The organism is Thermoflavimicrobium dichotomicum (assembly GCF_900114055.1).
Taxonomy (GTDB): domain Bacteria; phylum Bacillota; class Bacilli; order Thermoactinomycetales; family Thermoactinomycetaceae; genus Thermoflavimicrobium; species Thermoflavimicrobium dichotomicum.
This window is the reverse complement of the sequence record NZ_FORR01000012.1, coordinates 1-57,671: the sequence shown is the minus strand read 5'-3', so window position 1 is coordinate 57,671 and position 57,671 is coordinate 1. Positions and strand designations below refer to the sequence as shown.

Annotated in this window: 53 protein-coding genes, 3 pseudogenes and 2 riboswitches (1 of these 58 running past the window's edge); of the genes and pseudogenes, 14 read left to right on the top strand and 42 right to left on the bottom strand. The window is 43.6% G+C overall.

Annotated elements, in window-relative coordinates:
• Positions 1-603, bottom strand: partial view of an RNA polymerase recycling motor HelD gene (helD, locus tag BMZ78_RS12235; RefSeq protein ID WP_093230671.1) — the 5' end (the start) only. It extends 1,749 nt beyond the left edge of the window; only the first 603 of its 2,352 coding nucleotides appear in the window; the start codon lies at positions 601-603; the stop codon falls past the left edge of the window.
• Between the two features lie 491 nt (positions 604-1,094).
• Between helD and BMZ78_RS12230 the strand changes: the two genes are divergently transcribed.
• The 4 genes from BMZ78_RS12230 to BMZ78_RS12220 all read left to right on the top strand — a co-directional run bounded on the left by BMZ78_RS12230 (position 1,095) and on the right by BMZ78_RS12220 (position 4,180).
• Positions 1,095-1,799, top strand: a complete 705-nt coding sequence (locus BMZ78_RS12230) for a M15 family metallopeptidase (RefSeq protein ID WP_217645009.1) — start codon at positions 1,095-1,097, stop codon at positions 1,797-1,799.
• 253 nt (positions 1,800-2,052) lie between these two features.
• Positions 2,053-2,607 (top strand): hypothetical protein, encoded by a 555-nt coding sequence (locus tag BMZ78_RS12225; protein WP_093230668.1) that lies wholly within the window; start codon positions 2,053-2,055, stop codon positions 2,605-2,607.
• A 234-nt stretch (positions 2,608-2,841) separates the two neighbouring features.
• Positions 2,842-2,991 carry a hypothetical protein gene (locus BMZ78_RS18825; RefSeq protein WP_175482444.1) on the top strand — a complete coding sequence of 50 codons (150 nt, stop codon included), beginning with the start codon at positions 2,842-2,844 and terminating at the stop codon, positions 2,989-2,991.
• The gene (locus BMZ78_RS12220; RefSeq protein WP_093230666.1) at positions 2,975-4,180 is read left to right on the top strand and encodes a trans-sulfuration enzyme family protein; all 1,206 of its coding nucleotides are present in this window, start codon (positions 2,975-2,977) and stop codon (positions 4,178-4,180) included. Before BMZ78_RS18825 ends, BMZ78_RS12220 begins: the two co-directional genes overlap by 17 nt.
• 148 nt (positions 4,181-4,328) lie before the next feature.
• On the opposite strand, the gene BMZ78_RS12215 is transcribed toward BMZ78_RS12220, so the two are convergent.
• The 8 genes from BMZ78_RS12215 to BMZ78_RS12180 are packed head-to-tail and all read right to left on the bottom strand — an operon-like array spanning position 4,329 to position 11,275.
• Positions 4,329-5,945, bottom strand: coding sequence for a long-chain-fatty-acid--CoA ligase (locus tag BMZ78_RS12215; protein ID WP_093230664.1), 1,617 nt, complete (start codon positions 5,943-5,945; stop codon positions 4,329-4,331).
• 30 nt (positions 5,946-5,975) lie between these two features.
• Positions 5,976-6,455, bottom strand: a complete 480-nt coding sequence (locus BMZ78_RS12210) for a PaaI family thioesterase (RefSeq protein ID WP_093230663.1) — start codon at positions 6,453-6,455, stop codon at positions 5,976-5,978.
• On the bottom strand, positions 6,455-7,207 hold the full coding sequence (locus tag BMZ78_RS12205) for an SDR family NAD(P)-dependent oxidoreductase (protein WP_093230661.1): 753 nt from the start codon (positions 7,205-7,207) through the stop codon (positions 6,455-6,457). Before BMZ78_RS12205 ends, BMZ78_RS12210 begins: the two co-directional genes overlap by 1 nt.
• Positions 7,208-7,253: 46 nt before the next feature.
• On the bottom strand, positions 7,254-7,673 hold the full coding sequence (locus BMZ78_RS12200; protein WP_093230660.1) for a MaoC/PaaZ C-terminal domain-containing protein: 420 nt from the start codon (positions 7,671-7,673) through the stop codon (positions 7,254-7,256).
• A gap of 12 nt (positions 7,674-7,685) precedes the next feature.
• A complete protein-coding gene (locus tag BMZ78_RS12195; protein ID WP_093230658.1) occupies positions 7,686-8,123 on the bottom strand; it encodes a MaoC family dehydratase N-terminal domain-containing protein in 438 nt (145 codons plus the stop codon).
• A gap of 25 nt (positions 8,124-8,148) precedes the next feature.
• On the bottom strand, positions 8,149-9,327 hold the full coding sequence (locus tag BMZ78_RS12190; RefSeq protein ID WP_093230750.1) for an acyl-CoA dehydrogenase family protein: 1,179 nt from the start codon (positions 9,325-9,327) through the stop codon (positions 8,149-8,151).
• Positions 9,328-9,360: 33 nt separating this feature from the next.
• Positions 9,361-10,104, bottom strand: coding sequence for an SDR family NAD(P)-dependent oxidoreductase (locus BMZ78_RS12185; RefSeq protein WP_093230657.1), 744 nt, complete (start codon positions 10,102-10,104; stop codon positions 9,361-9,363).
• A gap of 4 nt (positions 10,105-10,108) precedes the next feature.
• A complete protein-coding gene (locus tag BMZ78_RS12180) occupies positions 10,109-11,275 on the bottom strand; it encodes a thiolase family protein (protein WP_093230656.1) in 1,167 nt (388 codons plus the stop codon).
• A 772-nt stretch (positions 11,276-12,047) separates the two neighbouring features.
• Between BMZ78_RS12180 and BMZ78_RS12175 the strand changes: the two genes are divergently transcribed.
• Positions 12,048-12,602, top strand: coding sequence for a hypothetical protein (locus tag BMZ78_RS12175; RefSeq protein ID WP_093230654.1), 555 nt, complete (start codon positions 12,048-12,050; stop codon positions 12,600-12,602).
• A gap of 204 nt (positions 12,603-12,806) precedes the next feature.
• Here the strand turns inward: BMZ78_RS12175 and BMZ78_RS12170 are convergent, their stop codons facing one another.
• The 4 genes from BMZ78_RS12170 to BMZ78_RS12155 form a co-directional block, all read right to left on the bottom strand.
• A complete protein-coding gene (locus tag BMZ78_RS12170) occupies positions 12,807-13,172 on the bottom strand; it encodes a hypothetical protein (RefSeq protein ID WP_093230653.1) in 366 nt (121 codons plus the stop codon).
• 100 nt (positions 13,173-13,272) lie between these two features.
• Complete coding sequence (locus tag BMZ78_RS12165; RefSeq protein ID WP_093230651.1) at positions 13,273-13,629, bottom strand: hypothetical protein; 357 nt, start codon at positions 13,627-13,629, stop codon at positions 13,273-13,275.
• Positions 13,630-13,756: 127 nt separating this feature from the next.
• Positions 13,757-14,383: a GNAT family N-acetyltransferase gene (locus BMZ78_RS12160; RefSeq protein WP_245739847.1), complete on the bottom strand. Its 627-nt coding sequence runs from the start codon at positions 14,381-14,383 to the stop codon at positions 13,757-13,759.
• Between the two features lie 16 nt (positions 14,384-14,399).
• Positions 14,400-15,110, bottom strand: a complete 711-nt coding sequence (locus BMZ78_RS12155; RefSeq protein WP_093230650.1) for an SMI1/KNR4 family protein — start codon at positions 15,108-15,110, stop codon at positions 14,400-14,402.
• 167 nt (positions 15,111-15,277) lie between these two features.
• Here BMZ78_RS12155 and BMZ78_RS12150 point away from each other — a divergent pair, with 167 nt between their 5' ends.
• From BMZ78_RS12150 to fni, 3 genes are all read left to right on the top strand, one after another.
• Positions 15,278-15,955, top strand: coding sequence for a GH25 family lysozyme (locus BMZ78_RS12150; protein ID WP_245739846.1), 678 nt, complete (start codon positions 15,278-15,280; stop codon positions 15,953-15,955).
• Between the two features lie 106 nt (positions 15,956-16,061).
• Positions 16,062-16,841, top strand: a complete 780-nt coding sequence (locus BMZ78_RS12145; RefSeq protein WP_093230648.1) for a Cof-type HAD-IIB family hydrolase — start codon at positions 16,062-16,064, stop codon at positions 16,839-16,841.
• Between the two features lie 316 nt (positions 16,842-17,157).
• Complete coding sequence (gene fni, locus BMZ78_RS12140) at positions 17,158-18,195, top strand: type 2 isopentenyl-diphosphate Delta-isomerase (RefSeq protein ID WP_093230647.1); 1,038 nt, start codon at positions 17,158-17,160, stop codon at positions 18,193-18,195.
• Positions 18,196-18,216: 21 nt separating this feature from the next.
• On the opposite strand, the gene BMZ78_RS12135 is transcribed toward fni, so the two are convergent.
• Positions 18,217-18,765 (bottom strand): GDYXXLXY domain-containing protein, encoded by a 549-nt coding sequence (locus BMZ78_RS12135; RefSeq protein ID WP_093230645.1) that lies wholly within the window; start codon positions 18,763-18,765, stop codon positions 18,217-18,219.
• Positions 18,762-19,829 carry a DUF2157 domain-containing protein gene (locus BMZ78_RS12130; protein WP_093230644.1) on the bottom strand — a complete coding sequence of 356 codons (1,068 nt, stop codon included), beginning with the start codon at positions 19,827-19,829 and terminating at the stop codon, positions 18,762-18,764. Before BMZ78_RS12130 ends, BMZ78_RS12135 begins: the two co-directional genes overlap by 4 nt.
• A 399-nt stretch (positions 19,830-20,228) precedes the next feature.
• On the opposite strand from BMZ78_RS12130, the gene BMZ78_RS12125 reads away from it, so the two are divergent.
• Positions 20,229-21,584, top strand: coding sequence for a PepSY-associated TM helix domain-containing protein (locus BMZ78_RS12125; RefSeq protein WP_093230642.1), 1,356 nt, complete (start codon positions 20,229-20,231; stop codon positions 21,582-21,584).
• 104 nt (positions 21,585-21,688) lie between these two features.
• On the opposite strand, the pseudogene BMZ78_RS12120 reads toward BMZ78_RS12125, so the two are convergent.
• The 12 genes and pseudogenes from BMZ78_RS12120 to BMZ78_RS12065 form a co-directional block, all read right to left on the bottom strand.
• Positions 21,689-21,886 (bottom strand): annotated as a pseudogene (locus BMZ78_RS12120) (HAD family hydrolase); the annotation flags it as partial.
• A gap of 18 nt (positions 21,887-21,904) precedes the next feature.
• A complete protein-coding gene (ade, locus tag BMZ78_RS12115) occupies positions 21,905-23,698 on the bottom strand; it encodes an adenine deaminase (protein WP_093230639.1) in 1,794 nt (597 codons plus the stop codon).
• Positions 23,699-23,738: 40 nt separating this feature from the next.
• On the bottom strand, positions 23,739-26,054 hold the full coding sequence (locus tag BMZ78_RS12110; protein ID WP_093230638.1) for a xanthine dehydrogenase family protein molybdopterin-binding subunit: 2,316 nt from the start codon (positions 26,052-26,054) through the stop codon (positions 23,739-23,741).
• Positions 26,051-26,929, bottom strand: a complete 879-nt coding sequence (locus BMZ78_RS12105; protein WP_093230636.1) for an FAD binding domain-containing protein — start codon at positions 26,927-26,929, stop codon at positions 26,051-26,053. The genes BMZ78_RS12110 and BMZ78_RS12105 overlap by 4 nt, the downstream gene beginning before the upstream one ends.
• Positions 26,926-27,654: a nucleotidyltransferase family protein gene (locus tag BMZ78_RS12100; RefSeq protein ID WP_093230635.1), complete on the bottom strand. Its 729-nt coding sequence runs from the start codon at positions 27,652-27,654 to the stop codon at positions 26,926-26,928. The genes BMZ78_RS12105 and BMZ78_RS12100 overlap by 4 nt, the downstream gene beginning before the upstream one ends.
• Entirely contained in the window at positions 27,639-27,875 is a 237-nt protein-coding gene (locus tag BMZ78_RS19605) for a zinc ribbon domain-containing protein (protein WP_093230633.1), read from the bottom strand. Before BMZ78_RS19605 ends, BMZ78_RS12100 begins: the two co-directional genes overlap by 16 nt.
• A gap of 60 nt (positions 27,876-27,935) precedes the next feature.
• Entirely contained in the window at positions 27,936-28,241 is a 306-nt protein-coding gene (locus BMZ78_RS19600; RefSeq protein WP_425263932.1) for a hypothetical protein, read from the bottom strand.
• A gap of 102 nt (positions 28,242-28,343) precedes the next feature.
• Positions 28,344-29,474: an XdhC family protein gene (locus BMZ78_RS12085; protein WP_093230630.1), complete on the bottom strand. Its 1,131-nt coding sequence runs from the start codon at positions 29,472-29,474 to the stop codon at positions 28,344-28,346.
• Positions 29,475-29,487: 13 nt separating this feature from the next.
• Positions 29,488-29,970, bottom strand: a complete 483-nt coding sequence (locus tag BMZ78_RS12080; RefSeq protein WP_341849637.1) for a (2Fe-2S)-binding protein — start codon at positions 29,968-29,970, stop codon at positions 29,488-29,490.
• Between the two features lie 76 nt (positions 29,971-30,046).
• Positions 30,047-30,147, bottom strand: a riboswitch (purine riboswitch).
• Positions 30,148-30,609: 462 nt separating this feature from the next.
• Positions 30,610-31,365, bottom strand: coding sequence for a MerR family transcriptional regulator (locus BMZ78_RS12075; RefSeq protein ID WP_093230629.1), 756 nt, complete (start codon positions 31,363-31,365; stop codon positions 30,610-30,612).
• A gap of 183 nt (positions 31,366-31,548) precedes the next feature.
• Positions 31,549-32,163: pseudogene (locus BMZ78_RS12070) on the bottom strand (GyrI-like domain-containing protein); the annotation flags it as partial.
• Between the two features lie 17 nt (positions 32,164-32,180).
• Positions 32,181-32,576 (bottom strand): annotated as a pseudogene (locus BMZ78_RS12065) (helix-turn-helix transcriptional regulator); the annotation flags it as partial.
• Positions 32,577-32,769: 193 nt separating this feature from the next.
• Positions 32,770-32,870: riboswitch (purine riboswitch) on the top strand.
• Between the two features lie 272 nt (positions 32,871-33,142).
• On the opposite strand from BMZ78_RS12065, the gene BMZ78_RS12060 reads away from it, so the two are divergent.
• Positions 33,143-34,465 carry an NCS2 family permease gene (locus BMZ78_RS12060; RefSeq protein WP_175482451.1) on the top strand — a complete coding sequence of 441 codons (1,323 nt, stop codon included), beginning with the start codon at positions 33,143-33,145 and terminating at the stop codon, positions 34,463-34,465.
• A 134-nt stretch (positions 34,466-34,599) separates the two neighbouring features.
• Here BMZ78_RS12060 and BMZ78_RS12055 read toward each other — a convergent pair whose 3' ends face one another.
• A complete protein-coding gene (locus tag BMZ78_RS12055; protein ID WP_093230624.1) occupies positions 34,600-35,379 on the bottom strand; it encodes a Cof-type HAD-IIB family hydrolase in 780 nt (259 codons plus the stop codon).
• A 697-nt stretch (positions 35,380-36,076) separates the two neighbouring features.
• Here BMZ78_RS12055 and BMZ78_RS12050 point away from each other — a divergent pair.
• Entirely contained in the window at positions 36,077-36,994 is a 918-nt protein-coding gene (locus tag BMZ78_RS12050; protein WP_093230622.1) for a class I SAM-dependent methyltransferase, read from the top strand.
• A gap of 201 nt (positions 36,995-37,195) precedes the next feature.
• Here the strand turns inward: BMZ78_RS12050 and BMZ78_RS12045 are convergent, their stop codons facing one another.
• Positions 37,196-37,579, bottom strand: a complete 384-nt coding sequence (locus tag BMZ78_RS12045; RefSeq protein ID WP_093230621.1) for a 2Fe-2S iron-sulfur cluster-binding protein — start codon at positions 37,577-37,579, stop codon at positions 37,196-37,198.
• Positions 37,580-37,750: 171 nt separating this feature from the next.
• On the opposite strand from BMZ78_RS12045, the gene BMZ78_RS12040 reads away from it, so the two are divergent.
• Positions 37,751-38,215, top strand: a complete 465-nt coding sequence (locus BMZ78_RS12040) for a hypothetical protein (protein ID WP_093230619.1) — start codon at positions 37,751-37,753, stop codon at positions 38,213-38,215.
• A gap of 107 nt (positions 38,216-38,322) precedes the next feature.
• Here BMZ78_RS12040 and BMZ78_RS12035 read toward each other — a convergent pair whose 3' ends face one another.
• Positions 38,323-39,180, bottom strand: coding sequence for a family 1 encapsulin nanocompartment shell protein (locus tag BMZ78_RS12035; RefSeq protein ID WP_093230618.1), 858 nt, complete (start codon positions 39,178-39,180; stop codon positions 38,323-38,325).
• A gap of 14 nt (positions 39,181-39,194) precedes the next feature.
• Positions 39,195-39,797 (bottom strand): IMEF encapsulin system ferritin-like cargo protein, encoded by a 603-nt coding sequence (locus BMZ78_RS12030; RefSeq protein WP_093230746.1) that lies wholly within the window; start codon positions 39,795-39,797, stop codon positions 39,195-39,197.
• A gap of 446 nt (positions 39,798-40,243) precedes the next feature.
• Between BMZ78_RS12030 and BMZ78_RS12025 the strand changes: the two genes are divergently transcribed.
• Positions 40,244-41,434, top strand: a complete 1,191-nt coding sequence (locus tag BMZ78_RS12025) for a threonine synthase (protein ID WP_093230616.1) — start codon at positions 40,244-40,246, stop codon at positions 41,432-41,434.
• 188 nt (positions 41,435-41,622) lie between these two features.
• Positions 41,623-42,513: a YitT family protein gene (locus tag BMZ78_RS12020; RefSeq protein WP_245739844.1), complete on the top strand. Its 891-nt coding sequence runs from the start codon at positions 41,623-41,625 to the stop codon at positions 42,511-42,513.
• Positions 42,514-42,908: 395 nt separating this feature from the next.
• Here the strand turns inward: BMZ78_RS12020 and BMZ78_RS12015 are convergent, their stop codons facing one another.
• From BMZ78_RS12015 to BMZ78_RS11965, 11 genes are all read right to left on the bottom strand, one after another.
• Positions 42,909-44,060 (bottom strand): mannitol-1-phosphate 5-dehydrogenase, encoded by a 1,152-nt coding sequence (locus BMZ78_RS12015; protein WP_093230615.1) that lies wholly within the window; start codon positions 44,058-44,060, stop codon positions 42,909-42,911.
• A gap of 1 nt (position 44,061) precedes the next feature.
• Positions 44,062-44,493, bottom strand: coding sequence for a PTS mannitol transporter subunit IIA (locus tag BMZ78_RS12010; RefSeq protein ID WP_093230613.1), 432 nt, complete (start codon positions 44,491-44,493; stop codon positions 44,062-44,064).
• Positions 44,490-46,595 carry a BglG family transcription antiterminator gene (locus BMZ78_RS12005; protein ID WP_093230612.1) on the bottom strand — a complete coding sequence of 702 codons (2,106 nt, stop codon included), beginning with the start codon at positions 46,593-46,595 and terminating at the stop codon, positions 44,490-44,492. Before BMZ78_RS12005 ends, BMZ78_RS12010 begins: the two co-directional genes overlap by 4 nt.
• A 55-nt stretch (positions 46,596-46,650) precedes the next feature.
• Positions 46,651-48,075: a PTS mannitol transporter subunit IIBC gene (locus tag BMZ78_RS12000; RefSeq protein WP_093230743.1), complete on the bottom strand. Its 1,425-nt coding sequence runs from the start codon at positions 48,073-48,075 to the stop codon at positions 46,651-46,653.
• A gap of 421 nt (positions 48,076-48,496) precedes the next feature.
• Positions 48,497-49,324 (bottom strand): carbohydrate ABC transporter permease, encoded by an 828-nt coding sequence (locus BMZ78_RS11995; protein ID WP_093230610.1) that lies wholly within the window; start codon positions 49,322-49,324, stop codon positions 48,497-48,499.
• A 16-nt stretch (positions 49,325-49,340) separates the two neighbouring features.
• The gene (locus BMZ78_RS11990) at positions 49,341-50,645 is read right to left on the bottom strand and encodes a carbohydrate ABC transporter permease (RefSeq protein WP_093230609.1); all 1,305 of its coding nucleotides are present in this window, start codon (positions 50,643-50,645) and stop codon (positions 49,341-49,343) included.
• A 67-nt stretch (positions 50,646-50,712) separates the two neighbouring features.
• The gene (locus BMZ78_RS11985; RefSeq protein ID WP_093230607.1) at positions 50,713-51,990 is read right to left on the bottom strand and encodes an ABC transporter substrate-binding protein; all 1,278 of its coding nucleotides are present in this window, start codon (positions 51,988-51,990) and stop codon (positions 50,713-50,715) included.
• A 113-nt stretch (positions 51,991-52,103) separates the two neighbouring features.
• Positions 52,104-53,156, bottom strand: a complete 1,053-nt coding sequence (locus BMZ78_RS11980) for a Gfo/Idh/MocA family protein (protein WP_093230606.1) — start codon at positions 53,154-53,156, stop codon at positions 52,104-52,106.
• 85 nt (positions 53,157-53,241) lie between these two features.
• Complete coding sequence (locus BMZ78_RS11975) at positions 53,242-54,354, bottom strand: Gfo/Idh/MocA family protein (protein WP_093230741.1); 1,113 nt, start codon at positions 54,352-54,354, stop codon at positions 53,242-53,244.
• A gap of 215 nt (positions 54,355-54,569) precedes the next feature.
• Positions 54,570-55,583, bottom strand: coding sequence for a LacI family DNA-binding transcriptional regulator (locus tag BMZ78_RS11970; protein ID WP_093230604.1), 1,014 nt, complete (start codon positions 55,581-55,583; stop codon positions 54,570-54,572).
• A 201-nt stretch (positions 55,584-55,784) separates the two neighbouring features.
• A complete protein-coding gene (locus BMZ78_RS11965; protein WP_093230603.1) occupies positions 55,785-56,753 on the bottom strand; it encodes a sugar phosphate isomerase/epimerase family protein in 969 nt (322 codons plus the stop codon).
• Positions 56,754-57,671 lie beyond the last annotated feature (918 nt).

Below are 57,671 nucleotides of genomic sequence, written 5' to 3'. Positions count from 1 at the left end.
CCGTCTACCAAGGACTTCACGTAACAATTCATCTCCAATGGTGATCCCTGTGTCAAACATGCTATGGATATGACCGTTGCGAATCACATATTGACGTTTCAGTTCCATAACACCGCTAAGTGTACCCTCTGATGTCCTATATTCAACTTTTCCCGGCGAATAGTCATAATACAGGCTGGATATGGGGGCCCGCCAGTCATACACGAGAAAGGTTTCACTCTCTTCATCAAAAAAAGAAGCAATCCCCAGATAAATCCGTTCTACTTCTTCCTCTCCATCCACCTTCAGGTCGATTCGCCCGAAATAAGGGGACTGCTTCAATCGCATCAGTGCTTTTAACTGCCTCTGGGCATGACGATGGCTACGTTCTCTTTCAGATAAAACTTCGGCTTGCTGCTTTATGCTTGCATATGTTTCGGCTGCTTCAATCGCATCTTCCACATTGACCGTTACATCTTCCCAAAACTGATTGCGAATCTCGACAATATCTGCGCGCATGGAACGGGTATGTTCCTGAAGCGAATCCAAACGTTCGGCAATTTTTTCGACTACATGATCTACTCTCTGTTGTTCTTCCTGCCATTCATGTTCCCATTTGTCCACAAAATCACTTCCTTTGCAAAAATGTATTGACAAAAGGCAGTTTATTTTATATAATATAATTGGGTTATTTTATTTAACATTTTGTATTTAGTAGGTACTTCCCATTTTACTATGGGAATGGATCCATTGCAATATGTTCAATAAACAATCCGTCTTGGTACGATTATTTCTGCTGACGGCAACAATTCAAGGAAATGACCCGCCACATTGTATATAAATGTAACAACATCCGTCCCGCAGTTTTGATACCGCGTGAAAAAAGAAGGAGGTATAGTGCTTCCTTCTTTTTTCTGTTTTCTGATAATATTTGATTAGAGGCTCTGTAATCAGAGAAAAACCCAGTGCCGACTAAAAGCCCTGATTCCCCTAAATGTTTAAATATATAAGCAATTCCTCCTTTGCTGAATCAGATCTTCGCTAAATGATGCAGATAAAGGTATTCTCTTTTCATGTTGCTATTAAATATCCGAATAAAACCTGGAGGTGTCCTTTTGGAAAAATATAAAAAAATCCTGATGAGCGACTCAATAGTATCCTCAATACATGTTGAAACTTCTCAAGAACCCTTCGTAGACCTTATCAACTTCGATTCAGATATTCTTGTTGACCAGTCTCAATCACAGATTGCAAGCAAAAGTGTGTTTTTTTCTTTTGTCCGTCTCTCAGTTGCCGAAAAGCTCGTTGCTGCAAAAAGATTTCTTCCTAAAGGTATTCACTTTTACGTAAAAGAAGGCTATAGACCTCTGAGTGTTCAACAACACGCTTTTGAGCGTACATTAAAAAAATTGGAACAAAGTTTTCCCCATTTTCAGCAAGTCGATCTCATTGCAGAAGCAGCAAAATATGTTGCCCCACCAGAAGTAGCTCCCCATCCAACAGGCGGAGCCGTAGATCTGACACTGATCGATTCAAATGGCATTGAGTTAGATCTTGGCACACGATTCAATGCCTCACCGCATGATACAGACAATGCGACCTATACAGACGCAACGAATATACCTCTACATGCACGCGAGAACCGTCAGATCCTTTCGAATGCACTTCAAGCAGTCGGATTTGTTAACTACTTCACCGAGTGGTGGCACTGGTCTTTGGGTGACCGATATTGGGCTGTGATGACGAACGCAAAAAAAGCTCTCTACAATCCAGTTTCAGAACAGGAGTTATCGGATCTGCTTCATCGTACGGTTACATAAAATCAATGAGACCGCTGGGGCTTTATTTTAACTGTATACTTATTTCCTTCTTCTATGTAGTCCTGGAGAATATGAGACTCTGTATCTGCTAATACGTCTAAAAGATTAGTCGATTCTAATCTCTTTGCAATATGTTCTTCCGGTTTCTTGAGTTCAGGAGGACCTTTCCTATTCTTGGCTCTTGTCGCCTTTATAGACGAGGATCAGAATAGACTATCTACTACTTATCGCCTATTTATGGGAGAGGTGTTCATTGGAAAAACAATTTGAAATACGACTATTAAAACAATATTTCTCAGGTGATATGAAATATGACTTATGCTCACACGGAGAAATATTCCTTCGTATAGGAGATACGATTCTTTCAGATCATGAAGATGGAGAGTGGAATATCAGTGAGTCTGCTTTAGCCCTATTAAGAACAGTGGTCAGTGATTTTCCATCAAATACACTGCCAAAGTACTACTTTGAAGGAATCGAAGAAGAAGTGAATCTCATTCATCATTGTGGATGCTTTATGTTGTTTTGTCCCATATGTATTGGTTGGAAAGTGACTCATCAAGGTCAGAAAGTTGTGCTGACTGATTTTCAGAAAAATGAAGGTGAAATGACATACCCAAATCTAAGTGTAACGCTCCCACTACGAGAATATGCGACAGAAATATATCATTTTGCTATAGAGGCAAAGAAGCTCTTTGAAGGTCATAATAAAATAGTCAAAAATAATGAGTTGTTTGACGGACAATATCAATGGTTTTGGGAAGAGTATGATGAACTGTTGGAAACGGTTCAATCGATTGTTACTTAGCAATCTAGCCTAAAAAAAGATATGAGGATGTTGACAAACCCGGTTTTCCTTGTCCAGTTGTCCCGACAGTCTATTCCTATATTAACAATAATAAAAAATGTTTTTTTGATTTTCATAAAATAACACAGTATAATAAATGGAAATATACACTAAATAATATCTTACTGTGCTGAATATTGCCGCTTATGTAAGGAAGAAGCAGGTGTCCCCATTAAATATGCCTGCTATGAGGGGATGATTCAGAGACTGGTGCCGGTTGACATACGAAGAGAATCCAGCATCGAATCATTAAAATCGATTCGAGATCAAATGATTGAAACTCCAAGACTCTCTGAAGAAAATGGGGACCTGGAAGGGAAGAGGAAGTATGAGCAAACGTCATAATCATCAAGAACTGAATCTCAGTGAACTTCAAAACGAAACCTTGGTGATCCACGCCGATGATGAGTTGACCAACGATGGAACGGTGGCTCCGGCGATTTATTACTCAGCCACGTTCCGTGCCCAAGATGCCACTGAATTCGCGGATATGGCAAGCACTCCTCGCCATCCCCGATATTACACGCGTTACGGCAATCCAGTACATGAGCGCGTAGCGAAGGTGATGGCTGAGCTTGAAGGCACAGAAACCGCACTGGTAACTGGCTCCGGGATGGGGGCGATTGCTACGACCATTCTATCGCTGGTCAGCGCAGGCGACCATGTGATAGCACAGACACGGCATTATATGAGTACCGCCAAGATCATGGACGAGATGCTGCCACGATTTGGTGTTGAAGTGACCTTGGTCGAGCAAGCCGACATCACAGCCTTTGCCGAAGCTATTCGCCCCAATACCAAGCTCATCATGGTAGAGACGCCAGCCAATCCAACCATGGTGATTACCGACCTGGCTGCCGTGGCGGAGATGGCTCGCCCACGTGGCATCATCGTTGTGGCCGACAACACGTTCGCAACGCCGATCAATCAACGTCCTCATGATCTGGGTGCCGATGTCATTGTTCACAGTGCAACCAAATATTTGGGCGGACACCATGACTTGACAGCAGGTGTGATCTGCACCAGCAAGGAGTTGGCCGAACAGATTTGGCAAACGCATCTCTCCATTGGCTCGGTCCTCTCACCAATGGACGCGTGGTTATTATTGCGTGGTTTGCGTACGCTTCCGATTCGGGTCGAACGCATCAACGCTAACGCCCTTGCCTTGGCCGAATTTCTGGAGGCACAGCCACAGATCGAACGGGTGTATTACCCCGGTCTTGCCAGCCATCCGCAACACGAGTTGGCAAAACGCCAGATGCGCGGTTTCGGTGGAATGATCGCCTTTGCAATCAAAGGTGGTTATGACGCAACCAAGCGTTTCGTTTCAGCACTGAAGCTGTCGCTGAACGCAGTCAGCCTGGGTGGAGTCGATTCACTGGTGGTACACACTGCAGCGATGTGGGGAGGCGTGATGACTGAAGAACAAATGCGGATCGCTGAGATTCCACCCAATTTCGTACGCTACTCAGTCGGTCTCGAGCATATCGACGACCTGAAAGCGGATATATTACAAGCTCTGCAAGTGGTTTGAACATGATTCAAAAACAAGGGATTCGATGCGCTTATCCAATCGCTTGACACACAAAATGACTTGAGTCTGATGCTCAAGTCATTTTTCCATTTCTTGGGCAGACCCATCTCCCTCTAACCCTGTCAAAATGGCGGTTTGCCCATTCAACTTACGTGTCGCTCCTCTGCCGCTTCTCCTCCTCCACAAGTACCCGGCGCAAGATCTTTCCAACCGCCGTTTTTGGCAGGGATGCACGGAACTCAATCTGCCTCGGTATCTTGAAAGCGGCCAGATTTTGCCGGCAAAACTGTTCGATTTCTTCCACCGTGGCACTGGCTCCCGGTTTCAGAACGACAAACGCTTTCACGCTTTCCCCTCTGTATGCATCGGGCACTCCGACCACAGCCGCTTCCAGTACAGCAGGATGGGTGTACAGAACCTCTTCGATTTCACGCGGATATACGTTGTAACCGCTTGCAATGATGAGATCTTTTTTTCGATCCATAATGTAAAAATACCCATCTTCGTCCATCCTCGCGATATCGCCTGTAAACAGCCAGCCGTCACGGATCGTCTGCTCCGTCTCCTCCGGCATGTTCCAGTAGCCTTTCATCACTTGCGGTCCGCGTATCACCAGTTCTCCTGCTTCGCCAATGGGCAACGTCCGCGTACCGGTCTCCAGGTCAACGATCCGCGCTTCCGTCCCCGGCAGCGGGATCCCGATGCTGCCTGGCTTTCTCAGACCTTTGCGGGGAGTGCTGTGGGTGGTCGGGGAAGCTTCCGAAAGACCGTAGCCTTCGATCATGGTGGCACCTGTTTTTTTCTCGAATGATTGGATCAATTCGACCGGCAGCGGTGCCGACCCGCTGTTGCAGACGCGAATGGCATTGATTCCGTACTGTTCGGCTCCCGGATAGGAATTCAAGGCGACGTACATCGTCGGGACACCTGGGAAATAGGTGGGCTGGTGCTGCTGGATCGCTTGCAGCACCTCCAGCGGTTCAAACCGTGGCAGCAAAATGACGTTGATACCGATCAGGATGCCAAGGTTCATAGCGCAGGTCATACCGTAGACGTGAAACAGCGGTATGACCGTCAGAATCTTGTCTCCTTCTGAGAACGGATCTTCGCTGGCATGCTCGTTGATTTGCTGAACGTTCGCCACCAGGTTGCGGTGTGTGAGCATCGCTCCTTTAGAACGTCCGGTGGTTCCGCCTGTATACTGGAAAACGGCTACATCCTGCTCAGGATCGACCATCTCATCGGCAACGGGGGATGCACCGTCCAAAAAACTGTCCCATGAAACTGTATTTTCAGTCAATTCCGAAGAGCCAGGTGTCAACTCTACGATGATCACTTTTTTAAGATGGTGACCAACATTCTTGACGCGCGGGTACAGATCAGCCAACACAAACAACACGTCTGCACCGGAATCCTGCAGAACATATTCGATCTCCCGCTCGGTGTACATGGGATTGACCTGCACGACGATCGCCCCGCGACGCAAAATTCCGTAAAAAGCGGCCACATATTGCGGGCAGTTCGGTAGCATCAAACCTACCCTGTCGCCTTTGCCGACGTTAAGGCGCTGCAGTGCTCCGGCCACCAGCCGCGTCATTCCTTGCAACTGCTCGTACGAGAGTTCCATTTGATAAAAAGTGACGGCCGTTTTGTCCCGGTGCCGTTCGACAGTCCGGTCAAGCATCTGCGGCAACGACATGATCTCATACTGAAACTCTTTTCCCTTGGCATGACTGAAACCGTCGACCACGGTTACGTTTGTCATCCGTAATCCCCCTCTTCCAAAAATGGAAAATCACCGTTTCTGATCCAGGATTACAAAAGAGGCACTGGAGGCGGCGACCAGGTCACCGGCTCCAGTGTACAGTTTGCATTCCGCCACAGCAGTGCGCTTGCCAAGATGAAGAACGTCCGCCAGCGTGATCAACTTCCCCTCCCGTACCGCGCTGATGTAGTTGATCTTGATTTCCGAGGTGACTGACATTTTGTCCGGCGGCAACAATCGGTGAACCAATGATCCCATGGCAGTGTCGGCGATATAAGCAACTATGCCCCCATGCACCACGCCGTTCAAGTTGTGCAAAAACGGAGTCACGTCCGTCTCGAATCGATAGGACCTTTTCCCTGTCCACCTGCCCTGGAATCCAATCATTTCGTACAGATGTGTGGATCTTTTTTCCCTCATTTTCAAGATCGCACGTTGCACCAGATCCAACAGTAGCCGATCTGTCACAGAGCCGGATTCCAGCACCTCCTTGAAAAATTCGTTATCCATTAGATTCCGCCCCGCACATACAGGACTTGGCCGGTAATAAAACTGGATTCGTCGGATACGAGGAACAGCACCGCGTTTGCCACGTCAATTGGCTTGCCGGTGCGGCCCAAAAGGGAACGTTCGGCCGCCGCCTTCTTCAGTTCTTCAAAAGTTATCCCCATCCGTTCCGCAGTCGCTCTCGTCATATCCGTTTCAATGAATCCGGGTGCCACCGCATTGACATTGATGTTGAATTTTCCGAGTTCAATCGCAAGCGTCCTGGTAAAGCCTTGAATTCCTGCCTTCGCTGTCGCGTAATTCAGCTGGCCCCGGTTGCCAAGCGCCGAAGTGGAGCTGAAGTTCACGATTTTGCCGTAGCGTTGCGGCACCATAAAGCGCTGGGCCACTTGCGAGGCGTAAAAGGTTCCTTTCAGGTGGACATTCATCACCGTGTCCCAATCGTCGTCCGTCATTTTGTGAACCAGATTGTCTCGGATGACACCCGCATTGTTCACCAGGATGTCCAGGCGACCGAATGTGTCCACCGTTTTTTGCACCATTTCTTCTACCGCTTGCCGATCAGTGATATCGCAGGGAAGTGCAATCGCTTCACCACCCGCTTCACGAATCCCTGCCGCAGTTGCCTCACATGCTTCTACGTTAACGTCTGTCACCGTCACTTTCGCACCTTCTTCTGCCAACCGCTGAGCGGTAGCAGCCCCGATCCCCCTACCTGAACCTGTCACAATCGCCACGCGATCTTTCAATCTCATGTTTCTCGACTCCTTTCAAATCTGCGTTCTCCAAATGGAAATGGAACTAGACAATTGGGACGGCAAATTCCGCCTGTCCGATCACCACTTTGTCCCCTTTTTGCGTCGATGCCCAGATTTCGCAGGAAACAATCTGCTGTTCCCCGTCCTTTCGGGTTTCCGTTACCTGTCCTTCACAGGTGATAACGTCTCCAGGGCGTACCATGCCGGTAAAGCGGACGCCAAATTTTCGCAAATCGCCTTCCAGACCGATCGTATCGGTCAGCATCTGGCCAACGAATGCCATCGTCAGCATGCCGTGTGCAATCACGCCCCCCAACCCTGCTTCCTTTGCATACTCGTCAACCGTGTGAATCGGGTTGAAATCGCCGGAAGCTCCGGAATACATCACGAGCTGGGTTTTTGTGACAGGTGGTTTGACTAGTGGACCAATCACGTCACCCGGTTGAAACTGTCTGCCAGCCACAAACATTCCCTCCTATCCCCGATAAATCACATTGGATCGGGCGATAAACACCGTTTCGCCCGCTTCGTCAACCCCTTTTTGCTCGTACACCAAAAAGGTCATGCGCCCCAGCTTGCCTTCTTTCTCGTAAACATCAGCCAGCTTGGTGGAGCAATATAACACGTCCCCGGCAAAAATTGGCCGAAAATATTCAAACTGCTGTTCCCCGTGAATCAGCCCTTCCCGTTTGAGCTCGAGACCGGGAATTTCACCGTAGTCAAACGTGCGGCTGAAGGTAGGAGGCGCAATGATCCGACCGTAACGGGTCGTTTTCGCATACTCCTCATCCCGGTAAAGCGGGTTTGGGTCACCGATTGCATCGGCGAACTTGCGAATTGCTCCTTTTTCCACCTCATTCTTCACCGGGGCTGATTCCACACCGACAAAAGCTTGAAACCGTTGCAAACTCATCCGGATCCTCCTTTCCTTCAGAGGCTTATCGCCCGTATTTGGCGATCGCCCGGGATATCACCAGTCTCTGGATTTCGGCTGTACCTTCCCAGATTTGATAAATTTTCGCATCGCGTGCCCATTTTTCCACCGGATACTCCTTGATGTACCCATAACCACCGAGGATTTGAATGGCATTGATCGTCGTTTCCATTGCCACATCTCCGGCGAACAGTTTGGCCATGCTGCCTTCCCCGCGCTTAAACTCGATCCCTTTGTGACGCATCCAACCGGCGCGCCAAGCCAATAACCTTGCCGCATCAATTTTGGTAGCCATGTCTGCCAGTTTGAATGCCACTGCCTGGTGTTCGATAATCGGCTTGCCAAATTGGATCCGTTGCTTGGCGTATTCCAACGCATATTCATAAGCGGCCCGGGCGATGCCAATGGCGGAAGCGGCCACACCAGGTCGGGTGTGCTCAAGCATCTTTAGTCCGCCGATATAACCTGGCACATACTCCGGATCACCTGGCTCGCCACCCAGCCGGTTTTCCACCGGCACCCGAACATCCTCCAATATGATTTGGGCCGTGTGGGAAGCGCGGACCCCCATCTTCTTTTCCTTGCGTCCCATCGATAAGCCGGGTGTATTTTTGTCATCGATCAGAAATGCAGCCACACCGCCCCATCCCTTGCTGCGGTCGAGTGTGGCGAACACCACATGAATGTCAGCGATGCCGCCATTGGTGATAAACTGCTTGGTGCCGTTCAATACGTAATAATCACCTTCCCGTCTCGCTGTCGTTTGGATCGACGACACGTCCGACCCTGCGCCCGGCTCCGTCAGGCCCATTGCGCCGATCTTGCAATTGTCCGGATCGCAAAACATCGGAATCCATTTTTTCTTTTGCTCCGTGGTTCCCATCGCCATGATCGCCGCCACTGGCAGATGGGTACCGTTGATCGCCGTGGCAATACCAGCGCATCCCCAAGCCAGTTCTTCCGAAACCAAAAGACTCGTGATCGGATCGTCAATCCCTCCGCCGCCGTATTCTTCCGGATAGGAGAAAGTGGTCAGCCCGATCTTGTGTGCCTTGCGGACAATTTCCCAGGGAAACTCTTCCGTTTCATCGAAATAGGCTGCCACAGGCCTGATTTCCTTTTCTGCAAATTCGCGTGCTAACCGCTGAATCTCGCGCTGTTCGGGTGTCAGCTCAAAATCAATCATTCTCAGTTCCCCCCCACGTTGATAAGTCTTCTATTGAATTAACCAACCTCCGTCGACAACGATGTCCGCTCCCGTTATGTAAGACGCATCCTCGGAGGCAAGGAACGCCACCACACCCGCCACTTCCTGTGGCTGGCCGACGCGCTTCAATGCGGTGTGGCGTGCGATGCTTTCAGCAAACTTTTTGTTCTTCAATCCTTCTTCCGTTAGTGGCGTTTCGATGAAACCGGGGCTGATCGAATTCACCCGGATGCCGTACGGCGACAGTTCATGGGCGAACGCCCGGGTTAGGTTGATCACACCCGCCTTCGCAGCCGAATAGTGAGCGATCATCTTCCCCGGTTTGATACCGGAAATCGAGGCGATGTTAATGATCGACCGGTTATTTCCACCATGCATCAACTCCGACAATTCACGCGATACAAGAAATACGCTGCGTAGATTCGCCGCCTGCACTTCCTCCCACTCTGCTACCGAGATTTCAAGCAATTTATTGTGCTTCGAGCCACCCGCATTGTTCACCAGGATGTCGATGTTGCCGAATTTTTCACGCAAAAATCCGGCCAGTTGCCGTACCTCCTGCTCGCTGGTAACATCTGCGGCATAGGTGGTAGCCGACAGCTCCCCGATTTTTCCGGCAACTGTTTCCAGCTTTGAAAGCGTGCGGCCGACCAGAACTGTATGTGCGCCTTCTTGCGCCAGCCGCATTGCCACCGCTTCTCCGATGCCACTGCCTGCTCCTGTTACAACTGCAATTTTTCCTGTAAATCGCATCTTCTTATCCCCTTTCGAACAGCACTGCAATTCCCTGTCCGCCGCCGATACACGCAGTTACCAAGCCGCGCTTCGCCCCAGTTCGCTTCATCTCGTACACCAGTTTTGTGCAAAGCATCGCGCCTGTTGCGGCGATCGGGTGGCCGTGCGCAATCGCGCCGCCATTGACGTTCACTTTGTTCATGTCAAACTTCAGTTCCCGGTGACAAGCCAACACCTGGGCGGCGAACGCTTCATTGATTTCGATCAGATCAATGTCTTCCAGCTTCAACCCGGTCCGCTTTAGCAATTTGCGAATAGCTGGAACCGGCCCGATGCCCATGATGTTCGGGTCGACACCAGCGACAGCGTAGGCGGACACCTTAGCCAAAATCTCCAGTCCCATCGACTCCGCTTTCGCTCTCGACATCACTACCAGGGCAGAAGCCCCATCATTTATGCCCGAGCTGTTGCCGGCCGTCACGCTGCCTCCTTCTTTAAACACCGGCGGCAACTTCGCAAGCACCTCCAAAGTGGTGTTTGGACGCGGATGCTCATCGGTGTCAAATACGAATTCATTTTTGCCGTCTTGTACCACGATCGGCACAATCTGTTCCTGGAACCGGCCTTCCTCCATTGCACGGGCCATTTTTCGCTGGCTCTCGTATGCGAACTGATCCTGTTCCTCGCGTGAGATGCCGTATTTGACAGCAAGGTTTTCAGCCGTGATGCCCATTGGCGGATCACCGATTTCCTTCGTCGATAGCTGTGGCTGGAAAAACCGGGGCGGATGGCGGTCAAACGCCTTAGTCGGTTTCTCCAGCAGGTACGGACGGCGTGTCATACTCTCCGTGCCGCCAGCCACAAACACTTCCCCACGGCCGGCCCACACCGCTTCCGCTGCCAGAGCCACCGCATTCATGCCTGAACCGCATTGCCGGTCAATGGTCATGCCAGGTATTTCGATCGGCAGTCCCGCTTGGAGCAACGACAGGCGGGCGATATTGCCGCCACCAGCCAAACAATTTCCGAAAATTACGTCATCGATCTCCTCCGGTTGGATACCAACCCGGGAGACTGCTTCGCGAATGACGGTTGCCCCGTACTGAAACGGTGCCAAATTGCGCAAGGCTCCTCCCTCTTTTGCGATTGCGGTACGCACCGCCGAAACAATCACTGCTTCCATCTCGATATTCCTCCTTCTTTTCAGTCATTTCCGGCAATATCCCTGGAAACGACAGATGGATCAATGACTTATCAAATCTCGGTTCCATCACATGACGCTTATTCTTGAACACGAATCCATCTGTCGTACTATTGAAGCGGGACGAACCCGGCAACCCTCGTCTTCCTTAGAACAAACTTGTCTCCTAATTCGAAGCAGTTGTACTGGCCAAGAGATTCGGCCGTACCTTTTTGGCAGTGAGACACCTCCCTGCACTGAGAGGTAAACGCCGTATTCTTCTTTACCATTTTATGTAGCAAATAGTGTGCCAACATATAAGAATCTGTATATTTATAACTGATTTCCATGTGATTTTTATAGAATTAACCCTACAACATGCAGTATCTTTTAGTTTACCGAGATACTATATGTAGTTATAATTATTTGAAAATATAACATTTTAACATGGAACTAAATATATTTCTTTGAAAAACATGATTTTTAACAATTATGCATTTCTTTTTAAGTCATTCTTGCATTATCCAAGTCAATGTCGACTTGGCAAAATTGACTTATAAAAAAATCAGTTCCACTCGGAACTGACCACCGATCAATATCATTATGCAAAAGCTAAATAAAACTATTGTTGTGTCGGACGTCTAAGCATTAAGCGTCCTAATCTAAAAATACATATAGTATGATAGTAAGAATGAAAGATCTCTTTCCTTCCAAACAGTTCACCATACGTTTTGGCAAGATCAAATCCTTAATCTGTCAATTGTGGTCCGGGAGGTATAATATGGCATTCCTTAAAAAGAAAAGATACTTGGTTTTAATGGTATTGACTGTCATGATCGTTGGATTTTTTGTTTTCTATTTCATCTCAGTTTCCGGGCAAATATTGGAAATAAAACTAAATGATATTAGAGTACACGATATCATGGAGTTTAGAGAAAATAGGGATACATTGAAGGCCCATGGATTGAGTCCGAAGCAAATAGATGATATCTTAAACCACCCTGATAAATACAGGACGATTTCTTACCATTTTGAACTCAAAAACCCGTCAATAATGGCATTAGTTTTTAATTTAAGAGTAGAACCACAATTTTCTGCAGAAACTCGGAAGAGATTGGTATGGGTCGATAAACGGTTTGCAATCCGACCATATGTTTTACCATCAAAAACGAATCAGGATGGTGTATATCTTATGGTCAAAAGAGATGAAAATGATACAGATCAAAAGTTATTGGATATGGCGAAAAAAGACCGGTTTTTGGTAACCGGACAAAAAGCGGGCAGACTATTTAATCACGGTTCGGTTTCTATAATGGTTGAATATACAGGAAAATGAAAGAAATAAAGCTTCACATGCTTAGTCATGCGGAGCTCTTTTTTTGTGTTCATCTCATGGGGTAAAGAGTTTGTATAATATATTTTCTATGAATAGCAAAATTATACCTACATCCATTTTCTTGTGAACGGCGCCTGTAAAGGGGTACTTGAAATAGGAACGGGTCCTACAAGTGGATTCACCCATAATTATCATCAGATGGTTTCATGTTTGCTCTTCAGCATTCTCCTTTTGTTTTAAAGCCTCTCTTACTTCGTTTCGAACCTTTTCTGTCGTTTCTAGAGCAAATTGATAGTGCTTCATAAACTCAGGATAGGAGCAGCAATACGTTCGATTAACGAAGGTAAAGCAGAGTTTATTACGAGGTCGACGCTCAAATTGATAGGCATTCCCACCAAATCCACTCCATTCTCCTTTACACCTTTTGAGTTGATAGTAGGTATCTTTCACAAATTGGAATAATTCGTCATCGTCTTCATATTGTGTTTCCACGAAATATAAGAACGTTTGCCATACTGTATCTACGTCAGAGTATTGAAAGTTCTTCAATTGATCAATGGATTTAAACATCAGCTTTGCCTCCTGCTTCAGGATCACGTGTCATTACCCCATCACTATCAAGGTAAAAAATAGAATACTCTACAGTGAATCTTCCGATTCAAATAGACATTTATGGTTTTAACTCGATTCCAAATAGAACTTTAAATAAACCGAATAAGAGATCTCGATCGTCATCTAAATTATTAGACCTGTATTGGTCTGGGTCTCGATTTACCCATCCATCTGTTATGCAATAACTTTGTTTATCCGGTTGAACATGCAATTGAAAAATGCAAAATCCTGTCCAGCTACGATGAAAGTGAATTTCGCCATCCTTATAATGTACATACCATCGATCATCCGTATCCTTTGGAACGAAACCTGCTTGAATACGCTCAAAATCTTTCTTTGAGATTGGAATATTTAGAGGTAAGTGTGCTCGTTTTTGCGGCAAAGGGGGACATTGATTGAGATTGTCTTTACTCATACAATGGGCTCCTTATATTTTTATTTAAATTGTGTAAAAGTTCCATCCCCTCCCCTTCATTATAGAGGATTCTCCTTATCTATGAAAGAAACAAATCCCTTCAATTTTCTCCTATCGCTTACATTTGTTATAGGGTAGAGGTAGCGAATGTCGATTTTGGTATCATCTTCCCCAGTAAATGGAAAAATGACTTGAAATACCACTTAGGAAACTTAGGGTAACACTTTCGTACTAACGTAGCAGTTGTTAATTTTAGAGTTATAAAGGATACCGCTATAAAGTTTTCACCATCTTGAAATTGACCATCGAAACGCAACGTACTATTACTGTTTGTGGTTGAACCGTCACACCCGTGACGTTCAAAGAAGGGCTTTGCTGTTATGCTTGCATCAGTGCGTACTTCAGTTATGCCAAGTTGCATTACTTCACATTCAAGCTTACGCAATAAGGCAGAACCAATCCCTTCTCCTTGATGATCTTTATGAGCGAACATTCGATTCAGGTAGCCATCCTCGATTATATCGGCAAAACCAACCACTTGACCACCCATGTCGGCAACATAAGATATGTGCTTTCGGAGCGAAAGTTTTAGCCTTTCAACCTGCTCTTTTCTTTCATCTGCTGACCTCTTCGGTGCCCAAGCATTGAGTTGTTCTAGAGTGTAGTCCCGTGCATTGACCGAATGTACGGTGTCATAAAACAACGTTACAATCTGATCTGCGTCCGGATCTTCGAATTTACGAATCACGAACACTGTAGTCACTCCTTAATTACCGATGATCCAATTTGACAAACGGCTCGATGAGCCTTAGTACTTTTTCCTGAGTTTCTTCGCTATCTGCCGAAAGAAAAAATTGACAGGTCTCATCCCAGAGAAGCATCTTACAATCCTGAAAACCAAAACGGTATCGATTCACTGTTGCAGTAAGTCGAGTAGCTGGCTTTTCGTCAAAGTGAGTTCGCAAATAGCAAAGAAACTTTTGTTCTTGTTCGTAAGTTCCTGTTATCAAATTCCCTCTAATGGCTCGATCCCATACATTTGCAAAAATGAAATCAGATAGTCGTTCACAAGCCAGGATCTGTGCATCATCTTCCAGGGATTCGACAATAACGGGTGGATCATTTGATCCGGTTAACAGCACCCACCACGTCCAACAACCTTGGCATTCAATAAAAATGGGAATCCCTTCATCTGCTGTCATATTTACAGGAATATCCAGAAACTTTAATTGCAGCTCTTCTTCCCAAAACTTTCTCGTTTCCAGTTCCAAGCGTTGAAGAGGTACGAGCTGATCCCAATTATGTTGCTCAAACCATTCTTCAACTCCTTCAACTGCATAAAGCTCCCTGAATGAAGATGGAAGCTTTCTTTTAAATTTCCTTTCCATTTCTTCAATGAGCTCTAATCGTTTCATTGACAATACTGCTGGAATTCCCATTAATTTTAATGCTTCTGTGTGATAAGTAATCGGATGAATCATTTTCTCACCTTTTTCATACGAGTTTTTTAACCTTTACTCCATTGTTTCCGGGATAAGTTCAAATAAATGAAAGAGATTTATCTTAATAACCACATGTTAAAATGGAGAAAAAATATGTAAGGTGATGATAAGTGCGACGAATCTTTCTGTTCACAAGTTTTATCCTCTTGATTTTAGGCATTTTCGAGTATTTCGGGATAATATGGCATAATGAGCTTTTTGCCATGAACCACGAAGTGAAAGGGCTCGATGTATCCCATCATCAAGGGGAAATCAATTGGAAAAAGGTTCAAGAAAAAAACGACTTTCAGTTTGTGTTTATTAAAGCAACGGAAGGCCATGATTTGGCGGACAAAAAATTCAGATATAATTGGCAAGAAGCCCAAAAACATGGATTCTTAACAGGTGCTTATCACTTTTTTTCGATGAGGAGTTCTGGTAGAGATCAGGCTCAAAACTTTATTAACACAGTTCCCAAGCAGCCAAATAGTTTACCACCCGTTATCGATGTGGAGATTCATTTGCAACATGATAAAAATAAAGTAAGACAAGAGCTGCAAAATCTGGCAACTATTTTGGAACACCACTATGGTAAGAAGCCTATTTTATATGTAACCTATGATACCTATAACCAATATGTAAAAGGCCATTTTAACAACTATCATATCTGGATTCGGGATATTGTAAAGTTTCCTATCCTTAACGACCAAAAATGGCTTATTTGGCAATACAATAACCGTGGACGAGTGAGTGGAATTCCGACATATGTAGATATTAACGCTTTTAATGGAGACATAAACGAGTTTAGGAAAGTCTTTCTTATCAAAACAGCCGGGCAGAAATGAAGATAAAAATATCTTAATAAATAAGACTTGACCTGAAAAGCCTTTCATATCGTACACTCAATATACAGACGAAATATACCTTATGAAGTAAAAAAGGTGAAAACAAATGGAGAAAAAAATCGTATTTTTCGATATAGATGGAACCCTGTTAAATGAAGCCAAACAAATTCCTGCATCCACTAAAAAAGCGATTCAGCTGTTGCAAGAAAGTGGAGTTTATACGGCTATTGCAACCGGTCGTGTTCCTTACGAAATGGAATGGATTCTCGAAGAATTGAATATACGATCTTTTGTGTCCATTAATGGTCAGTATGTTGTGTTTGAAGGAAAAGAGATATATACCAACCCTATGGATCCAGCCATCTTTGAAGATATTACCCAATTTGCCAAGAGCCATGGCCATCCCATTGCTTTTTGCAATCATCAAGAGATCAGGGCAACAGCAGCAGGTCATCCATATATTCAAGCTAGTTATCGCTCATTGAACTGGGACTATCCTCCAGTGGATAAACATTTTTATAAACACTTCCCTATTTTCCAGGGACATCTATTCTGTAAAGAAAAAGATGAGCAGATTTATATCGAACGTTATCCGGAATACAGTTTCATCCGATGGCATGAGTGTGCCATGGATATTTTACCAAAAGGTTGCTCAAAAGCTGTTGGTATACAAAAACTGTTGGAAGTGACTGGAATCAAGAAAGAAAACAGCTATGCTTTTGGCGACGGACTAAATGATATCGAAATGCTACAGTTTGTTGGAACAGGAGTGGCGATGGGGAATGCAGTCCCTGAACTAAAAGAAGTAGCCGATGTAATCACTGCTTCTTCTTCGGAAGATGGAATTTTTCAAGGGTTAGTGAAGATCGGATTGTTGGATCAATAAAACATCAAAAAATCCCTAGACACGGCTCACAAACCAGTCGTTGTCTTGGGATTTTTTGTTGATTTTAGGGAGTTTCATTTCGATAAAAGAGAAAAATAATAGTATAAGATTGTTGACAAACCCGGTTTTCCTTTTCCAGTTGAACGACTTATTGCTCGTTTTTATTGAGCGGGAGTGAAACGGAAAAGAAAAACTGGCATATAACGAAAACTTTGTTATTAAGCTGAAAATAATAGTATAAGCCTTATTCATTTTCCCAAAAAAATAGACATCCTTGTATCAAATAAAACAAATTTTCCCTGGGAGTGCTAAATCAATGACCATACAACATAGAAAAGATGAGCATATTGAACTTGTTCTAAAACGCAATGTTACAAGCAGGAACCTTACTACAGGATTTGAAAACTATCGATTCCTACATTGCGCCTTGCCGGAAATAAATTTTTCGGATATCTCATTAACTGCAACTTTCCTGGGGAAAAAATTAAAAGCTCCTCTGCTTATCAGTTCTATGACAGGTGGAACCAAGAGAACAGGAGAAATTAATAAAAACATGGCCTTGGCTGCTGAAGAACGGGGATGGGCGATGGGACTTGGTTCGATGCGTGTTGCCTTGGAATATCCAGAGAGCAGATCTACTTTTCAAGTCCGAAAATACGCTCCAACCATTCCAATATTCGCCAACCTGGGAGCGGTACAATTAAACTACGGGTATGGCATGGATCATTGTCGCCAGATTGTAGAGTTGGCTGAAGCAGATGCATTGGTCCTTCATCTTAATTCCCTCCAGGAAGTGTTTCAACCTGAAGGCAACACTCGGTTCGCCGGTTTATTAAAAAAAATCGAGCGACTCTGTAACAAGCTGGAAATTCCGATTGGTGTCAAAGAAGTCGGATGGGGAATCGATGGCAAACTCGCTGAACAACTCATCTCCATAGGGGTATCCTTTATCGATGTTGCGGGAGCAGGCGGGACTTCTTGGAGTCAAGTAGAAAAATATCGTACCAGTCATCCATTACTTAAACAAGCGGCAGAGTCATTCAGTGATTGGGGAATTCCTACTGCTGAATGCATGATGGATGTAAAAAGAAGAGTTCCCTATGCACTTTTAATTGCGAGCGGTGGTCTTTCCAGTGGAATAGATGCAGCCAAAGCCATTGCCTTGGGAGCCAGACTGGCCGGATACGGACGCTCCCTTTTAAAATCGGCTGTTGAGCCAACACCTGAACATATTATCAACCATCTTACATTAATTGAATTGGAACTCAAAATTGCCATGTTTGGGATTGGAGTTTCAGATATACAAGGACTGCAAAAAACGGATCGATTGATCCCATCCCTCCGAGGTGATTAATATGGGAATTCCGTTAAAAAATCATGGTGACATCTCAATATTTGTTAAGATTGCATACCCATCTTTCACCTTCAAATATACAATCAGCTTTCCTTTTCTGGACATCTCCTCTAACTTTGGCCCTGTACCTTCTTCCACATAAAACTGCTCAAATGGGTAGTGAACCAGATACGTAGGCTCACCTGAAGTCTCGTTATAGCCAGGATAAAGCTTTCCCTCTAAGTATATAGGGGATGTTGGTTTCTTTTCGGATACCTTCTCGGCCGTATACACTTTCCCCTTTTTCTTTAATGAAACATAGACAGGAACTCCTTTAAGATACTGATCTTTTTTCAGCTTCAGAGCCAATTCTTTATCCAATATTGAGGCCTTCACTTCACTGATCTCATACTTTAAGGTTGCATAATCACCATAAAACAGATCTCGTGGATCATATGGCACCGTTTGCAATGCAATGGTTTGGCCATACATCGTTGCCATCATGGGTTTTACAGTCATGGATAGCAAAACAACCACTGGGATCAATAAAGTAACAAAAAAATATCGATTGGGGAGGATTCGTGTTCTCATCCTTTCATTCCACCTTTTCGCTTCTTTTCAAACCAAAATCCAAATGCGATGAGTATCCCGCCGCTAATTACAAAGAACAGGGATTTTGGCAAGAAGTCATAGGAAATATCTACATAGAACCGGAAAATAAGACCACAGATGACAATAATGGACGGGAGACTTCCTCTCTTTAGCAAGTAAAGGAGAAAAACCATGTAGGCAACTGCAAAAACAATCCCAATCCCATTAAAATAAAAAATGCCCCATACCTTCCAAATGTCCGAGAAGCTAAGAATGATCCCTGCTATTCCATGCAAAACTGAACCTTGCCATTCCCATACTTTGGCATATGACCGATCATTTACATACATCATTCCAATACCAAGAACAAAAAGAGCAAAGGGAATTATTCGTTCATCTGCCAAACGGAATATCGTAATACATATGAAAAGAATGGTTAGAAGATTATGAAAGAAAAAGATCAACTTGGACTGCCCTATTTTCTTTTCATTCATCCAATACATCAATGGAATAAACGCAAATAAAGCATACGGATAGGGTTCATAAGAATTCCATGATCCTGAGGCATATATCCCCATCAGTACAATGGCAAACAGTGAAACCCATCGGTCATTGAGATATAAAGCCAATGGTAAGGCGCCAACAGTCCAGGCAAGAAATGCATTCTGGTAGTCAGAACCGAGATGAAACATTTGCCCGATGAGAAAAATACCTGCTCCATAAATGGCAAGACCGATATAATACAAGCTTTTCGATGTTTTGGGATAAGTTTTTTCCGTTTTCCATCCCGCCAGATAGAATCCCGTCATTCCAACCAGGATGATCAGGAATTTTATCACTTTAGGTAATGCACTCCAGTTTGATGCAATAAAGCTAAGAATCCCTGCTCCCACCAAGATCGAACCCACTATCAAAAGAATGCGAATAAAACTGAAACGTGCTTTCACTTCATAGGATGACAGCATGGATTGGAGCTGTTCTGATGAAATCACACCATGTTGCTCAAAATGAGAAAGCTCTTTTTTAAAAAACTCAAATTGCGATTTCGTAACAAGTCGTTTCAATTTTTATCCTCCCTATAGGAAAAAATTGCTTTGGTCGAAAACACCAGTTTATTCATCTGCAGTAATCTCTTGCACTTTTAGTATAATTTTACACTACATCCTCTATTCACTCCATTACAAGATATAAAAATAATATGAAAACAAACCGCGCCAGAGAGTCTTTCCTACAAAGATCACCTGTAAAGTGTCAGCAGAGCGGTGATCATGCTTTGGAATATGGTATATCTATCTCGTGCGGTAGAGATCCCAGAAGAGTATCTACAACATTCTTTCCCCTCTTTTTGTTCGCAGATCGACACAATTTATAGCTCTTTAGGATCATGGATTCCCTCCTTTTTTATCCTACACTTATAAAGAAACAAGAGATTCATTTATATAAAGGAGGGAATCATCACCACTATGTCATCTCAAACTCATCCACCTGAATCAAAAAAGCAATTATATGCTGCAATTTGGCGTTGGCACTTTTATGCGGGAATCATCTTTGCCCCATTTATCATCATGTTATCCGTTACAGGGGCGATCTATCTATTCAAGCCACAAATTGAAAACTGGATCTATCAAGATTATTACTATATCCAGGCGGGAAAGCAAAAAATCAGTCCATCCATGCAGCTGGGAGCAGTGAAAAAAGCCTATCCTCAGGCGAAAATTACAAGTTATAAACCCAGCTTTGAACCCAATCGAACAGCTGAAGTGGGAATTCAAAATGGAAAACAGTCACTCACCGTATTTGTCAATCCCTATAATGGAAAAATTGTAGGAAAACTGAATAATGAAGATCGTTTGATGGATAAGATTGAGAAATTGCATGGCGAACTGATGGCGGGAACGATTGGCGATCGGTTGGTGGAACTGGCAGCTTGTTGGGCGTTTATCTTACTTATCACGGGTCTTTATCTCTGGTGGCCACGTGAAAAAAATTCTTTGTTTGGAACCATTATTCCTCGTCTGACAAAGGGAACGCGCACCTTTTGGCGTGATCTTCATGCCGTACCTGCTTTTTGGTTGTCCTTATTTATAGTCATCCTAATCCTAACGGGTTTGCCATGGTCCGGTTTAATGGGAGATTGGATTAGTAAAGTGGCTACAGCAACAAATACTGGATACCCTGAATATGCTTTTGCTTGGGGACCAAAACCGCAGTCGCAGATTCCTACCAAAGATGTGACCAAAGTCCCTTGGGCTGCAGAACAATTACCCGTACCCAACTCCTCTTCAGGTGTCAAAACTCTTTCAGTGGAACAAGTAATCCATATTGCAGACACACGAAAAGTGCACCCTGGTTATAATATACACTTTCCAGAAGGAGAAAAAGGCGTATACACAATATCCGTATCCCCAGATCGTCCAGAAGATCAGGCGACTCTGCACATTGACCAGTACAGCGGCAAAGTATTGGCAGACTTGAGATTCAAGGATTATGGACCTTTGGCAAAAGCAATCTCGATTGGAATTGCTTTACATGAAGGACATTACTTTGGTCTATTAAACCAACTTCTCGGTTTATTCACCTGTATAGGTCTCATTGTCATTGCAGGCAGTGGGTTGATTATGTGGTGGAAACGAAGACCTCAAGGAAAACTCGGCGCACCAACTGCACCCAAAAACTTTAAAATGACGAAGTGGGTCAGCATGATCATTATCATTCTGGGGATTCTTTTCCCGCTCGTCGGTGTCTCCTTGCTGATTGTGCTCCTTTTAGACTTCCTTATTATTAAGAGAATACCAACACTGCAACAGTGGGTTGGTTGATCTTATACAACTTATAAAAAAATACGTTAAGAAAAGATATAGATAAAAAAGCCGATTTTTCTCGACGTGGTGTGGAAAGATCGGCTTTTTCTTTCTCTGTTACTCTACCCTTCTAACAACCCTACTTCCATTAGCCCATGAAAGTTACCATCTTGACAATTGGTTGAAGTGATTACATCTGCTACCCTTTTCACTTCAGGCACGGCATTTCCCATTGCAATTCCCTTTCCAACCATCTCAATCATTTCCAGATCGTTTAATCCATCACCAATGAAAGCCGTGTTCAGAAGTGGTTTTTCTACAGTCTGCGAAACCCGCTTCTAAGAAAGCGGGTTTCTGTGTGTTCCAGTTCCTAATGTTGAATCATGGGGCCTCTGCTCGACGGATATATGACTGAATGAAGAAAAATGGAATAATCCCAGGTCGGTAATTTTCAAATAAGGAATCACCGGAAGGGCCAAGAAGGAAAGAGTCAAAAACGGATTCAATTCCTTAGAGACTCCGATTTCCCGAGCAGCTCGATTTAACTGTTTCAAATGTTTGTAGATTTCTTGCTGAGTCCGGTCCGTCATCAGACCGGCGATCGGCAGAGGTAAAGAGGCTAAGATTCGTCCTTCACAAACGACGGCTAAACCACCCTGAATTCTTTTCAAATGATGGATGGCCGCCAGCATGTCCTGATCGTTTTGGCCTACAACAATGAGATTGTGTGAATCGTGGGTAACGGTGGATGCAATAGCCCCTTTTTTTATTCCAAACCCTTTGACAATGCCGAGTCCAATATTTCCCGTGGCACGATGTCTTTCAATCACCGCGATTTTTAATTGGTCTTTGGTGATTGAAGGGACAAAACATCCATTTTCTATATCCACCTGTTCTACGAGATGGTTGGTGACCAAGCTGTTGGGAATAATTTCAATGACATGGCATTGATTGGAACTAAGGGGAATAGCCAATTGATCGCCGGTGATCTTCCCAATCCGCACACTATCTTTAAGAATTGAAGGTGTCGAATGAGTGGGATGATCAGAAAAGGCTGTTTCTATGATTTTCCCCTGTTCCGCTACGAGCTTGCCTTTTTTGTAAACCTGATGAATCGTAATCTGTTCCAAATCCTCAAGCAGTAAAAAGTCAGCCTGGTATCCAGGGGCGATGGCTCCTAAATGATGGAGCCCAAAGCATTCCGCTGAGTTCAGTGTCGCCATTTGAATGGCCGTAATGGCGGGAATCCCGTTTTTAATCGCCAATCTGACATTACAGTCAATGCTTCCTTCTTCCAGCAAATCGTCCAAATGTTTATCATCCGTGACAAACAGGCATCGTCTTGCATTTTGCGGAGTTACCGCCGGAAGCAAGGCCTCCAAATCCCGCGCAACTGAACCTTGGCGAACCATTAAATACATCCCGAGATCCAAACGATCCTTGGCTTCTTGAGCATTGATGCACTCATGGTCAGTCCGGATCCCCGCCGCCATGTAAATGCTCAAATCTTCCCTGCTGATGCCGGCGGCATGCCCGTCGATTTTGGCCTTTTTGGCATGTGCAGCAGCGATTTTTTGCAACATGTTTTCCTGTGTCCCGGATATAGAGGGAAAGTCCATGACTTCCCCTAATCCAAGTACTCTGGGATGGGCATAAAGGTGATCCATGTCTTTGGCATCAAGACGGGCGCCCGCGTTCTCAAACGGGGTGGCCGGCACACAGGAAGGAAGCATAAAATACGCATCAAAAGGAAGCGATTCCGAAGCATCAAGCATGTATTGAATTCCTTCCGTGCCAGAAACATTTGCGATTTCATGAGGATCCGCGATGATGGTGGTAACTCCATGAGGAAGAACAATCCGGCAAAACTCCGCAGGTGTAACCATAGCCGATTCGATATGCACATGGCCGTCTATAAATCCAGGGACGATAAACTTTCCTTGTGCATCGATCACTTCCATTCCTTCATAAGAGCCTATTCCGGCTATCATACCGTCGACGATAGCGATGTCTCCTTCCATCAATTCTCCTGTAAAGACATTGACAATCTTTCCATTTCGCACAACAAGATCAGCAAGCTGTTTTTTGCCGGAGACCAAGATCCTTCTCTTCAGAATCGATAAATCGCTCATGATTTTGATTCTCCTTCTCTCTCTCGGATAAGACTTACCGTTATCCTCTATAAATGACTCCTTGCTCCTTCATCGCCTTATACACACGCTCCGGGGTGGCAGGAAGATGATTGATTCGTACGCCTGTTGCGTCATAGATCGCCTGTACAATAGCCGCAATAATAGGAATCATAACCACTTCTCCAATCCCTTTGGCACCGAAAGGCCCTGTTTTCTCCGCTTCTTCAATGGGGATTGTTTCTATGATCGGAGTCTCTTTAAAGGTTGGAAGGATATAATTGGTGAAGTTTGTCGTCTTAAATATTCCCCTCTCTATGATGGTGTCCTCATAAAGGGTATAACCCATTCCCATAACGGCTCCACCTTCCGCCTGGCCTTCAAGTCCTTGGAGATTGATCACCTTGCCGCAGTCCGGAATGGAAACAACCCGCAATACTTCCGTTTCTCCCGTCAACGTATCTACCTCTACCAGAACAACATGGGTCTGATAACCATATACATGATGAGGCATCCCTACATTATTGCCAATTTGTTTCTCCGCCTTTGGCACCATGAAATGGCCTTCTACTTTTGTCTCCCTTCTATGTTCATAAAGGTATTGATAGATATCGGCATAAGTAAGCACATTTTTCCCTTCAACAGGAACTTTGGCCCAAAGCTTTCCATCGCGCAGTTCCACCAGATCAACATCAATTTTAAATATCTCAGCTGCCGTACTCTTTAATAACTTAATCATAAAAGGTGCGGCAGCAAGCACGGAATTGCCTCCTACGTAAGTAGACCGCGAAGCTGATACGGTGCCGCTGTCGATGGTGCGCCGGGTATCTCCTTGAATGACATCAATATCATCTATATGACATTGCAATGCTTCCGCTGCCACGATGGCAAAAACGGTTCCATTCCCTTGACCGATATCCTCAGAACAGACCCCCACCAAAAATCTTCCACCCGGCAAAAGTTCAATGGTTGCGGCTCCATAGTCCGGCAGACCGAACCCCATGCCGATCCCGTGAAAAGAAGTAGCCACTCCAATCCCTCGTTTTTTCCAGGGCTCGGAAGGGTTCGCCTTGTACTTCTCCCTGTTTTTCCATAATTCACAATTCTCTGCTGCGTCCAATGTTTTCCATGTTCCAACACTCGTCGTCACACGATGGCCCATACTGGAGAGACCGCCTTGATGATAAACATTCTTTTTGCGGATTTCGATGGGGTCCATCCCCAATTTTTCGGCAATCATGTCGATGTTTTGCTCAATCGCCAAACAAACCTGGTTCACCCCGAAGCCGCGGAATGCCCCGGCAATGCCGTTATTGGTATATACACAGTAACCTTCCAAATCGACATTTGGGATATAATAAGGGCCGCAACTATGCTCGATCGCCAAACTGATTACTGCTCCGCCTAAGGATGCATAGGCTCCCGTATCACCAAAAGCGACAACTTTATTGGCGACCAACGTGCCGTCTTTTTTGGCCGCGGTTTTCATCGTAACCTTAAAAGGATGCCTTTTGATCCCGGCGATGACCGATTCCTCTCTTTTATAATGAATTTTTACCGGCCGCCCTCCCGTGTGAAGAGCGAGCAATGCAAGATAAATTTGTACAGTGATTTCGTCTTTGCCGCCAAACCCCCCGCCGATTGGATTGGAAATCACACGAATCCGTTCCGGATTCCAAGCGAGCACTCTTGCGATTTGCAGGCGATCCCGAAAAGCGTATTGACCCGGACATCGAATTGTCAAAGAACCATCCTCTTCAAGGATTCCCCAACCGCCTTCGGTCTCAATAAAGGCATGCATTTGCCGCGGGGAGTAATAAGTATTTTCCACAATCACATCCGCTTCGGCAAAAGCCTTCTTCACATCCCCGTTCTTCACATGCACCCGGCTGTGAATATTGCCGGAAGGATGAAGTTTGGGGGCGGAATCTTTAATGGCTTCTTCCGGGTCTGTGACCGGTTCCAAAACTTCATAATCCACTTCAATCAGTTGCAATGCTTCCTCAGCAATTTCTTCTGTTTCTGCTGCTACCAGGGCCACTGCATCTCCCATACATCTTACGTAATCATGGCAAAGAACAGGCTGATCTGGAATGACAATCCCGAATCCGTTGAATCCGGGGACATCCTCGTGGGTCAGCACACAAATAACACCCGGGTATGCTTTCGCTTTGGATGTATCGATTCGTTTAATTCTGGCATAAGGGTATCTGGAGCGGAGAACTCTGCCCCACACCATATTCTCAAATTGATAGTCAGTCATATATTTTAAAGAACCGGTTACCTTTTCAGGGCCATCTTTGCGCCTGACCCTTTGCCCAACCCATTTTAATTTTTTGGGTTCTACTTGAACACTCATCGGCTCTCCCACCTTTTCATTAATCGATATAATCCTCTTTCCAACAAGGCTCCTGCCATATCCCGGCGATATTCAGCGGATGCCCGGATATCGGAAATCGGTGATACTTCTTTCCATGCCGTTTTCCCTATTTGACGAATCATCTCGTCAGTCAGCGTGCCTAATTTCAGCATGGCTTCACATTTTTTGGCACGGATCACGGTAGGAGCTACAGATCCAAAAGCGATCTTTCCATCCAAACACTGACGCGGTTCCGTGCCCATAGCCAATTTCACGGCAACATTGACAATGGAAATCGCTTGAGCTCGGCGAGGGCCCAGCTTTTGGAAAATGGAGATCTCATTTGGCTTCTGTGGTTGAATAATGATGTCCGTAATCATTTCATCCTTTTGAAGCACCGTTCTTCTCGGACCAAGGAAAAAATCCTCAATTTTAATTCTTCGTTTTCCTGTTAAAGATTGCAATTCCAGCTCTGCATCCAGCACATAAAGAGCAGGAATGGTATCCCCGGCTGGAGAAGCGGTCACTATATTTCCGCCGATGGTTCCCATGTTCCGAATTTGCTCAGCTCCGACCTGCCAGGATGCCTCAGCCAATGCTTCCGCCCGACTCTTTAGCAAATTGGATCTGGCGATATCCGTATGAGTCGTTAATGGCCCCAAATGGATTCCATCCGCCTCTTCTCTAATGTATCGAAGTTCTTTCAACCCTTTTATATTAATCCATACTTCCGGACGCCCCTTCCCTTCTTTCATTTGCACAACAGCATCCGTTCCCCCTGCGATCAGGCGGACAGTTCTGTCAGATTCAGCCATATAAGACAAACATTCAATCACAGACTTGGGAGAAACCAATTCGATTTCTGAAACTCTCATGACCACTCCCCCTTTAGATCGGCCGGCGTATTAAAGTTATATAAAACACTTGGATCTTCTACATGGACCAGCTCAATGTCTTCCTGGTATGCCCGGATGATGCTCTTAAGCCCCTGACTCTCTTCATTAACGAGATATAGAGCTTCCAACAGCTCTGTAGAAATCAATACAGGATGCCCTTTTCGATGCTGAAATACCGGAATGTGAATCTTTCTCCCTGTTTTTTCATAGGAATCGATCAATTGGTTTACGATTCGGGAAGAAACCGGCTGATCTATATTCACAAATAAAATCGCACGGCAATGGTGATCAATCGCACTTAAACCTTTTAAAATAGAGGAACTTTTCCCCTGTTCCCAATTTTCATTCCACAATACTGTAATCTTGCCATCTTGATGATCCATAAACGGTTCATAAACCTCGGGTTTGTATCCTAATACAACGATAATCTTGTGAATACGCGATAATCCCAACTGCTCTAATTGGTTTCTGATAAGGGGCTTTTCATTCCATTGCAAAAGGCCTTTTGGACGACCCATGCGCGAAGAACGACCTGCCGCAAGAAGAATCGCTGTATACATACTGAGTACTGCTACCTGTAAACATAGACAAAAATGTCCATGCCTGGAGAGTTTTCCTGCTCCAACGTATCCAGCTTCCCCGAAGCTGCTGAGGTTTGGTGTGACACTCCACAGGCGTAAATTCCCGGCTAGCCACCGGTACATAAATGCAGGCTGGTCAGCACTGCAACATATTTGGCTTGCATGAGGTTAATCGCTGCATTGAAGTCACGGTCGATTTCATTGCCGCAGAATTCACAGTGGAAGATCCGCTTAGACAACGAAAGATTCTTCTTCGCATAACCACAGCAAGAACACATCTTGCTGGATGGATAGAAGGTGTCTGCTTCCCTGAGCTCAATTCCATACTTCCTGCAAGCGTTCAAGAGCTTTTGTTTGAAACTGTAAAACCCCTGATTGGCAGCTGTTCGACTCCAATGCCGGTTTCACATCATGCCTTTGACATGGAGCTTTTCAATGGTGATATAGGCTGGCCTGGCTTTCACCAACATGCTCACCACCCAAGCATGATAAGCATCCCTCATGCGTTTCAGCCTTGCACGGAGTTTTTGCACCCTCAGGACATTCTTTGCCATGTTACTCCCTCCTCCAGCAGCAGATTTTTCACCTCGCTTTTTTCTGGATTTGAGTTTTCTGGAGAGCGCCCGTTGAGCTCTTTTCAAGGGCTTCTCCACTCGTTCCACAGCGGAAGATTTGTTGATATTCTTGAATGGATGGCCTTTACTGGTCATCACAAAATACTTCAAGCCCAAATCCACGCCGACTCCATCCGTGTAAGTGGAGTCCGTCACCGGAAGATCAGCTTCTTCCACCACTTTATTGATTAATGATGTTCATGTTTTCATACAATTGGGTGAAGGGACGGTACTCACGTACGGTTTGATGAAATAGGTAAACCGTCCGCCACAGACAGGTTGAAAAGAATCATAGCTTCCTCCAAAATCCGCTTCTGCACAGTAAGTCTTTCTTTCTTTGAGGCACTCCAGAGCCATTTGAATAATTTCATTTTCCCTTCTTCCGCCCCCAATGGTTCGGCAGATGCTCCCGTCTTCCCAGACGATCATCCGGCTTCCTATTCCCCTTGGAACATGCCCTGTTGTCCCGATAATGGTAACGGCGGCAAATGACCGCCCTTCTTCCCAGGCATTTGCCATGGCCTCAAACAGATCCAATTCTTGTCTCATCCGCTTGTTATCATGTGGGTGCACCTTTTTTATCTTTTTCATCGAAGATAAAGGCTTGCCTGTACCTCCAAACCGGATGAGCTGAATCTCCGCCAAGATGGATAAAGCAATCTCCTCTGGTGTCTCCGATTGAATATCCAACCCTACCGGGGCAAATATGTTCGTTTGCTGAGCCGGATCCAACCCTCGATCTCTCAGCAACGAGAAGATACTCCGAATCTTGCGTGTGCTTCCCACCATCCCGATGTATGGCAATGATTGATTTATTAAATGAGATAAACAAATGGCATCGGTCTGATGACTTCGGGTTGCCAAAACGGCATAACACTGTGAATGAACCGGTACCTGTTCCATGATTTCATCGAAATTGCCGCAAATGATCTGATCAGCCAGCGGAAGCTGATCCTGATTCGCATATTCTGAACGATCATCTATCACAATGACCTGGTAAGACAGTATTTTTGCTATCGAAACAAGGGATTCGGCAATATGACCACTCCCGAAAACAAGCAGAGTCGGCTGGGGAGATAATGGTTCCACCATCACTTTGATCTGATTGCCTTGAACGTTCACGGAATGGACTCCGGCTTTTCCTGCCCTGATTTGATGGGGCAGATCGAGCTGGAGATGGATCGGTTCTTCCTTTGCCAGGATTTCTCCTACATCATCATAAAGAATTTGCTTCCCGATGGCTTGTTTAATGCTTCCTCCAACTACTGTAGCCAGAAAGACATTTCGACCACGCTTGATCTCATTGATCAGAAGCCGAAAGATATTCAAAGAACCCCTCCTCCTATCTCAAAATAAATTGTTGTTCAGCAGCTTTTTTCACGGCCTGAATAATTTTGGTATATCCCGTGCAACGACACAGGTTGCCGGCAAGCGCATCCTTAATCTCCTCGTGAGTCGGGATATGTTGGATGCGATCCAAGTAAGCTCTGGCAGCAACAATGATTCCCGGCGTGCAATAACCGCATTGGGTTGCCCCGCAATCCAAAAAAGCCTCCTGCAAAGGATCCAAATGATCCGGGTCCCCAATCCCTTCAATGGTTTTAATATCCTTGCCTTCCACTTGCCCTACTAAAACCAGACACGAACATACCACTTCTCCGTCCAAAATGACGGAACAACTGCCACACTCCCCTTTACCACAGCACTCTTTGCTTCCTGTAAGATTCAGCTCTTCCCGAAGCACGTCCAACAGCGGTTTGGCCGGATAAGTAAAAACGCATACAGATTGACCGTTTACAGTAAAAGATATCTCTTTCAAATTCAAAATGGCAACCTCCCTTCAGATTTCAAAGCATGCAAAAATCGCGGCTAAAAAAAATCCTAGCCACGAGAAAAATCCACAAAAAGCAGATTTTTCTCGTAGCTAGGAAATTTACGGTTTCCAGTAGAGACCCTCAACCCATATCGTTGAGGTTATACGAGAAAACTTCAATGTATTCAATTGTGAACTGCACCAGCATTCAAATGGCGAGCTTCTCGCCTCATCTGTCTTATTCCATGCCTGTGATCGTTTCGCTTTACGTGTTTTTCCTCGAATGATCGTTTTAAGTGTTTCTCACTCTGTGAAAATATGATCCTGTTGCACTCTTGCATCCATTTGGCTATATCATTTTTTTATTTCAGCTTAAGCAAGGAACTTCCATGGATTGATCAGTAAATTTTTTTCAAAACAGTATAGATCATTATCTAAACATAATATTAAATAACGCAATTAATAATGTCAAGAATATTTCGTTGATAAAATCTCCCTCTTTGACAGACCTGGCCCTATTAGGCGGTCAATATCAGCATCCTTTCGAGAAGCCAATTTCATAAGATCAAACAAGCCATCTACTTTGGGTAGATGGCATTTTCATTTACTCATTCATATTAACGATACGAAAGGATATTACTCTATCTATTTTTAAGCACCTGTATAGATGTGAATCGCGTCTCTCAGGAATTCTGTCATACCAGGTTGCTTTTCATAGTACGCCTTAAACCGCTCATCATCCACATACATTTGGGCAAGACCAGCATGCGCTTCTTTGCTGTATTCGCTCCAAAAATACATCAGCCACTGTTTATGCAACTCGGCTGTTTTTTGTGCAATGTCGCTTGCTGGGTCTCCATTTGCAAACGCTCTGGCAAGTGTGTCCAGAACTTCGTCCGCCAGGCGGGTAACCTCTTCGTACTCTTCTTTCGTCATGTTTTTGAGTTTTTCATTGGATCGATTTACGACATCGTCGCCGTATTTAGCACGGATTTCTTTCCCGTACATAGCTTCGTTGTCATCAATCAACTTCTGCTTGAAACCTTCAAACTTCTCTTGATCGGTCATAGTGATTCTCCCTTCCATTGAAGCAATTGTTTTTTCCACATTGGCGATCAGCACATCCAACCGCTTTCTCTTTGAGAGGAGTTGTTCACGATGGTCACGGAGGGCTTTGAGTCCATCATAATTGGGGGAAGTGACGATATCTTTAATTACGTCTAAACTAACCCCTAATTCTTTGTAAAACAGAATTTGCTGTAAACGGTTTACTTCATTCTGACCATAGATCCGGTATCCCGACGAGTTGATTCTTGCTGGCTTCAGAATCCCGATTTCGTCATAATACCGAAGCGTTCTGGCACTGACTCCAGCCAACCGTGCCAGCTTCTGCACGGTGTATTCCATGTGATCCCCTCCTAACACCTTAACTGTACACCTTTACGTATGCGTCAATGTCAATACTTTTTTTTGGAGTGTGCCCTTTTTATTCAATGTTAAACAAAGGCTGATTTTCCTGTCATCGGAAAATCAGCCCTCCGGCATAAACAGAAACGATTGCCGTGCATAACTAATTGCAGGTCACATGAATCATGATTTTTTCACAACGGGGATCCATATTTCGCTTTTAAAAGTGGGGGAAGTGACATCTTTATCCTCGTTCCACAAGATTTCCGGTCCTTCTGCCAGTTCATAGCATGAGGATGGAAACCACTCAGAATAGATACGGCCCCAGACATCCTGCAGCGTATCAGGAAATGGCCCCACTGCTTCAAAAACAGCCCATGTAGAGGCGGGAACTTCAAGTTGTGTCAGGTTTTCCGGACACTCCTTCGTGGTTGCCACGCCTATATAATGATCAAGCTCCCCTTTTTCCTCCATCCGGCCTTCAGAAAAATTCGTGGATGCTTGAAGCAATCCCAAAGGTTTGACATTGGAAAGTTTCTTCAGTTGATCAATCATATCATCATTTAAACTTTCCCACATAGCGGCAATCTCCGGATTCACTCCGTGAAAAATGATCGGGACTCTTTTTTTGATACCCACGATGCGAAAAGCGTCTTTTTCTTCAATTCGATAGTTCATTTCACTGCCTCCTTTAATGGATAACTGGAAGAACATACGTGGATAAGCTTTTAATAATTGACCATTATTTCTGGCTTCGGAAGGTGTGACACCGTGCAGATTTTGAAAAGCTCTCGTAAAAAAGCGTCTTTTTCTTCAATTCGATAGTTCATTTCACTGCCTCCTTTAATGGATAACTGGAAGAACATACGTGGATAAGCTTTTAATAATTGACCATTATTTCTGGCTTCGGAAGGTGTGACACCGTGCAGATTTTGAAAAGCTCTCGTAAAAGAGTCCGGGGAGCTGTACCCATATTTAATGGCAATATCAATTATTTTTTTGTCACTGTTAATTAGCTCAAAAGCTGCAAGGGTAAGGCGTCGCCGTCGGATGTACTCAGACAGCGTAATACCCGCAAGGAAAGAAAACATTCTCTTAAAATGATATTCCGAGCAGAAAGCCAGTCTCGCTACTTCTTTAAAGTCAATATCATTTGTAAGATTTTCTTCGATATAGTTTAAGGCTCCGTTCATTTTTTTAAGCAAATCCATTTAAATGACCTCCCCTACACCATTAGAATAGCAGGATTGATATAGATTGATCCGACATTTCGTGCACAATTATGCAGGATGGCCCAAACCATTTGCCAAAATTGCAATCTGAATTAATATCATAATTTTAATATTATTATTGACTTTCCTGAAATTGTTTCCTAGAATCAATATAGAAAACATCACTTTTAATAAATTAAATATGGTTAAACCTCGTATAACCTCAACAATATGGGTTGGGGGTCTCTACTGGAAACCGTAAATTTCCTAGCTACGAGAAAACACCACTACCAGTGGCTTTTTCTCGTGGCTGGGATTTTTATATAGCCGCCATTTTGTTGGGAGGTGATGGTTGATAATGGCTAAATCCGCCCTTCCAGGAGGCTTCGCACAGGGATTCTTGAGTGGTTAACCCCTTCAGTCCATTTCTGTTCGGGCAACCGAAAATACTGAAAACAGTTACAGGAGCTAGCAAATCTTGTTTCCATAAAAAATAAAAAACGAAGGGAGACTTGGAGGACATGGATCATCAAACAGATCCTTATACAAAAAATGCTTCAAAACAAATGAACGCACAAGTTTCAGTATTTGAGAAAATTTTCAAACTGACTGAACGCAAAACAAATCTGAGAACAGAAATCATTGCCGGACTTACGACATTTATGACGATGAGCTACATCATTTTTGTGAATCCAGTGATCCTTTCAGATGCGGGAATACCCAAGGAAGCGGCGATTGCTGCCACCATTGTTGCCAGCGTGATTGCTACATTGCTATTTTCCTTATGGGCAAATATGCCTGTTGCGATCGCTCCTGGAATGGGTCTGAATGCGTTTTTTACTTACACGGTTGTTCTTGGTAAAGGACTGAGCTGGCAAACTGCATTGGGAGCTGTTTTTATATCAGGTGTGGTTTTTCTGATTCTGACCGTTTCAGGCATTCGTCAAAAACTGGTCGAAGGGGTTCCTGTGGTGCTTCGCTCCGCCATCGTTGTAGGAATCGGCTTATTCATTGCATTCATCGGTCTTAAAAATGCCGGTATCATTGTTAGTAACAAAACTACTTTTGTGGCCTTGGGCAACATCACTTCCATTGGCCCTGTGCTTGCATTGATAGGAGTTGTAACCGCTTCCATTTTGATGTCCCGAAGGATCAAAGGTGCCTTGGTCATCTCCATACTTTTCATCACCATTCTTGCCATGCTGTTCGGGATCGCCAAATCGCCAAAAGGAATCAGTGATATCATCTCTTTATCACCGCCCAGCTTATCCGAAACATTCTTGGCAATGGACATTAAAGCGGCTTTAAAATATGGTATCCTTTCCATTATTTTCTCTTTCACGATTGTAGAATTATTCGATAATTTAGCCACATTGATCGGACTTACTAAAAAAGCAGGGTTAATGGATGAAAAAGGGCAAATCGAAAATATAGACCGGGCATTAACTGCCGATGCTTTAGCAACAATGTGCAGCGCAACGATGGGTTCCACAGCCATGAACGCTTATATTGAAAACGCTACCGGAATTGCTGAAGGAGGGCGTACAGGTCTCACCTCTCTCGTGGTGGCCGGTTTATTTCTCCTGTCCCTTTTCTTGACCCCGTTAGTCAGTCTTATTCCGTCTGTTGCCACAGCACCTATTTTGATATTGGTCGGGGCTCTCATGCTTAACGAAATAAAGCACATCCAGTTTGATGATCTGACGGATGCTGTACCGGTCTTTCTTACCATCATCATGATGCCGTTAACATTTAGCATTGCTGAAGGGTTAGCATTTGGCTTTATCTCCTATACCCTCTTAAAAGTGCTAACCGGACGTTACAAAGAAGTGAAGCCGGTCGTATATTTCATCAGTGCCGCCTTTATCATCAATTTCATTTGGGGCTAATCATTTAAGAATTTGCATTGTTCTTATTTCAACTGGCATTTTATAAAAAAATACGCCAAGAAAAGATATAGATAAAAAAAGCCGATTTCTCTCTACATGGTATGGAAAGATCGGCTTTTTCTTTCTTTGTTTCTCTACTCTTCTAATAATCCTACTTCCATTAGCCCACGAAAGATACCATCTTCGCAATTGGATGAAGTGATTACATCTGCTACCCTTTTCACTTCAGGCACGGCATTTCCCATTGCAATTCCTTTTCCAACCATCTCGATCATTTCCAGATCATTTAATCCATCACCAAAAGCATAGGTATTCTCCAGCTTTATATCTGCTATTTCAATAAGCTTACGAATGCCAACAGCCTTTGAACATCCTTTTGGAAGTATATCTGCTGCATATTCATGCCAACGGAAGAAATAGAGATCCGGGTAGCGATCCATATACATCTGTACATCTTTCTCATCGCAGAAAAGATATCCCTGAAACACTTTTGAGTGTTGGTAAAACTGACAATCTGCGGATGGATATGGATACTTTAGCGACTGAAAACTTGCCTGAACAAATGGATGTCCCTCTTCTGTTACCCGCACATGCTTATGATTGCAGTAGCCGATAGCATCCCCTCTGCTCATGGCTAGCATGGTCAGATCCTGGAGCGCATCCTGATCCATCGGATTCGCATAAATCTCCTGTCCATCAAAGACAACATATTGACCATTCATCGCTATATAACTACGGATCTGATATTCCTGAAGAATCCAGTCAAACATCTGTGGAGGTCGCCCTGTAGCAATAGCCGTATAAATTCCTTTCTCATGTAACCTTTGAATTGCTTGCTTCGTCGAATCCAAAATCTTTTTCTCGTCATCCAGGAAAGTTCCATCAATATCAAAAAATACGATTTTCTTTTCCATACAGCTTCGCCCCTTCATGAGGCAACTTGGAGATCATCACGCTTTCTTTATAATGACGCTGATCTACTAATTGCCTTTTCTAAAACCAGTGTATTTTATGAAATGCTTTTCAGGTCAAGTTTTATTTTTAAAAAAATACTTTACAATGAATTATGAAAGGGCTGGTTTGTATGACCAAACCGGTAAAGCAAGAGTTGAATTTTCGTCTGATTGAACGTTCTACTGCTTGAAATTCCCTCTTTCTATGGGGGATTCTTTGGATAGAAATGATCAAAATGGTTAGCCCGGGGAAGGAATAAATAGGATTGATTCAATATGTTTCAGTTGATTATGGCAATATTTTCGTCTTTTCTCGTGGAAATGGAACACCCGTTGTTTTTGATTGCAACAACTAATTGATCAGGTAGAAAAGAATCAATAAAGGGTTTCTATAAAGACCATGTTCATTAAATCCTCTGAAATAAACAGAAAAATCTTCCAAAATGTAATTAGATGAAAGTCGCTCCAATATCAAACCAGGAAGGCGGATTTTTTTATGAGTTTACTACGACTTTTATCTATAAGTATCGCCAATCAATCATCTGGTTCAGGTCCCTTTAATGATCTCAGTTAGCTGAATAAAACAATGTTGCCTTGCTCGCAAATATTAATGCGTTATTTTGCAAGAACATAAAACTTTCCTTTAGGGAGGAATACGATGTCCGACACCAAAATTAAAAGAACCGCACTTATGAGCGCATACCTTCGAGCCCACCATGCTGTTTATGCAACGCCTAAAATCTTTGACGATTTTATGGCACCTCATTTACTGACTGAGGAAGAACTCGTAACGTTTGATAACGTAATGGTGACCGCACTGTCAATGGTTGACCCAAAGCGTGCTGCTCAGAGTCCCGACCGGGTGGCTGCAATCGCTTCCATGGTACAATCTTTCTTTCCGACTTCCCTCTTCCTCAGTCGTTCGAGATATACGGAAGATCACCTGAAAGCAGCTATTCAGCAAGGTGTGACACAATATGTCATTCTCGGTGCCGGAATGGATACCTTTGCGTTTCGGAATGCTGAATTGCGTCACAATTTTCAAATCTTCGAGATCGATCACCCCGCTACGCAAGATTTCAAGCGAAAGCGCCTCGCTGAGCTAGGGTGGGACATTCCATCCAATCTACATTTTATTCCGGTCGACTTTACAAAACAAAAACTGGATACGGAATTGGTGAACACATCATACGATCCCAAAGCCCCCACCTTTTTCAGCTGGCTCGGCGTAATTCATTACTTACCGCACGATGTGGTTTTCCACATACTCCGAACGATCACAGGCATCAGCCCCTCAGGCAGTATGATCGTCTTTGATTACTGGGAACATGATGCGTTCATTCCCGAAAAAGCCGCAGCACGTGTGAACATTATGCAAGCAATGTTGCGTCAAGTGGGCGAGCCTATGGTGACGGGACTTGATCCCTCCACCCTCGCCTCGGAGCTCGAATCGGTAGGCTTACGCCTGGTGGAACATCTCAGCCCATCGGATATCCAGGACAGGTACTTTCAGAATCGTTCGGATGATTACTACGCATACGAGCATGCGTATTTCGTAAAAGCGGTGGTGGAATAAACTTAAAAATTTTCCCTGATTCAAGCACACGGCAGCGGATAATACCCGCCGCCGTGTTTTTATTTCCCTTTTGAATATGCTCAAACTATCTCATTGTCCTACCCGTTAGCTTGACACTCCACACGGCTGAAGCCATGGGATTCCTGGATCGTTAGCGTCCACTGGTGATCTGCTTGGGAATTTTCTTTAAGCTGATATTGGTTAGTTAATAATCGTTTGGCAAGCAAGGCGATAACCTTCTGCCAGTTCTTTTTTTAATTTGCCTAATTCTTTTGAAGTCGGCGAAGATATTAATTCTGATCCTTCCATTACCCTTACCTTGCATTTCCCGCAATTTCCTTTTCTGCACTTATAATCAATCAGTTGATTTTGGCTGAGAGCGGCCTCCAACATCGTTTTCCCTGAATGCGGAGTTAAAGTGAATATGCGGTCATGTTGCTTTACTTTAATAAAAGGCTGAGATGTCATCTTATGCTTGGTTGTTGTTCTGCTAGTAGAGAGGTTAATGGTTTGTTCACTTTTCGCAGCTGGCTCCCCCTTTGTTCCAGGGAGTAAAGATCCTACGGTTAATTGTTTCTTTCTCAAAAAACACTTCCCCTTTTCGTTCTATTTTTATTAAAAATATAAACAGATTACCAAAGGAATCATTTACCGGAATGTACAATCCGAAAACATCTTGACGATAATAATTATTTTCATTTAACATGATAATGAGAATTAATTTCAGCGGTGTGTTTCCTCTGAGGAGGTACCTTCATGAACTATGAGATCAACGGTTTTGCAGATATATATACGATTCTGTCGAATGAACGAAGAGTTGGCGGCGCCATTGAAGCGGAAAGCATTCAATTGCGTTCGGGAGAAGTGTTTAAACATCCGGTTGTAACCAATATTGATTTTACAGGTTCCACTTTTTATACGATCAGTTTCATTTCTGACACCGGACTCAAAATGATCGTAAACGTAAATGAAATTCGCGCTATAGTTTCTCCTGCGCATAAACGGATTAAGGACCTTAAAAACAGCTACTACAAAAACCTGAAGGTGAATGAGAAACTAAAATATTTAAATCGTCTTTGTGAAGTGAATGAGGGCTGCTATACAGAACCATTCGTACAAGAAGTCAAGGCAATCATAAATGATATTGGTTTAGAATCCGTGGGTAGTCAACTGAACATTGATTTCCTTCGCAAAAAACAAAATGTGGTTCAAATTGCTTAATGAGAAAAGTCACTTTTACCCGAGCATAAATGAGGTAATGATGTTCTGCCTTCGTCTGAAATATGTATTTTTAATTCAAATAGAAGTAAGACCAGATGATCTTACTTCTATTTGCTTTTACCATCCGGATCTTCTAATGTACAAATGGCGCTTGGCCGTTTAATACGAAGAACAAGGGATTCGTAGACACGAAATAGATAGTTCATATTTTCTGTATCAAGAAAAATGGTATCAAAGTCTTCGGCAATCGCAAGATCAAGGTTTTGTCTGCCTGTAGCTACGACAACACCAGCTTCACCAGAAATCACAGGAGATTGATAAACGCCATCCGTTACTAATTCGCGAACATGTTCAATTTCGAGGACATGGGTTCCTTCGTGAACACGGTGCAATAAAGCATAAAGAGACGGGGAGACCACTAAAGCAAAGGGTCCGGTATGTCCCATGCTTAATAATTTATTCCTTGCTTCCACCACATCCGAGAAAGCATTGCCTGACTTCATCCAATCGCTGCGAATGTGGGTTAATCGTCCTTTGACGTTCATCAGCCCTGGCAGATTAAATTGATTGGATCCGTTAAAAATCAAGTTGTCTTCTAGCAGTGCACATTGTTGAGCAGCATTTGCAGCTGGCGAAAAATCAATCGGAATATCTAAAGATTTGCTTTGTTGAATGTCACGCCAGTACAAAATAAAATCCTTATACAACATGGGAATGGTAAGATTGACACGGCTTGTAGAAAGGGAAAGACCTGATACTTCACCATGCAGACTCAGATTACCCATTTCCGGTCTTTCAAAGATATCATTAACAACCGTTTGAACTCCTTCACCAAGCGGTCCATAAATATCAATAAATCTTCTTCCGACTAATTGTCTTCTGGCGCTTTCAATAACAGTCGCCTCTAAAGATTCCCATTGATCGGCATCAAAGGGTGCTTCCGGAAAACGTGTTATTTTATCCATCTTCTTACCTCCAATTACTTTTTTAGGCTTCCTACCGTTAAGCCTTTCTTTATGAAATGTGTTTGTGCATGTATTGAACTTTGGTGGTTGGCGGAAGCAGCGCCATCTGTGTACATTTCAATTTTTAACGCTTCCTTCACATCTTCCTTTTCGTCCATTGGCACGGAACCTCCCTTAGAAGCAGCACCATCAAACTGTTCATTTAATTCTTGTAAGATTCTTTTTGTTTCCTGGTAATCTTCAAACGTCATATCTCTTAACTGTTGGAGTCTATTAATATGTTCCGTATCTTTGAACTGAAATAAAGCTAAATCTAAATGCTCCAAAAAGTTATGTAGTCCGAATTTTTCCAAACTAATATCTTGCAATACATGAATAAATTCGGGATTACCCATATGTTGATTTGTCGGGTATTCAATGAAGGTATCAAGTTTTGGCAATAATTCTTGCAAGCGGTCAGAGCGATGTTCTTCTTCTTCGTAAATGTGATGAAAGTATAGCCTTTCGTGTTCGTCCTTCGCATTTTTAATGGCCGGCTCCAAAATTCCCATAAAATCAACAATCGCTTCTTTTGTGCGGTTAAATATGTCCTTTAAATGCAAAAAGCTATCTGTCAAAATAACTTCCTCGCTTTCCGTAATCTCACCTTCCAATATGGACTTAATTTCTTGCTTTTATACTTGTTTTTGTTATCAAGCCAATCGTTTTTGATAAAAGTTTAATACTCGTTGCAACTGAACTAGACATGAGCTAAAACGACAAAAACGGCAGCCATATAGCTACCGATTTCCAAAATCCCCAATATACCGAGTTACTTAACCTATACTTTTTTTCCACCCGCCCAATAACCAATCCATCTGGTTCAGGTTCCTCCTTTACTTGATTCTATTTATTTGATTTTCAGTTTTAATTGGTTAGCTTGATTCGAAAAATTCATTTTTCTGTTTAAATGGGTTTCTTATCTTTATTTCATCATATATATGCTAACATGAAAGAAAGATAAATTTCTAAATTAAGACGATTAAAACATTCGCAGATCAAAAATGAAAGGAGCCATATACATATGGATTTCAGCTATGTGTCTCATCTCTCCTGTCCCAAATGTCATCAAACATATCATTCAGATCAACCCCATCACTTGTGTACATGCGGTTCTCCTTTATTGGTTGACTATCATTTGGACGACCTGAGAAACGTTCTTCAGCCGAAAGATTTGTCAGAAAGAGAAAATTCACTGTGGCGATATCATGAACTGCTTCCAGTAAAAAAGAAAGAGAATATTGTCACCCTTGGTGAAGGAATGACACCGCTGTTGCCAATGCCCAAATTGGGCCAGGACATGTCAATTTCCTGTTTATTGATGAAAGATGAAGGCCTGAATCCAACTGGATCTTTTAAAGCACGTGGAGCAGCAGTGGGGATCTCCAAAGCCAAAGAACTGGGTATACAAGAAATAGCGATGCCCACCAATGGGAATGCAGGGGCTGCCTGGTCACTTTATGCTGCCCGTGCTGGTATCAAAGCAACCATTGTCATGCCCAAGGATGCACCTACAATCACTCAAACAGAATGTGCGGTCTCCGGAGCCCATTTATCTCTTATTGATGGCCTCATCAGTGACGCTGGAAAAATCGTGGGTGAGGAAATAAAGAAACATGACCTTTATGATGCATCTACTCTGAAAGAACCTTATCGAATTGAAGGCAAAAAGATGATGGGGATTGAAATTGCGGAGCAGATGGGATGGAAAGTACCCGACGTGATTCTATATCCTACAGGTGGTGGGGTCGGACTGATCGGAATCTATAAAGCACTGAAAGAATTGCAATCCCTGGGTTGGATTGATGACAAACTTCCCAGACTGGTAGCCGTTCAGGCTACAGGATGTGCCCCCATTGTCGAAGCATGGAAAAAAGGAAAATCTGAATCCTGCTTCTGGTCCGATGCTTCAACGGTTGCCTTTGGTATCAATGTCCCAAAAGCTCTAGGGGACTTTCTCGTCCTAGAAGCGATCTATCAGACGGATGGCTGTGCAATCGCCATTGATGACGAAACTTTACTCTCTGAACTGCAAAAAATCGCACAACTAGAAGGAGCATTCGTATGTCCGGAAGGAGCCGCTTCATTTGCTGCAGCACGTCTGTTACGAGAAAATGGATGGATCAAGGAGAATGACGTTGTTGTCGTTTTAAACACAGGTGCCGGTATCAAATATTTTGATACAGTACGAAACGTTTTATTTATCACTAAATAAAGGGATTTTTATCTGAAAAACGTCTCTTATAAGAAATTCTATCATTATGAAACAAGAAAATCTGATATAATGAATTACAGAAAGTTTTAGTTTATTGGCTTAGAATGCTCAATGATATCAAGTAACTTTTAAGGCCTGTAACATTATTGAAAGAAATAAGAAAAATTTTTGTAAAGGAGGTACATTTATTGGAGGCAGTAGCACCACAGTTGGAAAAAGTCGATCACAAGAAATTAACAAAAGGAGAACTCTTTAAGCGTAGTGTCTTTATTTTGTTGGGAGCCATACTGGTATCTGTAGGATTGGAAATTTTCCTGGTTCCCAATCAGGTTATTGATGGAGGAATTGTAGGGATTTCCATTATCCTTTCCCATCTGACAGAACTAAATCTAGGGGCTTTATTATTTGTACTCAACCTTCCATTCTTTTTTTTAGGTTACAAACAAATCGGAAAAACCTTTGCGCTATCTACATTGTTAGGTGTCATCATCATGTCTTTTGGTACAAACTTACTCCATCCAGTTCCAGGGCTTACCAACGATCCACTTCTGGCAGCCGTCTTTGGTGGAATTATTTTAGGGATAGGAGTCGGATTGGTCATCCGATATGGAGGATCACTGGATGGAACTGAAATCCTGGCCATCCTTTTTAACAAAAAGTTACCTTTCTCAGTAGGCCAGATCGTATTGTTCCTTAACCTGTTTATCTTGGGAAGTGCAGGGTTCGTGTTCGGCTGGGATCGAGCAATGTATTCACTGATTGCTTATTTCATCGCCTTTAAGATGATTGATACCACCATTGAAGGCTTTAATGAAACCAAGTCGGTTTGGATCATTAGTGATGAACCTGAAAAATTGGGAGATTGTATCTTGAACCGTCTGGGACGTGGAGTCACTTATTTAAGAGGAGAAGGTGGATATACAGGTGAATCCAAGAAGGTCATTTTTTGCGTAGTCTCTCGCTTGGAGGAAGCCAAACTGAAATCGATTGTAGAGGATGTAGATCCTCAAGCCTTCCTGGCAATCGGTAACATTCATGATGTGAAAGGCGGAAGGTTTAAAAAGCGTGATATTCATTGATCCTCCTTGCATTCACTGTACCAGAACAGGGTATGTTTCTGATGTGAGGAAAAAAACTTCATTTTGGGATCGTTTAAAAATATGGTACATTAGGCATTCAGATTAGAGATTGAATTTAACTAAAGCCGATTTCCGTTTTCCTGTATGGATGGAATCGGCTTTTTCCCATATTGAAACGCCCCAACCAGTAGTTGGTTGGGGCTCAGCTTGATGACAAAGTTTCCGTTATATGCCGGTTTTCCTTTTCCGTTTCACTCCCGCTCAATAAAAACGAGCAAGAAGTCGTTCAACTGGAAAAGGAAAACCGGGTTTGTCAACAGCCTCGTTTGTTAGTTTTTTACAAACTATTTCAATCGGATGTACATTCGTCGATAGGGATTCTATAAAATGCCAAATTAACGCATGTGATTTAACTGATCGAACTTTTCCATGATGATAGAAAACAATGGGGAGTCCTGCCCAATTTTCGTATAATGATGAATGGTTTCAGCCAGCCCTTTTTCCTTTATGGTTTTCTGGATGCTTACCGCTTCCGGATCTTTATCGTAATCAAACAGAAGCGCCGCAGCGATTCCGATGCACAGATGTTCGGGCATGATCCCATAGTTTAATGATTGAACGGCAGGGCCAACCAAACGGTCGCTGGGGCCGAGCTTTCGGATCGGTGAGCGACCGATTCTTGTAACCTCGTCAGAAAGATGGGGATTGCTAAAGCGATTCATAATCTTGTGAACGTATTGCGCCTGCTGTTCAGGATCGAAAGCATATTTGGCCACGAGCAAGCGGCTGGTTTCCGAAATCGCCTGCTTGGTCACATCACGGATATATTGATCTTGCAATGCCTGATCAATAGTCTCATATCCAAAATGATAGCCAAGGTAAGCGGCGGTGGCATGGCCGGTATTTACCGTATACAGCTTGCGCTCGATATAGGGCTCAAGGTTCTGGACAAAGGTGATTCCAGCAATCTCGGGGACTTCACCCACGATCTTGGACTGATCCACCACCCATTCGTAGAAAGGCTCAACAGTAACAAGCAGTCTGTCTTCATGCTTTTGCAACGGAACGATGCGATCCACGGCCGCAACCGGGAAACCGACAAGTTCATCTACTTTTTTTCGTACGGATTCATCCAAATGTTGATAAACGTGTTCTTTTAAAATGGAACTTCCGCCCACTACATTTTCACAAGCAATGATATTGAGTGGCTGTGAATTGGTTTTAACCCGTTCGGTCAGTCCTTTTGCGATGGTGGGAGCAATGAGTTTCAAAACATGTGGACCGACTGCGGTTGTAACCAAGTTCGCCTCAAGCATTTCGGTTGCCACAGCATCTGTGTCTTGGCCGTTGATGGCTCTGACGCCGCTCACTTTGATTTTTTCATGGCCAGAATCGGCGATTTCCACCACATATTCTCGTCTGCGATTGATTTCATCAACGATCTCCTGAACCACATCCACAAAACAAACTTCATATCCGGCACCGCTCAGCAATGCACCGATAAATCCCCTGCCGATATTTCCAGCACCAAAGTGCAAGGCCTTCACATCACATGCCCCCTTCCAAAAGGGCGATCAACTCTTCGGCCGAGTCGGTTTGAACGAGTTTCTTCACGTTTTCTTCTTCGGAACAGATCACGGCGAGATTCGACAGGATCTCCAAATGCTCATCACCGACTGCAGCAATGCCGATTACCAGATAAGCGGTATTGCCATTTCCGAAATCAACTCCATCAGGAATTTGCACAATGGAAATCCCAGTGGAGCGTATCCATTTTTTAGCTTCCTGAGTACCATGAGGAATGGCGACTCCATTACCGATATAGGTTGTCAGATCTTCCTCACGCTCGAACATTTTATCAATGTATTCTTCTGTGACATGATTTCCTGCGACCAACAGTTTTCCTGCCAATTCAATTGCTTCGTTCTTTGTGTTTACTTTTTGATTCATGAGGATTTTCTCTTTGGATAAGATGCTCATCCTGACCACTCCTTGTCGTCCATTTTTTCGAAACAAAATCGGTATAAGCTTTGAGTAAAATATTGCTGAATGATGGCTGCGTCATCAGTTTCAAGAATTCTTCTGGTTTTTGGCTCGATAAGCAATGCGCTGATTTCGCTTAATATTTTTATCGCTTCCTTCGGAGCTGAAGCCGGACTTAGCATGAGAAGAATCTTATCGATTTCGATGGTTCCTTCATCCATGGATTTGAGCGGAAACGGTTCACTCAAGGAATATAGGGTTAAAGAGAGTCTGGTTACATGGTCGCTCCGGCAATGGAACAGCCCCAGCTTTGTGTCCGGAATCCCCAGACCGCCCAGCTTCTCCCGTTCGAGCAATTGTTGAACAACCGGTTCACTTTGTGAAATGACTCCTAGGCATTCCAGTGTTTCACATGCTTGAAAAAGGATCTCTTCCAAGCTCATCCCCTGATTCTCTATTTTCAATAAATGAAAGTCCTTCATCAATTGAATGGCATGTCCAAGGGCAGAGTGGATGGATTCCAGCTGATCCAGACTATCGGCTGGTGGCGCTTGACTCTTTTTCACATCGGATGAAGGGGTATATCCCTTTAAAAAAGAATGGATCTTCTCGATATCCCTTTTCGTCAGCATGGGACTGACTATGAGATAATCCCCAGGATTTTTGGAGGGGATGGGAATCGTGGAAATGATAAAGTCGTATTCATGGTCATCAATGTCATCCAACTCAAACACAGATGCGTTCCGTTGCACCTGGATATCCGGGATTGCGCTTTGCAGACGGCTCGCCAACAACTTCGAAGAACCGATCCCGCTTGAACACACGATCAATACGCGAAAACGCTTTTTGGCCCGGAGCGTCCGTTCCAATGAGGAACCGATATGCATGACCAAATATCCAATCTCTTCATCAGGCACCTTCAAACGGGGGAATGCCATTGTGGCCGCTTGCTTAACGACTTGGAACAAATCCGGATAGTCCTCTTTGATTTTGTCTAACAGCGGATTTCGGATTTTCATGTTTTGCTTCATCCGATGAATCGCCGGCTCCAGGTGGGCGATGAGGTCTTGGAGCAAAGAACGATCCTCGCTCAGATTGACTCCCAACTTATCTTCACAAATGTGAATGAGATTGGTGGCGATCGCGGTCAATTCGGCATTGGGATCTTCCAGTACCCCAGTCTGTGAAAGCCTGAGTTTGGCCCCTCTCAGATGCATGGTGACATATCCGATCTCATCCTTGGGAAAGGAAATTCCGAAATAAGATTCCATTTGAGCAACAATTTGTTTGGCTGCCTGAAACTCTGGCGTATGCTCAAGTTCTTTCAAATAGTTGGGTTCGATCGCAATCTTTTCTCCTTTTGCCATCCGTTCCATAGCCAGCGAAAGATGGATGACCAGCCCGATATAAGCACTGTCGGCCAAAGGATAGGGAAGGAGGTCGCTCAAATGGCGCAATGCGTTTTCGATCGCCACCAATTTTTCCTTTGGGATCAGATTGAGCAACCGTTCTGATGCAGTATTCATTGTTTGAAGAGACTTGTTTTGGATGTTTTCTTTCAACAGCCCGAGAAGTTGCGACTCTTCCATATTCTCAAAGATCAACGCACTGATTGCTTTTCGTTTGGATGCTTCGCTTCCGGAAATTTCGATCCCATATCCGCGGCGCCTGATCAATTCAAGGTGAAACTGTTTAACCCATTCATCCAATTGATCGAGATCGTTGCTGATGGTAGCAGGCGTCACTTTTAAATCATGGGCCAGCGAGATGATCTTCACCGGTTCGGCAGATTCCAACAGGGTGCATAGAATGAAGGTTTTCCGTTCAGCCGGGGTGTATTCAATGGGAGTGCTCTCAAACAAGGCTTGCTTCAGTTCTTCCCTTTTTTCTTTTTTGCCTTGAATCAAAAGCCCCATTCCTGCTTTTTTCTCCATGATCAAATCATATCTTTTGATCAGTTTTTCGAGCTCTTTCAATTCCCGATGAACCGTACGGGAACTGACTTGCACTTCTTCGGCAATTTTTCCGACCGTGATTCCTTCAGGTTCTCTCAGCAAAATTTCAAGGATATGGCGCTGCCTGGAGGAAATGTTCATCATCCTATACCTCCGGTTTTAATCAAGAGATCAACACAGGCCCAAAACGAGGGTTTATCTACTGTTTATTTTGCTCGCTAAGTCGTTGGGTCAATTCATCATACTTCGGGCTGTTCAAGAAATTGTCTACGGAAATGTGCTCAGCCTGTGGAGCTTTTGCTTTTGCACGGTCAGTCAACGATTTTTGCGTGACTACAATATCCGCATCTTCCGGAATATCATTAATTGCGGCATTGGTTACTTCAACCGCAATATTTGCGTCCTTGAACTTTTTCCGCAAAATTGAAGCCCCCATGGCACTGGAACCCATTCCGGCATCACAGGCGAACACAACCTTTTTCACGGTAGCCTTTTCTATTTGCGGAGAAATAGCCTGATCCACCACTGCGCTATTTGTCCCCTTCATTTCTTGCATCTTTTCTGTCGCTTTTCCCAAGTCTTCTTCATCACTTACCGGCCTGGTTTTGAGGAAAACCGCTGAGATCAGGAAGGATATGGCCGCACTGATGGCAACACCAGCCAATATTGGGAAAAGGCCACCTTTGGGTGCCATTGCGATCAGAGCAAAAATGCTTCCAGGTGATGGCACGGCCACAAGACCGGCATGCAGCATTTGGAAGGTGAATACGCCGCTCACTCCGCCTGCGATTGCTGCGAGGACCAACCATGGATTCATCAGGATATAAGGGAAATAAATCTCGTGAATACCACCCAGGAAATGAATGATGGCGGCACCTGGAGCCGATTGCTTCACAGTTCCTTTGCCGAATAGCCAGTAGGCCAGCAGAATGCCCAATCCAGGCCCTGGGTTCGGCTCAAGCAAGAAAAAGATGGACTTGCCTGCTTCTGCCGTTTCTTTCAATCCCAAAGGACTTAGCACACCATGGTTAATCGCGTTATTGAGGAACAAAACTTTGGCTGGTTCGATAAAAATGCTGGCTAAAGGCAGCAAACCTGCTTGAACAATTCCTTGCACACCGGATGCTAGCAACTGTGTTGAAGTGGCTACAACAGGCCCAATGGCAACATAACCCAAAACGATTAAAATCGCCCCGACAATTCCCGCCGAAAAGTTATTGACCAGCATTTCAAAACCTGCCGGAATTTTTCCTTTGAATAGCCCGTCCACCTGCTTGATCACCCAACCAGCGAGAGGGCCCATGATCATCGCTCCCAAAAACATCGGGATATCCGTACCGATGATGATTCCCATCGTCGCAAGAGCGCCGATTACCCCGCCTCGCACATCGTAAACCATCTTGCCCCCGGTATACCCGATCAGAAGAGGCAACAAGTATTTGATGGTCGGACCGACCAGAACCGCCAATTTCTCATTGGGAATCCATCCAGTCGGAATGAACAAAGCGGTAATCAGTCCCCACGCGATAAATGCCCCAATATTGGGCATTACCATTCCACTTAAAAATCTCCCGAATTTTTGTATATGGACACGTATGCTTGCGTTATTTTCCACACGTTGCATCGACCCGCCCATGAAAAAAACTCCTTTCCATATAAAAATTGTTAAAAAAGATAATGATATCCTATGTAAATATAGTAAATCTTAGTCAGTGCCATTACAACAAAATGAAAATATAGCTTCGTCATAAGGGATGTTGACAAAAATAAAAAAGCGTTAAGTGAATATTGAGAGGATGTTGATAAAATATTGGGAAAATATTGAGAGGATGGGGGTGGGGTTAAATAAGCGGTTCAACGTCATACAGGTTTGAACTCCATGGAAAATGTGCATGTACCAGTTTTACTTAAGCCGATTCCGTTTTCTTGGATGGATGATAAAGAAATCCTTTTCGCAAATCTTTTTCGATAATAGAAAAATCTCTCACTCACAGATCGATGAGAGTGAGAGATTTACTGTTTTGTCCAATATGAAAATGTTTTCTCTACTCCTTGATCGCTCCAGCGGTGATCCCGGAGATGATGCGCCGTTGGAAAATCAAGACCATGATGACAATCGGAATGGTCACAATCACAGAAGCAGCCGCAATCTCTCCCCAGGGAATGGTATGCTGTCCCTGGAATAGCGCAATTCCCACTGGTACCGTTTTATATTGTTCATCCGTATTGATCGCCAGCGAAAACAAAAACTCATTCCATGCAGCGATAAATACCAGGATCGCTGTCGTAAACGTTCCAGGCAGTGCCAGCGGTAGAATCACCCTGCGGAAAGTCTGCATGATGGAAGCTCCATCCACCTTGGCTGCTTCTTCCAGTTCAACGGGGATTTTGCGGTAAAATGCCGTCAGATTCCAAACAGCAAGTGGCAAGGCAAAAGTCGTGTAAGGAATAATCAACCCCAGATAGCTATTGGTTAAACCAACGGACTGAGTAAACAAGAAAATCGGTGCAAGTGTGGCAATTTGCGGAAACATGGATACAGCCAGCACAATCCCCAAGATGATCGTCTTTCCTTTAAAATGTAAACGAGCGATGGCAAAAGCTGCAAAAGAGGCAACAACAATACAATACAGCGTGGTCAGTGTAGCCACTACAAAACTGTTCCACAGATAGACATGAAACGGACGTTCTGTAAACACACGTTTATAGTTTTCAAAAGTAGGCTGGGAAGGAATAAAGCTGAATGCTTTCTCTCCAAATAGCTCAATGGGTGGTTTGATCGAAGCAATGAATTGCCAAAGGAACGGAAACAATACAACAAACAGGAAACAGATGAGCAACGAATAAAATAGCGGACCATTTTTTTTCTTCATGGCAAGTTCCTCCCCTCTACTTTCTGCGACCATCGCTGACCAAATCTGTACCTAACCATCGAACAAAGATAATACTAATGATGGCTACACAAATAAAGACAACCACTGATAATGCGGAACCTTCACCAAAACTCAACTGACCAAACATCGTTTTATATGCATAAATGGAGATGGTCTCTGTAGCGTTGGCAGGTCCTCCCCCAGTCAGCACATAGACTAAGTCGAACACTCGAAATGCATCCAATGTTCGGAACAAAAGGGCCACAAGGATCGCTGGTTTCAACAAAGGTAAGGTGATGCGGAAGAATTGTTGAACCTTGGAAGCTCCATCCACTTCTGCTGCTTCATATAAAGATTGGGGAATGGTTTGCAAGCCAGCCAGGAGAAGGAGTGCCATAAATGGAGTGGTTTTCCACACATCCGCAAAAATAATCGCAAACATGGACCCGGCCTTGGTTGTCAGCAATTGCCCCATATCGGGAACGATCCCGATCAATTCAAAGAATTTAGCCATAATTCCATTTTGCCCATCAAACATAAACTTCCACATTAACGCAGAAATAACGGTTGGAATTGCCCAGGGAACAAGCACTGCCGCTCTTACCAATCCCCGTCCAAAGAACTTTCGATTGATCAAAAGGGCAATCCCCAGTCCCAAAACCAGCTCCAAGAAGACCGAGATCACCGTAAAAAGAATGGTGTTTCCCAGTGATGCCCACATACGTGAATCAGAAAGGAATTTTTTATAAAAATCAAAACCGATAAAATTCGGAGAAATCATCGCACCACTAAGCCCTTTGGCAAGTCCATAAAGCGTATCATCTTTTAATTTCTTTTGTTCCACTAACTTTTTCAGTTGATTCTGGACTGCTACCAGTCTTTTTTGTAACTGCTCCCCCGTCTGTTGATCTACCGAAACAAATTTCAGTTCCTCTGGAATGGGTGTGCCATTTAATAATAGTTCATCCACTTGTTCATATTGTTTGGAAAATTTCTTATTTTTATCCATGAGCCCTTTGATCTCTTCGACTTCTTGCCTAATTTCCTGTAATTGCGTGCTGGTATCCCTTGCCGACTTATTGCCTGTTTCCCGCAAATTCTTGCTTAGAACAGGATAGATTTGGGCCACCTTTTCTACATCAACTGCATATTGATAATGAATCTGTGATCTGGTTGGATCATTCAACCTGACATCAAATAAACTGATCCAAAAAGAACGGATAACGGGCCAGATCGCTATGATTAATATAATGATCAAAGCAGGCGCTACTAACAGATAACCGATTCGCTTCTCCGACATTTCCATTTTGCTGCTTTTCATCTCATCACCACCTATTAGTAAAGAAGAGAGTCATAAAGCCAGATGGCTTATGACCCTTCCATCACATCTATTTCACCAGTTTTTTCAATTGAGCATCGATATTCTTGATCGCATCCTCAGCAGATTGTTTACCAGTAATCGCTTTTGATACCTCAATTTGAATGACATCAGAGATCTTCGGATAAATTGGGGAAATCGGTCTAGGCACAGCCGAGCTGATTCCATTCACGAAGTTTTTATTTGAGAATAATGGACTTGCTTTTTGCACTTCTGCATCATTATAAGCAGGTAAATAGGCTGGTGCTTTACCACCGATCACAGCGGACATTTTCTGTCCTTCTGCTCCTGCTACAAATTTCAGGAATTCCCAAGCCTCTTTTTTATGCTTGGAATATTTGTTAATTCCAGCCATCCAACCGCCCAATGTTGCAGCTGCTTTTTTGTCACCTTTCGGTAGAGGTGCCACATCGATCTTTCCAACAATTTTGGACTGTTTTGCATCTTGTGCAATCGCATATTGATAAGGCCAGTTACGAATCATCGCTGATTGTCCTTGAATAAAGGCTGTATGTGACTCTTCTTCCGTAAAGGTACTGATATTGGTAGGAACAAATTCAGATCTGGCAACTTCAACCATCTTCTTCAGGCCTTTTACACTTTCTGGAGTATTGATGGCGACATTTCCATTTTGATCCAGGATCTGTCCCCCATAAGAACTGATAAACTCCAAAAAGTTACAGACAAGCCCTTCATACTGTTTTCCTTGCATGAGGTATCCAAACTTTGTTTTTCCTTGACTCTTTGCTTCTTTTGCTTTTTGAACTAACTCATCCCATGTTTTAGGTGGTGTAGAGATCACATCTTTACGATAGAACAGAAGTCCTGCATCAACAAATCGTGGAATTGCATATTGTTGGCCATTTACCTTTCCTGCCTCAACCGCACCGGGAATATATTCATCCAACTTCACTTTATCTTTCTCGATAAAACGATCCAATGGTTCCAAATAACCGGCGCTGGCAAATTCAGCAGGCCAGATTACATCCAGATTCATGACATCGATTTCGCTCGATTTTGCACTGAACATGGTAACCAATTGGTCGTGATTTTGACCGGTATCAGAAGGCATTTCTTTTACCTTCACATCAATATTGGGGTGTGTTTTCTTGAAAGCTTCTACGATTTTCTTGTTTTCTCCCGTATTATCTTTGCCATATGCCCAGACAATGGTTACTTTTCCCTCTTTACTCGTCTCACCTTCGCCTTTTCCGCCAGTCGAACATGCTGTCATGAAAACGAGGAACATGATCAGGCACGCTGCCAATCCCTTTTTCCACCGATTCATCGTCTTCCCTCCTGTTGTCTCATTATATGGTTTGTTTTCAACTCCACGGACCAAAGACGAAAAACGAACATTCCAAAATCAATCACGATTTTTGGCTCATCACCTCCTCTCCATTAGAAACGAATCAACTCTCCCTTTTCTGCTGATTGATAGATGGCATCCAATATTTGCTGAACCAGCAAACTCTGCTCCGGCTTGCAAATGGGTTCCGCTTTTCCTTCAATCACATCCACAAAATGCTTTAGCAAATTGAGTCGCTCATCTTCTGGTGGAAGGTGTGAAATCTGATCCACAGGACCATCGGGGCTATCCGTATAAAGTGTGAGTTTTTTATGGAATAAATCCAGCTCTGCACCTCCTTCTTTTCCATATAAACTGACATAGACACGCTCCTGGGCAATATGACTTGCCCAGCTGGCGTCCAGAACAAGGGATGAACCCTCTTCAAACTGGATCATGGCCACTGCCAAATCCTCAACATTATAACTTCCTTGATCAACCACTTTTCCATAACCGAGTAACTTCTTTTTCTCTGGTCCAAATACATCATAGGTTTTTCCCATCACCGAAACCGGTTTGGGAAAATCCATTAACCATAGGGTAAGGTCCAATACATGAACGCCTACATCGATCAATGCCCCTCCACCAGAAAGCTCTTTTTGAGTAAACCAGCTTCCCCATCCCGGAATCCCATTGCGACGAACCCAACCTGTTTTGGCATGGTAGATCTGTCCCAGTTTATTTTCTGCAATCCATTTCTTCAGCATGGTGGTCTCAGCATGAAAACGATTATTCTGGGCAATCATGAGCACCTTGCCAGTCTGGTCAGCGGTCTCGATCATCTGCTTGGCCAATTCGCTATTCAATGCCATTGGCTTCTCAGATAACACATGCTTTCCGGCTTTCAAAGCATCAATTGCAACAGGAGCGTGGAGAAAGTTTGGTACACAGATGATAACAGCATCCAAATCATCATTCTCCAGCATTTCCCTATAATCTTGATAGACATTGGGAATCTGGTATTTCCCGGCTTGTCCAATCGCAACTTCTTTAACAACATCAGCAATTGCGCCAACAACAACTCTGGGCTCTTTTTGGATCGCTTTTAAATGCGCTTCCGAAATGCCTCCTGCACCTACAATGCCAAATTTCACAGTTTGACTCATTTACCGACGCCTCGTTTCTTGGTATGATGGTCAGTTGGTTTCCCTGTAAGTTACTCTCTCTGTGATACTGCTAGCCTTGGATCACTTACTCAACTTCATCCACTTTCACCCATGTCCGTTCAGCGATGGAGCGATCTACCGCTTCCAACACTTGCTGGCATTTCACACCATCATAGAAGCTTGGGGCAAATGGACGGTCATGAACAATACTGTTAATGAGCTCATAGATTAGATGTACAAATCCATGCTCATAACCAATGATATGTCCGGCAGGCCACCAATGTCCGGCATACGGATGCACTGGCTCTGTTACATTGATTGTACGGAATCCTTGAACATGTTCATCATCATCCGTGAAGTAAACCTGGAGCTCGTTGAGCCGTTCCAGATTGAAACGAATGGATCCCTTACTTCCGTTGATTTCAAAGCAATTTCCATTTTTCCAACCTGTTCCATAACGAGTCGCTTCAAATGTACCGATAGCGCCATTTTTAAAACGAGCCAGGAACGATGTCGAATCGTCAACTGTTACTGCGCCTTTCTGATCGGGCTGATCAATCAGTGGCCGTTCCTTTACAAATGTCTGGCTTTGCCCGATCACTTCATCAAATTCACCAATCAAGAACCGGGCCAAATCGATACAATGTGAGTTAAGATCCCCATGAGCTCCTGAACCGGCTATTTCTTTACGTAGACGCCATGTGAGAGGAGCGTTGGGGTCAACGAGCCAATCTTGCAAATATTGTGCCCGATAATGATAGATCTCTCCCAAACGCCCTTCATCGATCAGTTGTTTTGCCAATTGTACGGCAGGCAGAAAACGGTAGTTAAAACAAATTCCGTGTTTTACCCCTGCTTTTTCTGCCGCAGCCAACATTTCTTTCGCATCTTTTAGCGTCATCGCCAAAGGCTTTTCACACAAGACATGTTTTCCGGCTTCAATCGCTCCAATGGCAATCTCTTTATGCATATCACTGGGTGCATTAATATCGATGAGATCCAATTCCGGCTGCTCGACCATCTCCTTCCAATTTGTCTTTACCTGTTCCCAACCAAACTGTTCGGCCGCCTGCTTGACTGCCTGTTCATTACGCCCGCAAATCGTATGCATGTAAACGTTTACATCCAAATCGAAGAACATGCCTACATCTTTATATGCATGGCTATGCGCCTTACCCATGAACTTGTAACCAACCATCCCAATCTTAAAATCACGTTTTGTTGACAAAGGATTCCACCTCTTTTGACTAATATTAAGTGAAGTGACATTTTATATCAATATATAAAAGATTTATATATTTTTAAGCGTAACAGGCGTTGTCGTAACACCATATCTACATGAAATAGATTGTATCCAACGACCCTGCTTGAGCTTTTTCTGATTCAAGGTAATCGATTACATTTTTTGTGGATTCATGAATCGCTCCACACAGAGGGATTGCCACAAGACTGTCGGATCACCAACTCATAAGGAAGCACAATATGTTCGCGTTTCAACATCGGATTATGGATGAGTTGAAGCAAAAGTTCCATTGCTTTCTGCCCAATCTGTCGCCTCGGTTGAGAGATGGTTGTTAATGCTGGCTCGACAACAGTGGACATGGTGATATTATCAAAACCAACGATGGCGATATCTTTTGGAACAGAAAGACCATGGTTTTTAATTGCTTTTATGGCTCCAATAGCCATCTCATCATTTGCAGCAAAAATGGCTGTTGGTGGGGATGGAAGTTGGAGCAGTTTCGTTGCCATCTCAATTCCAGATTGAATCCCAAAATCACCTTCAGTGATATAAGCTGGCTCAAATGGAATGTCATTTTGAATAACTCCTTGAATAAATCCTTGCAAGCGATCCCGACTTACAATGACTTGCTGGGGCCCTCCGATATAGCCGATTTTGCGATGACCCAAATTGACAAGGTAATTCACGACACACTGAGCGCTTCTCACATTATCAATCGTCACCATCGGCAACTCGGCCCCTTTAATATACTCGCATGCAAAAACGATCGGAAACTCTTGAGCCAGCTTAAGAAAACGTTCCTTCGGATTACGGACAGTGACCAAAATCACGCCATCTGCCACTTTTTCTTTGACCATTTCAATAAACTGAATCTCGCGTTTTACATCATTATTGGTATTTCCAAGCAATACATGATAACCATGTTGATTTGCGATTTCCTGAATTCCCAAAACAATTTCAGTAAAAAAGGGATTTGAGATATCTGGAATCACGACGACAACTGTCTGAGATTCTAGCCTGCGCAAATTACGTGCCAGCCGATTTGGTTTGTAGTTCAGTTGTTTTATTGCCTCTAAAACTTTCTGTCTCGTTTGCTCACGGACTTTTCCTTTCCCCATCAAAACTCTCGAAACCGTCGCTACAGAAACACCAGCCAATTTTGCTACGTCAATCATTTTTGCCATACATACAAGTGCTCCTTAAATGTAATCGATTACATATATTCACCAATAAAACTAAATCAACAGAAAGATTTTGTCAAATACTTTTTTTATATTTTTTACTCTTTTTCTACTAATTAACTTATTTTTTGATGATTATCTGCATGTTTCTGTCAATAAAGGGCTCTCAATATCCTTCCCATTCCTTTTTAAAGATGTAATCGATTACAACCACCACATCTCAGATAGTGATTCACGTGGCAAAACCTGTTTCAAGTTGTTCACTGCTTTTTGGAATCCTTCTTCAATCGACAGCAAGGCATCTTCATGTTCAATACTGATGACATAGTCATAACCGGTCAAGCGTAAAGCACTGAACATATCTGCCCACTCTTTGAGATCATGACCGAAGCCTACCGTACGGAACTGCCATGCACGTGTTTGCATTCGATCATAAGACTGCATATCCAATAGACCGTACATATTGACCTGTTCCTGATCAATCACGGTATCTTTCGCATGGAAATGATGAATAGCTCCTTCCCTTCCCAAAATTTTGACGGCTGCTACTGGCTCAATACCCTGCCACCACATATGGCTAGGATCAAAGTTAGCGCCAATCACTTCACCTACCGCTTCTCTCAACCGCAGCAGAGTTGCTGGAGTATGAACAGAAAAACCACCATGCATCTCCAAAGCAACCTTTACATGATGCTCTTCTGCCAATTTTCCTGCCTCTTTCCAATAAGGAATGACCTTTTCTTTCCATTGCCATTCCAGCACCTCACGATAATCATTAGGCCATGGGGCTACCGGCCAGTTCGGATGTTTGGCCCCTTCGTGATCTCCAGGCGTACCAGAGAAAGTAATCACCACTGGCACTTCAAGGAGTTCTGCCAGCTTGACCGTTTGCACAAATGTATCATGATAATCTTTTGCAATTTTTTTATCGGGATGAAGTGGATTTCCATGGCAGCTCAGTGCACTGATCATTAAACCCCTGTCTTCTACTGCTTTCTTAAACGCTTTACGTTTGGCTTCATCTTCAAGAAGTTCTGCCGGATTGCAATGTGCATTTCCCGGATAACCTCCTGTTCCCAATTCGATCGCTTCTACTCCAGATGCTTTTACATAATCAAGCATCTCTTCAAATGGCTTTTGACTAAACAGAACAGTAAATACGCCAAGTTTCACTTTCGCTTCCTCCTTGAATGTAATCGATTACATTTTTATACATAAAGGTTGAATACTTCCTATATCCCTATTATAAATAATTATACAAATAAATAGGAAGATAGTTTTTTATCATAATGTTGTATTAGAATAGATAAGATAATTTCATTTTATTTTTGCTTAGAATTATTTTTTGGTTTGTTTTGAAAACTGGTTTATAAATTATTTGGATTGATAAGGGTTCCGATAGAATAACGCGAATTTACCACATTAAGGACTCAGAGATAAACAGCATATTCTCTTTTCATGTGATCACCTTTGTAGTGAATTTTGATGTTCATGATTATATTGTATTAAAAAGCAAGTTTTTCAGAAAATGTTTTCCTTAGGTCGGCGATTGGTCGACTCTTTTTTTCCCTTTTGGTAAAAGTTTGATCTATTTCCATTGATAATCCGTTAACTCATGTCTGCTGTAATATTCCATAGTATTCATTATGATGCATAACTTCTCTTTTTGTAATAAGCTCTAGGGTCTGCTGGCAGCCTACCCATTTTGTTTTTTAGCAGGCAGTAGGCTTGATGACTTCCCATTGTTGATCCGTTATCTCATGTTTACTAATAATTATTTATATTTAACGGTATTTTCTGATTACTTTTGAAATAATATTCGACATCTCTTGAAACCGAAGTATATACATGCTTTTTTGTTTCCGGAGCTGTCCATGATATAAACACGTCCGAAGTAGTGTAGTGCCTATGTATAGGTAAAATTTCTGACGGTATTCTTTTTTCATTGTTATGTGTTTTAGATGATTAAATTTATTGTACATATAAATTTTTCTTAAGGGATATCCTTTGGATAGAAAAAGCAAAAGGAGGGACTACCCATAAGCGTATTAGGCGGTAACGCACAAAAAGAGCCTTTACATTGTGGTGAAG

Coding starts and splice junctions, on each gene's coding strand:
- BMZ78_RS18825 (WP_175482444.1), top strand. CDS start 2,842: ATGATTCAGAGACTGGTGCCGGTTGACATACGAAGAGAATCCAGCATC.
- BMZ78_RS12220 (WP_093230666.1), top strand. CDS start 2,975: ATGAGCAAACGTCATAATCATCAAGAACTGAATCTCAGTGAACTTCAA.
- BMZ78_RS12215 (WP_093230664.1), bottom strand. CDS start 5,945: ATGACAAACGTAACCGTGGTCGACGGTTTCAGTCATGCCAAGGGAAAA.
- BMZ78_RS12210 (WP_093230663.1), bottom strand. CDS start 6,455: ATGGATAACGAATTTTTCAAGGAGGTGCTGGAATCCGGCTCTGTGACA.
- BMZ78_RS12205 (WP_093230661.1), bottom strand. CDS start 7,207: ATGAGATTGAAAGATCGCGTGGCGATTGTGACAGGTTCAGGTAGGGGG.
- BMZ78_RS12195 (WP_093230658.1), bottom strand. CDS start 8,123: ATGAGTTTGCAACGGTTTCAAGCTTTTGTCGGTGTGGAATCAGCCCCG.
- BMZ78_RS12185 (WP_093230657.1), bottom strand. CDS start 10,104: ATGCGATTTACAGGAAAAATTGCAGTTGTAACAGGAGCAGGCAGTGGC.
- BMZ78_RS12175 (WP_093230654.1), top strand. CDS start 12,048: ATGGCATTCCTTAAAAAGAAAAGATACTTGGTTTTAATGGTATTGACT.
- BMZ78_RS12170 (WP_093230653.1), bottom strand. CDS start 13,172: ATGTTTAAATCCATTGATCAATTGAAGAACTTTCAATACTCTGACGTA.
- BMZ78_RS12165 (WP_093230651.1), bottom strand. CDS start 13,629: ATGAGTAAAGACAATCTCAATCAATGTCCCCCTTTGCCGCAAAAACGA.
- BMZ78_RS12155 (WP_093230650.1), bottom strand. CDS start 15,110: ATGATTCATCCGATTACTTATCACACAGAAGCATTAAAATTAATGGGA.
- BMZ78_RS12145 (WP_093230648.1), top strand. CDS start 16,062: ATGGAGAAAAAAATCGTATTTTTCGATATAGATGGAACCCTGTTAAAT.
- fni (WP_093230647.1), top strand. CDS start 17,158: ATGACCATACAACATAGAAAAGATGAGCATATTGAACTTGTTCTAAAA.
- BMZ78_RS12135 (WP_093230645.1), bottom strand. CDS start 18,765: ATGAGAACACGAATCCTCCCCAATCGATATTTTTTTGTTACTTTATTG.
- BMZ78_RS12125 (WP_093230642.1), top strand. CDS start 20,229: ATGTCATCTCAAACTCATCCACCTGAATCAAAAAAGCAATTATATGCT.
- ade (WP_093230639.1), bottom strand. CDS start 23,698: ATGAGCGATTTATCGATTCTGAAGAGAAGGATCTTGGTCTCCGGCAAA.
- BMZ78_RS12110 (WP_093230638.1), bottom strand. CDS start 26,054: ATGAGTGTTCAAGTAGAACCCAAAAAATTAAAATGGGTTGGGCAAAGG.
- BMZ78_RS12105 (WP_093230636.1), bottom strand. CDS start 26,929: ATGAGAGTTTCAGAAATCGAATTGGTTTCTCCCAAGTCTGTGATTGAA.
- BMZ78_RS12100 (WP_093230635.1), bottom strand. CDS start 27,654: ATGTACCGGTGGCTAGCCGGGAATTTACGCCTGTGGAGTGTCACACCA.
- BMZ78_RS19600 (WP_425263932.1), bottom strand. CDS start 28,241: ATGACCAGTAAAGGCCATCCATTCAAGAATATCAACAAATCTTCCGCT.
- BMZ78_RS12075 (WP_093230629.1), bottom strand. CDS start 31,365: ATGGAATACACCGTGCAGAAGCTGGCACGGTTGGCTGGAGTCAGTGCC.
- BMZ78_RS12060 (WP_175482451.1), top strand. CDS start 33,143: ATGAACGCACAAGTTTCAGTATTTGAGAAAATTTTCAAACTGACTGAA.
- BMZ78_RS12055 (WP_093230624.1), bottom strand. CDS start 35,379: ATGGAAAAGAAAATCGTATTTTTTGATATTGATGGAACTTTCCTGGAT.
- BMZ78_RS12050 (WP_093230622.1), top strand. CDS start 36,077: ATGTCCGACACCAAAATTAAAAGAACCGCACTTATGAGCGCATACCTT.
- BMZ78_RS12040 (WP_093230619.1), top strand. CDS start 37,751: ATGAACTATGAGATCAACGGTTTTGCAGATATATATACGATTCTGTCG.
- BMZ78_RS12035 (WP_093230618.1), bottom strand. CDS start 39,180: ATGGATAAAATAACACGTTTTCCGGAAGCACCCTTTGATGCCGATCAA.
- BMZ78_RS12025 (WP_093230616.1), top strand. CDS start 40,244: ATGGATTTCAGCTATGTGTCTCATCTCTCCTGTCCCAAATGTCATCAA.
- BMZ78_RS12010 (WP_093230613.1), bottom strand. CDS start 44,493: ATGAGCATCTTATCCAAAGAGAAAATCCTCATGAATCAAAAAGTAAAC.
- BMZ78_RS12005 (WP_093230612.1), bottom strand. CDS start 46,595: ATGATGAACATTTCCTCCAGGCAGCGCCATATCCTTGAAATTTTGCTG.
- BMZ78_RS12000 (WP_093230743.1), bottom strand. CDS start 48,075: ATGCAACGTGTGGAAAATAACGCAAGCATACGTGTCCATATACAAAAA.
- BMZ78_RS11995 (WP_093230610.1), bottom strand. CDS start 49,324: ATGAAGAAAAAAAATGGTCCGCTATTTTATTCGTTGCTCATCTGTTTC.
- BMZ78_RS11990 (WP_093230609.1), bottom strand. CDS start 50,645: ATGAAAAGCAGCAAAATGGAAATGTCGGAGAAGCGAATCGGTTATCTG.
- BMZ78_RS11985 (WP_093230607.1), bottom strand. CDS start 51,990: ATGAATCGGTGGAAAAAGGGATTGGCAGCGTGCCTGATCATGTTCCTC.
- BMZ78_RS11980 (WP_093230606.1), bottom strand. CDS start 53,156: ATGAGTCAAACTGTGAAATTTGGCATTGTAGGTGCAGGAGGCATTTCG.
- BMZ78_RS11975 (WP_093230741.1), bottom strand. CDS start 54,354: ATGGTTGGTTACAAGTTCATGGGTAAGGCGCATAGCCATGCATATAAA.
- BMZ78_RS11970 (WP_093230604.1), bottom strand. CDS start 55,583: ATGGCAAAAATGATTGACGTAGCAAAATTGGCTGGTGTTTCTGTAGCG.